Raw genomic sequence first — 57,671 nt, forward strand, 5'->3', positions numbered from 1 at the left:
GACGCACGCATAAAACTAAAAAGACTATATCCTAAAACTCAACATTGAAAGACTACTAGTGATCGTTGACCAATCAAGTGGTGACCCTAAGGTTAATCAGTCTTCTGCGGATCGGATTATGTGGTATATCTTCCGTGAAAATCAACGGAAATTTCGAGAAAGTCACGATCCCACAGATATTCTCATTTATATTGAGGAAGCGCATAATTTGTTGCCATCTGGATCGGATTTGGATCTTGAAAATGTATGGGTGCGTACAGCTAAAGAAGGTGCGAAGTTTCGTCTTGGCATGGTTTATGTCACTCAAGAGGTTAGCAGCATTCAAAAGAACATTCTCAAAAACACAGCAAACTGGTTTATTGGACACTTGAATAACACCGACGAAACAGCAGAACTTCGTAAGTTTTATGATTTCTCGGACTTTGAGAAATCAATTCTCCGAGCTCAGGATAGGGGATTTCTGCGGGTCAAAACCCTCAGTAACCTTTTTATTGTGCCAGTGCAAATTAAAAAATTCGAGGTATAATTATGCCATACGAAGGCGAGTTCGCAAAGTACAGATCCATTCGGCGACTTGTCGAAAACGAACGCGTAAAAAATTTAGTGGAGCGTGCCAGGATTCAAGATCACTCTTCAGATGAAACTACGCCGCCGATGATAAGAACTTCAGAGATTCCCACGAGTGAGTGGCATCCGAAATGTGTTATTGCAATTGACGGAAGCCACCAAGAAACATTCGTAGAAAATGGCTATCCAGGTGCTGAAGTGGGATATGTTACGACTGCTGCTGTTGTAATGGATATAGCGAAAATTAAGGAACTTGACTCTCACAGACCCGTTAATCCCAAATTATTCCGTGAAACTGAAAAAGTGGGTTCTATTGATTCTGCCTTTCCTGGCTGCAACATTGTTATTGACTCAGATAAATCCGCTAAACACTCGTTAAGTAAAATGTTATTTGAAACCTTTGACGAAATTAAACTTTTTGAAGGTGAATCGCTTCTTGGAACATACGAAGCATTATTGGAACACAAACCTGAAGGTAAAGAACCAGATTGTCCATATTTTGAAGAAGGAGATTGTCAGGCAGATGACAAAAAATACCTACGGAAAAAAGGGACTTATCTTTGCCCATGCCCAAATAAAAATATGCTCTACTCTACTGATGCCTTGCGAGTCCATGAAAGAATGGTCCCTGATAGTGCCAATGGCGAAATGTTTGGTGAGATTATGCAAGTTTTAGAGCGTATCGTAGTTATCCATATCTTGCGAGCGTTTAAACAACAAAACGCTCTTCAGTTACTTAAAGACATAGGAATTGTAATTGATGGACAACTCGCTGTCTTTGGATCTCCAGCTTGGTTACACTCCGCAATCCGTGAAGAACTTTACCGACTCAATAAAGCTGTTAAAGATACTATAGGGCGAGATTTACTGATAATTGGTATAGAAAAATCAGGAACTTTTGTTAATCACTTTGAAAGGATTGACCAAGATAAACATGGTGGCCAAGGTAAATTTCCTCCACAAACTGTTTCTTTGCTAACTGATGAATACATCAAGAAAAACATAATATTCTCAGATAGCACGAAGCCATATGGCTTAGACACACACTTTGGTCGTAAATTGTTTTATAAAACTGCATCAGGTGCTCGCCTTGTCGCATCACTTCCCTTTTTCGACGATTCACATAGTGATATGACTCGTGCTGATCCTAACCAATATCCTCGATTGGTCGACGCACTAAGCCTAATTGATCAGCTAGTGTCCTCTCGTTATCCAAATTCCCTATCGCCGCTTATTTCAGCACACGCTGAAGCAGCAATCCCAATGAATATAGGAGCTCGTGTTTTAGAAGAAATAGCAAAGTTAATTGAAAGAGAGGAAAACCTGTGATACTTGTCGATGGTAAATTCAAGCGTAGTTTTAGCAATGCCAGGGGACGATGGGCTGCTGTTGGTCCTTATTATGCTATGTTTCCGCTTGAATTTGCCTTTGATGTTGTCAACGAATATTCCAAGCCAGGCCAACTCGTTCTTGATCCTTTCGCGGGCCGCGCCTCAAGTGTATATGCTGCAGCAACACAAGACAGAATTGGATTAGGTATTGAAATTAACCCCGTCGGATGGGTGTATGCTCAAGCCAAATTAAACCCCGCTCCTCAGCCAAATGTAGAAAAGCGTCTTAAATCACTTATCAACATGAGCATAGATTCCGTTCAACAGTTAGATGAACTTTCCGATTTTTTCAAGATGTGTTATTCAGAAGAGGTTTTAACTTTCCTACTTACTGCCCGTGATAAGTTGAAGTGGAAGGAAAATCAAGTAGACCGAACTCTCATGGCATTCCTTCTTATTCACTTACATGGAAAATTGGGCGAAGGACTGTCCAATCAAATGCGTCAAACAAAAGCAATGGGACCTAATTACTCGGTTCAATGGTGGAAAAAGCACGGATTTATTAAACCACCGGAAATAAAGCTTGAGGACTTTTTCCTCAAACGCATACGACTACGATATAGCAAAGGCACCCCGGTTGCCACACAACAAAGTACAGTGAAATTAGGAGATAGTACTCAATTACTACCAAACATAGCAAAAATGGTTGATTGTGGCAAACAACAACCTTGCTCGCTACTTTTTACATCACCACCATATCAAGGAATCACAAATTACCATGATGATCAGTGGTTAAGATTATGGCTCCTTGGTGGTGAGCCTAAACCTGGATATGGTGCAAAAAAATATAGAGATAAATTTTCATCAAAAGAATCATACCGTGAACTATTAGAATCCGTATTCAAAAGTGTGTCAAAAATTATGAGTGAAGATAGTACTATTTATGTTCGGACATCTGCTCGCGAATTTACCTTTAAAACCACAATAGATATACTGAGAAAATACTTTCCATCTTCATCTTGGAAGGAAAATATTACCTCAGAACCCTTTGTGCGAAAAACTCAGACACATTTATTTGGTGATTCCACGGAAAAACCTGGCGAAAAAGATATAATTCTCACAACAAAATAATCCCTAATGGAAGACTCTTAGGAATACAACTTATAACGCTCTAAAAATCTATTGGCAATACGCCATTCTCATATTTTGTTAGATCAAGTTACCCAAAAACAGAAAAGGGGTCATTTGATAGCTTTTTATCACAGAACTGCATCGGAAATTTTGAGCAGAAACATCAAATGAGAAAGATCAGGGTCACAAATCCCTCCTACAAACGCTACACCAGAGTAGTGTGGCTGAAAACGGAGTTTTAATTCCCTTACCAACCGCCTGCTGATAATTGACAACCAATACCCAAACCTCCTTAATTCTCAGTTGACATCCATTCGCCTGATATGTTATTATTTCCATACACTCGGAAATTATCCATGCCCCAAAGGATAAAGTCTCCTGACTATGAGAGAGCAACGCACGCTTTTCGATCTGACACAAGATGGTCTGGTCATCGGTGAAAAGATTCAGCACATTTATCCTGAATTTGATGTGTCTGCCTTCGTTTCGGATGTCCGGATGGAGATGGAGGGGCAGACGATCTATAACGTGACGAATGCCATTGGGCGCGTCCTACACCAGTATCTGCCACGGGATTATCCCGATGCGCTTGCTGTCTTGATGGATTTCGTTGAGCTGGAGGCACCACCGGAACCCGCTCGACATCCCACTGCCGAAACTGAGACGAGTCTGAGACCGATTGCCCATTTTATCAGCCTGTACGGGTTAGTGGATTTCGACGCATCTCTGGACGCTTTCTGCGAACTCTCAAAACATCGGTGTACGCGTGGTGGGGAAATTCGGGAATTTATTATCAAGGACGCGGATCGGTGTTTTGAACGTTTCGGTGAATGGGTTACGGACGAAAACGCAAATCTCCGTCTGTTTGTGGCAACATCGCTTTGCATGCGTGGCACTTGGCAGAAATGGCTGCGTCCGTTTATTGAGGACCCACAACCGATCTTGGCACTTCTGGAGACACTCAAAGACGATCCGGATGCACGTGTTCGGGAGCAGGTCGCTACAGATATGCGCGACATCGTTAAGGAGTATCCAGAGGCGGGGTATGCCACGTTGGAGCGGTGGGGTCAGGACGGTAAAGCGGAAACGGAGAAGATTCTCAAGCAGGCACTTAAATATCAGATGAAGATTGGCGACAAACGCGCTTTTAAACTCCTCGGTCTCGGAGCAGTGCCGAAGTTAGGCAAGGCAGACCTTACACTCACCGAACTGCAATCTGAACATTTGGTGCTTCCTATCAACGAAGCGTTTCGTTTTTCGTTCAGCCTGCAAAGCACGTCTGATGCGGATCAGACGATCCTGACGTATTACGTTGTTGCTTATAAACGTCCATCAGGACATATCACGCGTAAACGCTATCGGCTCAGTCAACGGAAGTTGAAGTCGAGACAGCGTGTTGCGTACGAAAAGTCTCTGTTTCCGTTGCCGTCGCTGAAGCAGTACGATGACGGCAAAGCGTGTCTTGGGTGGCACCGTTTTGAATTGGAGGTCAACGGTGATGTGCGTGGCGGTTTTGATTTTGAGGTGACCGCGCCAAAAGATCGGAGAAATGTTTAGGGTTTATTAACCTAATAACGATTTAGCATTGGAAGAAACCCCCTAAATCCCCCTTATCAGGGGGACTTTAAAAAACAGTGCGTAAGTCCTGCTATTATCGGGAAATGGGACACAAAAATGGCTATTAACGGGATCTTTTTTGACTTATACGGGACACTCTTGGTGTACGGAAATATGGATGTCGCATGGTCTGATTGGCTGAACGAATTTCATAAACAACTCAGATTGCACGGATTGACGTGTTCAGTAGAATCATTTGCGAAAACGTGCGATCAGTTTTTCGGTAAAAGCGAACCAACACCGCGACAACACAATATGACGGTGTTTGAACAACGTATCCAAAACCTCTGCTTGGATTTAGATCTGACTCTAACTTCTGAAGATATAACAGAGATCGCAAACAAAATTGCCAGTGCTTGGCAAAAACATATAGTGCTCGATGCTGAGGCATTAGACGTACTGCAAATACTACACCGTTCCAAAAAACTCGCTCTCATTTCCAATTTCGATCATCCACCGCACGTTCATTCTGTTCTCAGTAAACTCGGTCTGACGGATTTTTTTGATTCGGTTGTTATCTCCGGTGAAGTGGGTGTCAAGAAACCGGATCCACGCATATTTGACTCGGCTTTTGCACAGACGGGAATGAAGCCTGAACAGGTCGTTTATATTGGGGACACGGAAGACGATACGGAAGCTGCTCGCGCTGCGGGTATTGTACCGATAGTGATACAAAGGGAAAATGAGGGCAATGCGTTTGATTTCAGCGTCAATAAAGATAGTTCGGAGGGAAAAGAATTCGCACTTGATGTGAGGACAATAACGAAACTATCGGAACTTACAACTTTGTGAGATTGTGGGATCCGCGACGAACGGGCTGCTATATTACGGGAAGGCGAGGATACAATCCTCGCCAGCGGCGGTGAGGGTTTCAGTGCGGTTGCAAACCGCACCTACTGGTCTGGGATCCGAGGATGTGTTTTTCTTGAATTGACACCTATGATATTATCCATATAAGAAGCCTCTTGGCTGATGGCTGACAGCCGACAGCCGAAATGAAAGGAGTCTTTATACATGACAGGTGAAGAGAAATTCAAAGTAGACCTTGAGGGGTATCTCGTTATAAAGAATGTTTTGACCGACGACGAGGTCGCTGAGATGAACGAGATTATTGATAACGGAGATCGTCAAGGACCGCCGAGTCTTTGGGGTGAACCGTTTAAGCGGCTCATTGACCATCCGAAAATTCTGCCCTATCTGATTGAATTACTGGGTTCGCATGTCCGACTCGATCATGATTACTCCCTCTTTATGGAGAAAGGGCAAGGACGCGGTGGATTACACGGCGGTGAGGATGGCGGACGCGCCGGTGGACACGTCGGTGATCACTGGTATAAGTATCGGGACGGACATATACGGAATGGGTTGTCCGTGATGACGTATAATCTGGCGGATGCTCCGGCAGGTGCGGGTGGGTTTGCTTGTATCCCAGCGAGCCATAAGAGTAATTTCGTACCGGAAATTCCGTCAGAGGTTCGGCGATTTGAGCGTCCGGCGCACTATGTCGTCCAGCCGCCCGTCGAGGCGGGAGATGTGCTGTTTTTCACGGAGGCACTCATTCACGGGACGATGCCGTGGACAGCGGAACATGAACGGCGGTCGTTGCTCTATAAATACAGCCCTGGACATTCCGCGTGGTCGAGCAATTACTACGACATTAGCAAATACGAGGGGTTGACGGAACAACAGAAACGGATGTTGATGCCGCCATCTATCGGCAGACGACCGCCAGTTGTTGATTCGGAATGAAGAAATATGGCTGAAAGCCAAGTGAAAGGATTATCTATTATGACAGGCGAAGAGAAATTTCAGGTAGACCTTGAAGGGTATCTCGTTATAAAAAATGTCTTGACTGATGCCGAAATCGCTGAGATGAACGATATTATTGATAATGGTGAACGTCAGGGACCGCCAAGCCTCTGGGGTGAACCTTTTAAGCGATTGATTGATCATCCGAAAATTCTGCCGTATCTTATTGACCTATTGGGTCCGCATGTCCGACTTGACCATGACTATGCCATTTTCATGGAAAAAGGTCAAAGTGGTGGCAGATTGCACGGCGGTGAAGATGGTGGTAGACCTGGTGGTAATGAGGGGGATCACTGGTATAAATACCGAGATGGTATCATGCGGAACGGGTTATGTGTGATGACATATAATCTGGCGGATGCCCCGGAAGGTGCGGGCGGATTCGCCTGTATTCCGGGAAGTCATAAGAGCAACTTCTTAAGGGAAATCCCGTCAGATGTACGGCAATTTGAACGCCCAACGCACTATGTCGTTCAACCGGCTCTGGCAGCAGGGGATGTGCTATTCTTCACTGAGGCACTCATTCATGGAACGATGCCGTGGACAGCAGGTCATCAACGCCGGTCGTTGCTCTATAAATATAGTCCGGGACACTCCGCGTGGGCGGGGAACTACTATGATATTAGCAAATACGACGGATTGACGGAGCAACAGAAACGGATGTTGATGCCACCATCTATCGGTAGACGGCCGCCAGTTGTTGATTCAGAATGAAGAAATTCGGACATTCGGACAGTTATAAACATGCCGCCCTTACAGGGCTTAGGGTTTTGGTTAAAAACGCTGCTATAAACATGCCGTCCCTCTGGGACTAAAGAGGGTTCTTAAGCATTAAAGGTTTATGACTAAAATCCGGCGCAGTTGGAAACAGCACCTACCGGACTGGGACCACGACGGTTATTTGCTCTAAAATTGACACTTATGGGGCAGTTATAAATCGAACCTGCCGTTATTAACCAATTGCTGATGGCTGACAGCCAATTGAAAGGATTATCTATTATGACAGGTGAAGAAAAATTTCAGGTAGACCTTGAAGGGTATCTCGTCATAAAGAACGTCTTGACTGAGGATGAAGTCGCTGAGATGAACGATATCATCGATAACAGCGAACGTCAGGGACCGCCGAGTCTCTGGGGTGAACCTTTTAAGCGACTGATTGATCATCCGAAAATCCTTCCGTATCTCCTTGACCTACTGGGTCCGCACGTGCGTCTCGACCATGATTACGCCATCTTCATGGAGGCAGGTCCCCATATTAATGGCTTGCACGGTGGCGAAGATGGTGGTGGACCCGGCGGTCCCGAAGCGGATCACTGGTATAAATACCGAGATGGTATCATGCGGAACGGATTGTCTGTGATGACTTACAATCTGGCGGATGCGCCGGAAGGCGCGGGTGGATTCTCCTGTATTCCGGGCAGCCATAAGAGCAACTTTTTGCGGGACATCCCGACAGAGGTGCGGCGATTTGAGCGTCCTGCACACTACGTCGTCCAACCTGCTCTGGAGGCGGGGGATGTCGTCTTTTTCACAGAGGCACTCGTTCATGGAACGATGCCGTGGACAGCAAAACATCAACGGCGGTCGCTGCTCTATAAGTATAGCCCTGGACACTCCTCATGGTCGAACACCTACTATGACATTAGTAAATACGGCGAATTGAGCGAACAGCAGAAGCGAATGTTGTTGCCGCCTTCTATTGGCAATCGTCCGCGCGTCGTTGATGGTTAAATAAGGAAAGTGTAAATGGCAAAGGTTCAACTTACTGGAAATCAGAGTGATTTTCTTAAAGTCGTTGTTGCGGCGGCAGGGCGTGGGGAACTTGATACTGTTCGCGAACTACTTGATGATAATCCCGCTTGGATTCATACTGTTGGCTCACACGGTCGGACGATGTTGTGGGAGGCGGCGTATCGCGGGAAATTGGAGATGGTTCAATTCCTGCTTGAACGAGGTGCCGATATAAATCTGCCGGGTTGCTATCACATCCAGCATCGCCTTGAGATAACGCCCTACTGCGTGGCGCGCTACGAAGGGCGCGATAGCGTAGCAGACTATCTACTTGAGCAGGGCGCGACAATTGACATCCATACCGCCGCCTATCTCGGAGACTATGATAAGGTCCACTCACACCTCGATAACGACCCACGTCTCGTTAACAAAGGATATCTTCAGGCAGTGATGCTACCGGCTGGGAAGCCTCACACCTTTGAACACCGCGAAACGGCGTGGGCAACTCCGCTCTGTTATGCCATCAGGGGCGGAGTTCCGGCAATCGTTGAACTGCTTATCTCACGAGGTGCAACCATCGAACCCTATAGTGAACGCTTTCTGGATTATGCCGTCTCAGGGAATCGGATAGAGATTACAACGTTGTTACTCGAAAACGGAGCGGATCCGAACAAAGTCCCACGTATCTTGGACGACGGTTCCGAAATGAGCGTGCTGCTCAAAAGTTACGGTGTCCCACCCAAAGACATAAACGCTCAGAACGATATGGGCTGGCCCCCACTCGTTTACGCCTGCCGCGGCGACAACGGGGAACATCCAAGCGCAGTTTTGAGGCTTTTATATCTCGGTGCGGATATCGATGTTCGGAACTACAAAGGAAAAACGGCGTTGCATTGTGCAGCGAAGGCAGGTTTTCTTAGCGTCATTGATCTGCTTATCGAAAAAGGTGCCACGATTGATGCACCCGATAACAATGGCGAAACAGCGTTGTTTGAGGCAATCCGATCGACGATAAAGGATGGTGAAAAACAGCGTGCTGCTATAGAGGCGTTGCTTGTTAAAGGTGCGAATCCGAACCTTAAGAATGGGAAAGGTTTGACCCCGCTGCAAGTGGCGCAGCGGATGCGACGGGCGGATGCTGGGAAAATTGTTGAATTGTTGCGGAAGTATGAGGCGGTTTAGAGGTGAAACCCAACATTTCATAATGCTGTTGGGTTTCACTCGGTTCTTGGGACATATAACAGGACGTTAAGTTTGGTGTGTGTTTGGGATACACCCCTGATTTTCAACGCCGTTCAACCCAACCTACAAGACTTAAGATGCACTACACCCGCGAGAGACTCATTCAAGGTTTTACCGATCTCGGCATCGAAAAAGGGGATACACTTTTTATTCATTCGTCCTTCAAGAGTTTGGGACCTGTTGAGGGTGGTGCTGGTACGGTAATCTCTGCGCTCGAAGCGATTATCGGACAGAGCGGGCTGATTCTGATGCCGACTTTTAGTCTTTTACCGAGTCGGGAAGAACGCGTTGCGGCGTGGGATGTTGCGACAACTCCGTCTACGGTGGGATGGCTGACGGAGTTTTTTCGGCAGATGCCCGGTACCTATCGCTCTGACCACTATTCTCACGCCGTTGCTGCGCGTGGGAAAGATGCGGAGATGTTTGTGTCCGATCATCTTCGACGCGAAGGCCACCAATCACCGTGGGATCATCACCCGTGGGGCAAGACTTATGGCACGCATTCGCCGATGTTTCGTGCTTACAAGGCGAACGCTAAACTCCTCATGATTGGCGTTGACTATCAGACTTCGACCTATATCCATCTCGTTGAGGTTATCCATTGGAATAAACGCCTTGCTGACGATACGCAGGCACAGTTTGCCGGATTGAACCGTCCAAAACTTGGTGAATTCTGGGAAGGACTGGGTCAGTTGAAGCGAGGTCCGGTGGGGGATTCGGATTGTCGGTTGTTTCACATTAAGACGTATGTAGACACACTTCTGGAAGAGGTTGAGCGCAATTCTGAGCCTTATGTCGGATGAACCCCATTAAGTTTGGCATTTCCCTACTCTTCTTGACTTGTTGCTATCATTTCGATATCAAATCCCTCTTTGCGAATACGCTGGTCAAAATAAAGGAGCGTACAACCGATAACCCAAATCGGGATTGTAAACGTATCAACACCTAAATTAATAAGGTACATCAGCGCATAGGAGAGACGCAACTCCTCAAGATTTGTTGGCAGTTCCCACAGGCTCATCCATCGTACAGTTTCCAAAAAACCGCCCATTCCCTCAAGCCCGGTTAGAACAAGTAGGAACGCAAAAACAGCACGGAGTACAAAACCAATAGCGAGAGGCAGGAGGAAAATCGCGAGTACCGTGCCAACGACGCGCCACCGTCTCCCTCTGATGAGCTCACGGCTGCGTCTTAACCCAGCCCGTATGGACCTTCCCTCTAACGAAACAGTAGAAACGAAGAAACTCCAGTAAGGTAGAAAGAAACCGGCAAGGCAAACTATTGTGGTGACAAAGACGAACTGAATAGTGAAATTCAAGAGAAAAGCATTTATACTGCGTAGATCATCTACAGTGCTTATATAAGACTGTATGAGTAGCATGAACAGAATGTTGGCGAACAATACGCAAAGAAACGCGAGTAATCCGAATAAAAGCGAACCAATGAAGCAGGGTAAAAATCGAGGCATCGCTTGTCTTAGCGCAGCACCGACTCTAATGTTTCTACTCAAATAGGCTTCGGTACTGGCAAACACGAGTCCACTTACTACGACAATAAAAACACCGAAGATAACACTGACAGTAGAAATCCAGATTGCTATTTTCGCGCCTCTTCCAACCGAATCGTCAAGAAAAACGATTGAAATCACAATGAGGATCGCAATGAAGTAACCGGAGGCTATCGCAAGAAACGGTAAGAAATGCGCACGATAGAGGCTGAATATGGCATCCAGTAGATCTCCAAACCCCATTGGACGTAGTTTTTGAGGTTCATTATTGAGTTGTGATGGATCGGTCTGTTCTGACATTTCTATTTTCTCAACAAAGGTTTTTTTATGATCGGTGCTTTAGGTTGTCTTTGACATTTTAAGTATGTAAACTTCCTCTAAAAATTTATCGTAGTTGATTGAACCACTCGCCCCCATTTTTTCAACAATTGGGCTGCCGATGGCACTCGCCAACGCTGCACGTCGATCCTCAGAGAGCTTGGCGCGACGGGTGAGATATTCGCATATTGTACGCGTTTCTGCCTCCGTGACTAACGCCGGTTGGATCCAAGCATCATACATAAGTTCTTGTGATGAAACGCTGTATGAACCGGCTTGAGGAAGCGTCAACTCCGTGCGTACGGTTTTAATAACAAGTGTCCCTGCAGCCAAATCCCCTAATCGTTGCCAATTTTTGTTCAGCAACATAACAAGTAGACCTACGCCGTAAAAGAGGGGGAGAAAATCGGCGATCCGCACCAGATTACGGATTGCAGAATCAGCGAAACTAATCGGGTATCCGCCTTCTTTAATAACGCGCAAACCGAGCACACGCTTTCCGAGCGATTGCCCATTCGTGGTAACCTCAAATACCATGTAGTAGCCCCAGTTGAGTGCGAAGACAATGACACCGCCCAACGCGCTAAGCCACTTGCCGAGAATATCTCCAAGCTCCGAGATAAAACGCTCGTTAACGTAGTATCCCATAACCGCAACCAGTAAGAGCAATAAAAAGTCAATAAGTGCTGCATAGAAACGCGAGCCAATACCTGCTTGTTGGAAGTTGATGTCGATCTGTTCTGGCGTTTCTACGGATAATTGTTCATTCATTTGTGGAAGCGAGTCCCTTTCTGAGCAAAAAGGTTGATTTTTGATGCAAAATGTTGTCTAATTATGTTAGGACTTACGCAAATTGAACAGAGTCTGGATATATTTTCCTGAAAAGACATGATTTCATTGTATTTAACCCCCTAAATCCCCCTTATCAGGGGGACTTTAAGAGAAAATGCGTAAGTCTTACATGTTATAGGTGATTTGTTCATCTCAATTATAACGCAATTTCAATAAAGCCTACAATAATGTTATCTACAGAATTCATCGCTAAAAAGCAGAAAACGTGGGACGAACTTGAAGTACTTCTAAACCATTCACGCGGCGCGAGTGCGAGAGAACTTGACCGGCTTGGGTATCTATACCGGCGCGTTACGTCCGATTTAGCGGTCGCACGTCGTGATTTCCCACAAGATCAGTGTGTCCCGTATCTGAACGCGCTTGCATCACGTGCGCACTCTAAGGTCTACCAAACCTCTCCTTTCAAGCGCGGTACCTTTTGGAGTTTCTTCCACTTCGGTTTCCCTACACTATTCCGAGAGAACCTTAGTTTCATTGGAGCATCGTTTCTGATGTTTGTCCTCGCGTTCGTTGGAGCCTATTGGATCGCTCTGGCAACACCTGAACTCGCAGAAAAACTCATTCCTAACCGCTACCTATCTCACATTAAAGAGTTAGAAGGAGGCGCGTGGAACGATACATCAGCGGAAAATCGAAATCTATTTGCCTCCTTTGTCATGACGAATAACATTCGGGTCGCTTTCTATGCCTTTGCGTGGGGCATCACATTTATGATAGGCACTGTTTATATCTTAGTCCTCAACGGTGTTCTCATCGGTGCGATTGCCGGATTGTGTCACCTTCACGGAGCTGCGCTGTCGCTCTGGTCGTTTGTGTCACCGCACGGCTATATTGAATTGACAACGATTTTTATTGCTGGTGGTGCCGGGTTGAAACTGGGATATTCACTCATCGCACCGTCGCTATTTACGCGGAAGCGTGCTTTGACGGATGCTGCGAAAACGGCTATCCGTTTGCTTGCTGGATGCGTCGCGCTGCTCGTTGTTGCTGGGATTATTGAGGGTTTTGTGTCGCCTTCCAGTTTACCACGCGTTTTCAAAATCGGATTTGGTGCTGCAACGGGGGTTTTACTGTTTATCTACCTCTTTGCAATGAAAGCCCCTGATGCTAATACATCCGCACCTTGACAGAAAAAGCGTTGGGTTCACTCGTTTCTTTGTGACTTGAAGTTTCCTGAAAGTTTGAAGATTCTACACGCAATATGCCTACTTTTTGAAGTTCCGTTCAACCCAACCTACAGTGTTGGGTTTCACTCGTTTTTCTATGACCTGAAGTTTCCTGAAAGTTTGAAGGTTCTACATTCAATATGCCTGCTTTTTAAAGTTCCGTTCAACCCAACCTACAATGAAGTCCTCATCTCTACAAACAAGGGCATTCAAATCCGAGACTTCGCTTTAAGTTCCAAGTATTTATTTACCACTGCCATCGTCAACTGATGCGCAGGTACATCAATTGTGATGACCCCTTGACGGCGCAGGATCTCTAACGTCGCATGTTTCTCATGCAATAGACGCTCGGCAATGGCTTTCTGATACATTGATTTGGAATCCGCAGGTGCCTGCTCCGCCAATTCGACGATGCCGGAATCCGTCAAGGTTACGCAAGCGACAAGGTGATGTCTGGAGAGTTGTGCGACATAGGCGGCGACACCCTCGGCAGAATCCTTGTCCAGAATATCGGTGAAAAGGATAATGAGGGCACGTTTTCGCTGTTTTGACGCGAGGTATTTGAACGCCGTTTCAAAGTCCGCTTCAACGGTATGAACCGGTAACGCATAGATCGTTTCCAGCATCGTAAGAAACTGCTTTTTGCCCGGCTTCGGGGCAAGATACTGATGGACAGTATCCGCGAAAGCGATCAATCCCACCTTATCTCCTTTGAGTGTTGAAACGTAAGCCGTCATCAAAGTTGTATTGATGGCGTAATCCAATTTGAGCATCGCCTTTTGCGACATCGACCCCGTGGTAGAGGGTACGGAGTTTTCTAAAAGGATCGGTGATGCCATGAGCCTACCTGTATCCAGCATAATCACGACATCTTGGCTCCGCTCCGCCTCAAATTCCCTGACAATCGGTTTGCGCTGACGGGCAGTCGCGTTCCAATCAATCCGCCGGAAATCATCGTCGGGTGAATACTCACGCAACCGCTCCATCTCTGTGCCTTCTCCGAACTGCCGAGAAGTTTTAAGCCCGATCTGGTGGAGCATCCCGCGTTTCACTAAGAGTTCATATTGCCGTACGGCTTGTAGATTCGGATAAACCTTTACTTCGGTCGCTGCAGGTACGCGATGCCGCCGAATGACAAGTCCCAAAACACCCCAACACTGCAGATGAATATCGACGAATTGATAGATGCTTCGCCGTAACGGCGTGAGACGATACGATATATCTATCTCGTCCATCGGCGAAACATAGCAATCGTGGAGGACTTTCTCAAACAGGAACTCGTTGGGAAAATCGTCTTTGAGACGTAGTTTAAGTCGATAGCGCGACCGGTTAATAATCTTCAGTGTGACGACGTTTTCTACACCCAATGAAAACTTTGAATTCATCTCACGGCGAATCTCAACGTTCTTAGACACGGGGTTTGTTATGTAATCTATTGCCCCCACGATGAACAGCAGCACCACATACGCGCCACCGACAATCAATAGGTAAGGTGAAACGTTGTAAAGCACAATCGGAATAGCGACAGGAATCAGGAAGATGAGGAGACGATTGCTTAAATGCATCTTTAGACCTAACGCGGAATTTCTGCCTCCGCGAGGAGTCGATCAATTATATCATCTGGGGTTAGTCCCTCGATCTCGGCATCCGGTTTCAGCAGAATGCGATGGCGATAGACATGCGGTGCCAAGAACTTAACGTCGTCGGGTAGAATATAGTCTCGTCCTTGCAGTGCCGCGTAGGTTTTGCTCGCTAACAACAGCGCGATTGACGCACGTGGACTACCGCCCAAAACTAACTCATTTGAATTCCGGGATGCCTCGGCTAAACCGACAATATAATTGAAGATTGAATCTTCTACGGTGACCTTCTGAATTTCCGCCTGACATTCTTCCAGCGACGCGCCATCAACGATGCTTTCAATACCGACTGTCTCCAAGCGGGTGGCGTTAAACCCCTGGTGATAGTTCATTAAAATCTGGGTTTCCACCTCTGGGATGGGATAATTCACTCGCAATTTGAACAGAAACCGGTCGAGTTGTGCCTCGGGGAGCGGATACGTGCCTTCATATTCGATAGGATTCTGTGTTGCCAATACCATAAACGGTGGGGGCAATTCATGGCGAATACCGTCAATACTTACCTGCCGCTCCTCCATACACTCCAAAAGTGCGGATTGCGTCTTGGCAGGTGAGCGGTTGATTTCATCAGCGAGCAGCACATTCGTGAAAACGGGGCCCCGCTTCAGATTAAATTGATTTGTTGTTAAGTCGTAGACACTCGTGCCAACGATATCCGACGGCATGAGGTCGGGGGTAAACTGCACACGGCTAAATTGTCCAGAGACTACCATCGCTAACGTTTTCGCAATAAGGGTTTTCGCGGTGCCGGGGACCCCTTCTAACAGCACATGTCCACCTGAAAATAGACTGACAACAACAAGTTCAAAAAGCTCAGTCTGCCCGACAATAACCTTTTGTGCTTCTTGTTTCATTTTTTCATAAACTGTTTGAACGAGATTCGTCATATATCAATGTGCCTTTTCGCTGGAGCGAGGTTGAATAGGGAGTGCGTAAGTCCTATCAAATTTGTCCGCACGCCGCTGGCGAGGTTTCAAACCTCGCCAGCAAAGGATGCTGCGTAAGTCCTATCAAATTTAGAAGTTCTGATGTCCAGCCAATTTTGTTCTGCCGATCTTTGCGCTTTCACGATGCGCCTCAACGCGTTGCGCAAGGTCAAGCAACTGTGCTTCCGATATATCGTTGGAGGCTTCCAAGTCCATCACGAGTTCCGCAAGCTGCTCGTCATCATCAATAGCACCGCGTTGGGTTAATTCTTCCAAAAAGGCATCTGTACTTAAAGTAGGACTGACACGCCAACGCATACCGAGATCATACCTAAATTGTTCGCGAATATGTCTCAAAATCTCCATGTGTGTGTTACCCTTTTGATACAAATCCGTCATCGCGTGGACGTATTCGGAACTCAAGCGTCTAATCCTCTCCTGTACATCCAAAGGTTTGCCGAACCGCCGTCCTCTCAATATCAGAAAAACGAAGAGAGTAAGACAAATATAGAGGGCGCCTAAACCGCCCGGTGTTCTAAATAAGAGTGTCGCAAATGGATTTTGTGGCTTTGATTCACGCGTGTAGTATTTCCACACAGCAAGCCCGATCCGTGCATTGCGTGGAAACGTTGAAGTTAAGTTGTAAAGAAACATAGCATTCCCAACATGCCGCAGCCCTCTCTTACGAAACATAGAGTCGGAAACAATAAAAAAGGCGCGTCCTTTTCCATCGCGCAGCGTTACAACCACGGCGTTATCCTCTGTTCCGTAGAGCGTCGCGACTTCGCGTTCAGAAGTTTTAATAGCAAAATCCGTACCCACTCGAATCTCATCAACCGGATGCTGTGGAAAAAGCGGTTCATCTGGAGTTCGATATGAGAATTCCAACCTTTTCGTTAGTTTTTGGAGTTCTAAGCCGAACGCTGCGTAGAGTTGATGCAGTGCCTGATCTTTACCAGCTACAATTAATGTGCCTCCAGCATTGACAAAGTTTTTTATATCCTGGACCTCCGTTTCAGTCGGTGTTTCGTCGATGTCATTCAGGAATAAAACATCATATCTATCCAGTCGTGCCGGATATAGCACTGATATTTCTCTAACGCTGAACCTTAAATTGCTTAAGATACGGGAAAGCACCTCTCTATTAGATAAATATGAATCAGCCGATAACTGGGAACCGGCATAAGCAATCAAGATGAGACTGAAAATAGATATTTGGACAATTCGCATTTTGGCTGTGCGGGTTTCTATAGACATATCATCCCTCTGGGGTGGGGAAAGAGACGAAACCCTTTCTGAAATGTGCAAAACTTGTTAGTAGTAACTTGGGTGATTATAGTAAATCCCGTAATTATCTATACACCAATGCAAGGGCGAGGATACAATCCTCGCCAGCGGCGTGCGTGCATTTTGACTTTGGCTGCGAGGGTGCTCTTAATTCAGTTTCTCACATAGACTTTTTGTAAGAGGTCTCGATAATTCGCGACCGTCTCTGCATCGCATGGTTTGTGTCCGTACCAGACTTCATCAAAAATAGTAATCGCAGGTCCGAGTGCGGTGTATAGGTCGATGTCTGTTTGCGCTTGATGGAGATATTCGCGATTTGTTAGACTCCTATCATAAGGGAGGCTCCCTCGTTCTTGGAGGTGCAAAATAGCGGAGAGATAGAGGAATCGGAGCGCACCGCGAAAGTCGCTTGCTGCCTCTGCTGTCTCCGCGCGGGCAAGGGCAGCTCTCTCTGTTTCTACATGCTCCAATCCGGTGTCTGACAAGCTGTCGAATGCCTCAGTAATCAGATTTGCCCGGATTTGGCGGATGAAAAAGAGGACCACAATCCCCAGTGCGATGGCTCCAAGAGGAAACAGAATAAACCTGAGATCAGTCTCCCAGTCGCTTCTGGGTTCGAGAAGTTTCAATAAAACCTTCCGGTACTCTTCGTAAGAAACCTCCGTTTCTCCGCGGCGCGTATCTAATTCTTCGCGAAACGCCTGTTCTTCAGCCTCCATTGCAAAGAGCGCGGAAAAACCGATAAGGCACACTATAACGCAAAGACAAACTCTTTTTTTCACGGTTATGCCATCCCTTTTACAGCATCCGTTTGCACATCTACCCTTTCAAGGTAGAGCCGTGTCGTTAAAATCGCCCATATCGGGACTAAAAAGGTAGCAATCAGACCTTTGACAACCAGGATCGCCACCGTGGTGGGAACACTCAATAATTGCGGCAGCACGATCTCAACATCACCACCAATGAAGAGGCTCAAGAACTTGAGAGGTGGTAACGCCTCACGAACTTGTGTGAGATCTGGAATAAACACAGAAAACACCAACAAGACGATACCGAGCAGCACAGAGGTAATGACAGAAGCGATCCAACCTGTTAAAAGATAAATCCCGAAAAAACGTAATCTTGCCCCGCTGACCAACGCATGACTCCGACGAAAAATACCGATGATGGAATTATTCTCAAGGATGAGACACGGATTGTAGAGGCTCAACGTCACGAGAAAATAAATATAGGAAACATTGGAAACCGTAATCAAAAAGGACGTTAACTCAAAGGGTAATATACGACCCAGCGAAGGCATCAACAATAAAACCAAGCCGTAGAGATTAGCAACCACATCTATAAGTAAGATAAAGATCAAAAGGGCGGCGAAAACCATGAATGCCTTGCGTCCAGTCTGTCGCCACATTTCACGAGCAGTTAAAGAAGTCGGATCCTGTTGTCCAATATCGGTAGCCTGTGCGTCACGCGATATGCGGGCAACAGCAAGGGACAGCGGACAGAAAGTTAGCAGTAGAAGGATTAGGAGACTGTATTCAAAACTTCGGAAATTGAGTTCCCATCTCCATGTAATCCCTTTATCGTCGGTTGAATGGAAAGAGGGTATCAGATAGAATTGCCAACTCACACCTGACGACCTTGTATCCGCGCCAACACCCGTAATCGTCGGATGAATCCCGCTGATTGTGTTAACATTAGCGGTAACTGTGCCGACAGGTCTGTTGCCGGAATCATTCATATCCTGCTCAAATCGTGAGATAGTAAAGAAAAACAGCGCAATATCCAATATAATTGCGATGATCGAAACCGGCATCATGATACGCCAGAACAGACCACCGTGATTGCGATAGAGCGTAACAATTGTTCCAGCAAGTCTGGTGCGTTGACCGTCAAGCATTCTGATTTCCTTGCCACTGGGCTTGAAAAGCGTGGAAGCGACTTTCTACTCTGTTACCTGCACCTCAATATCAAAAGCCTCTTTCCGAATCCGCAGATCGAAGTAGAGCAGGGTGGTACCGATGAGTGCAATCGGCATTGTGAGAGTGGCAATGAGTAGCCCAACGAAACGCTGAACAGCGTAAGTAACCCACCCAGCCTCGGTTGGGGTTGGCGCGAACAAACGGCGGAGCGTATCCAGTAGACCAGTAACCCCTTCAGCTTGCTCAGTTGCGATAATTCCTGTCAATGTGAGGATAAACTCAGTAGAAATGTAAAGAATGATTGTTATCATCCCGGAGATGAGATAAATTGCTATCAAAATTCCCAGAACCCGCCACCAACTGCCTTTAACCAATTCCGTACTGCGCCCCAACGCATTCCACGCTTTGCTCTCCTCAAGCAGGACAGGTAAACTATAGAGACTCCACCGAACTCCAAAATAGATGCCGAAAGGAATACCAATAACCGTAATACACAAGCCTCCCACAGCTAAAAGATAAAGGACACCGCTGCCGAGATAGGACCAGAAGCGTCGGAGTGCCTGTTGAAAAGCAGCTCCTGAGGTCATCTCTCTTGTTAAGTAGACTTGCGCGCTCGCGTACATTAACCCCGCAGTCACCAACAAAGAAATTACAGAAGTCGCCATTAAACTGAACCCTGCTATAACGAAAATCGTACTCGGTGTCGCTCCTATGATAAAATAGGCAGAGATCAAATCTACTGCAAATCCTAAAACGAGATAAACGGCTGCAATCTCTAACAATAAGCGGTAGTGGTTCCGATAGACAGTAAATATCCCGTCCAGAATGTCCGTGAAATTCATCGGCTGCAGTCGTGTTGTATCGGTTTGACTGTCATCTGTCTGTGCCAATTCGTTGTGTTCTTGCATGTTCTCTCCAAGGTGTGAGGGTAGTTATTATTACAACCTATCTTACCACATTTTGTGCTTTACATCAAATTTACGAACTATGTACCTGCATCTCAATATCAAACCCTCTTTTCGGATACGCAAATCAAAGTTGTTTCGTTGGGTTTCGCTAAATCTATTATAGAAATAAGGTTCTCGTAAATCGAAATTTGCCATATAAATTGGTGGATTCTTGGTCTTTACCGCTCAACCCAACCTACATTACGTTTGCGTTTTATTATCGAACTCACGTTAAATAAAAAAGGCAAGAACGGTGTGTTCTTGCCTTATATGTGTAGATCCGTTATTGCTTTATGTATGCCCATGTGGTGGTGAGTTTGTCGTTGGGGGAAACGACGAAAGCCTTTTCCAATCCATCATCCATAATACTCTGAATCTCATCCTCACTCAGAACCACACTAAAAATACCCACTTCGTCAATGATACCTCTATATTTACCAGCGTAACCGGAGCCGATGAACAAACTGAGATCGCTCGGACTGGAGTCTCCACAGGGGTGAGCACCACATTTCAGCCATTTAGCTTCGGCGGTGACTTCACCGTCTTTGTACATCTTATACTCGCGTTTTGAGACATTTCTCGTCTCAGCGACGTGAATCCACTCATCATCTACGAAAGTCCCAGGAGACGGTCTTGTAACCTCTACATAAGGCTGACAATTTCCGCCACAATCACCCCAATAAAAACTCAACCGCCCATCTGGTTCCTGTGTCAAGCAGCCTTCACCGCCATAAGATTTGCAAACTGTGTTTTGGCGACCCGCACCTACACTTTCAGGTCTAACCCAATAAACAATTGTTACATCTCCGTGGAACTGAAGTGATTTGTCATTCCCCATATCCACAAAAGATGTACCATCAAACTCCAGAGCCTTACCAAATTTGCCGTCCACCCACTTAGGTTTATTCGTGAGTGTCCCGTCGTTCCCGTTTTCAGAGGAATCTTTTGCAGTATCCCCCTTCCCCTCATCAAATTTCCATATTCCTACGACGGTTTCAGGGTCTAACAGCGCATAACTTGAAGTCGTTAGTATACCTATAGTAAACAGAACGACTATACCTATCCATACCAATCTGATTTTCATCTGTCTACTCCTCCTTATGCAGTAGGCGAGGTTGGATTTCTTTCGTTGAATAACTTGTCTACATATTTTCGGACTTTACAATAATTACAATAATGATAACAGATTTAGGAAAATAGTCAAGAAAAATTTCTGCATTTGTCCTCAGTTTTTCGCGGTTGTTGAATGTATCTGGTTTGCCATGTTGCCTGCATGTGAAAGGCAGTTAAACGTGAGTCGGTGTAAACCCAAACGTAAAGACGAATGCGTTGCTTTGCACAGACAGGTGTGGTATACTCTATCTATGATAGGATATATGATGAAGGAGAAATAGCGATGCCCACTGCGCGTGTTCGATGGAAGGATAGATGCGTATATAGAATAGTCTCTATTTTCGGATGGTGGTGCCGTCGCCTTCCGAAAAAGTGGGCGATGCAATTGGGGAAAGGTATTGGTATCTTGTTTTATCATCTCGTCAAAAAACGGCGGGACATCGCTTTGGGCAATCTGAAAATCGCGTTCGGTAGCCACCTCACAACATCAAAGCGTACAGAAATCTGCAAGGCGAGCTTTATCAACGTCGGTAAGACCTGCATTGAATTCCTTCGATTTCCCAAATTAAACGCCGAAAACATCTGGAACGAGGTCTCTGTAGACGGCGCAGAAAATCTCCATGCCGCCTTGGCGGAAGGTAAAGGCGCGATCGTCTTCTTGCCACATTTCGGGAATTGGGAGCTGCTTTCGCTTGTATACGGTGCGCTAATTCCGGATCGGGCGAAAGCTATTGCTTTCCCGATAAAAAACGCTTTGCTTAATGCTTACATTTGGCGGCATCGCGAGCAGATGAGTCTAAAACTGATTCCTCGGAAGCGTGCGATCCGAGAAACGCTGAGTGCGCTTAAAAACAATCAAGCAGTCGGATTTTTCGCTGATCAGAATGCCGGTCCAGAAGGTGTATTCGTCAATTTTTTAGGGAAACCGGCTTCAGCAGCCCGCGGTCCCGCTGTCTTAGCACGCAAGACCGGGGCACCGCTTCTCTTCTCCCTCAGTGTCCGTCAACCAGATGATCGGCACCGGGTCTATATTTCATCTCCGATTCACGTCGAAGCCTCCGATAATCTTGAACAAGATGTTGAAATTTACACAACACAGATGTTGGCACAATTGGAAACATATATCCATAAATACCCTGAACAGTGGCTATGGCTTCACAATCGTTGGAAAACACAACCTTCGAGATAAAAATTGTATTGCATCAAGTCTGAATTCATGTTAAAATAGAACGGATCCCAAAAATGTTGACAAAGTTTACGTTAAAATAAATTTTAGATTACAAAGGGAAATTCTCATGAAAAGATACACTTTGTCCTTCATCGTTTTAGTGATTGCTATCGGCATTCCATTTCTGCTCATTACGCCAAATGAAAGAGATGTGATGAGTGGCGATGAACGCGTGACACGCGAGTTGCTAAACAACGCGCTGAGAAAAGCGATTCAAATTTCGACAGAGAATTATTACAAGCCGATAGAAGATCCCAACAAGATGTATCGTGGTGCGATCAAAGGGGCATTGGCATCCCTTGAAGATGACTACACGTACTATATCTTGAAGCGTGAGCATCAGCGTGCTGTCGAAAATCTCTATAACGCGGAATTTGGAGGACTTGGTGTTCAAATCTATGACGACCATCGTGGGTTCATTAAGATTTCTAAACCGATTCCGAATACACCCGCTGCCCTCGCGAATCTCCAAGCGGGGGATTACATTACCAAAGTCAATGGTAAGCGGATCCATCTGAGCGAAAAAACAGGTATGACGCGTGCCAGCGTGATCGATTTACTGAGAGGAAAAACCGGTACCGATGTAACGATCACAGTGCAACGCAAATTTCTTGAACCCTTTGAAGTAACACTAACGCGTGCCATCGTTCCCATCAGGAGTGTGAAGTCGACAATGCTTGACGGGAATATCGGGTATATTCAGATTTCAGGGTTCATCGGAAACAAGGACAGGACAGAAGAAGAGTTTAAAAATGCGCTCACAGCGCACAAAGCCGGGGGCATGAAAGCCCTCATTTTAGATCTACGAGGCAATCAAGGTGGACTTCTGAACGCTGCATATCACATTGCGGATGCCTTTATTGACAAAGGTCTCATCGTGTCAACAAAAAGCGAAACAAACAGCAAATTTAATGAGGAATATCCAGCGACCTCCAATATCTTGTGTCCACTGGATATTCCACTCATTGTCCTCGTCAATGAATATAGCGCGAGTGCTTCCGAAATCGTAGCGGGTGCGATTAAGGATACGCGTCGCGGGATACTCGTCGGACAGAAAACTTACGGCAAAGGAGTTGTCCAAAAACGCTACGAACTATCAGATGGCAGCTCAATGTCGCTCACGATCTCAACCTATTATACACCAAATGGCACTTCAATTAACGAGGTAGGGATTACACCACAAGTCTCCATTGAGCGTGAAGAACCTGATGAAATAGAACATATAATGCTCAGAAAACTCGATTCAACCGATTCCGTCGAAAATTTCGTCTCAAAATGGATCGACGACGCGCACCAGAAACCAGGTGAAATGCCAAAAGATTTCTCTCTGCTCGAAAGAGATCTTCCAAAATTGCAGCAAACACTTGAAGCGGAAGAAAATATCACCCTCAGTTTACGATGGCTCAGACAGCGCGCAGAGCAGTACTTTAATCTCTATGTCGGTATTGATCAGGTCGTGAATTTAGCTTATGACCAACAATTGAAGGAGGCAATCCGCATCATTGAAGCAAATGAAGTTGAGAAGTATCTTAACCCAACACCGGATGCAGCAGCGGAACCCCCCTCAACGACACAAGCGAATATGCCTCCGGAACATGAGACGACAACTGAAGAATAGGCACTCTCAGAAACATAGGCAGTTTCGTTTTCACTCGTCGCCGCGCTTTCCCAAATACAAAATATGAATTCCAGAACCGAGAATCCACCCGATGTAATCACCAAAAAAGCAGTAATTGTCGGATTAATCTTGGTGGTTGTCAATGCCTATTGGGTCGGAATAGCGAGTGAACTGTGGTATGCGGTCTACACACTGGTTTCACCGTTTTCCAACGCCGTTTTCACGCTGGTTGTGCTTCTCGCACTCAACGTTTTACTCCGCAAGTTATCACCGCGTATCGCCTTTACCCCCGCAGAATTGCTGCTCGTCTACATTATGGTGACGATGGTGTCCACTATTTCCGGACATGCGATGATGGCGATCCTTATGGGAACGCTTGCACACCCTTTCTGGTTTGCAAGCCCTGAAAACGAATGGGCGCAACTTTTTCTGCACCACATCCCGTCATGGCTTACGGTCCACGAGTTTGAATGGTTAGCGGGTTATTATGAAGGTGAATCCAGTCTCTACTGGGCAGAACATCTCCGGATTTGGATTAGACCGGCACTTCTCTGGTCTGGATTCATCTTCTTACTCTACGGTTCATTACTCTGTTTAGGGCTGCTACTCCGCAAGCAGTGGATGGAACGCGAAAAACTGAGTTTCCCGCTAACGCAATTGCCATTGCAAATGACAACCAATCGGAGTTTCTTTCGTTCCCGCGCGCTCTGGTTCGGATTCGGATTCGCTGCATTGCTCCGTGTGATGGCTGGATTGCACGACATTTTTCCCGTTGTCCCGGCGCTGCCGCCCAACTATCGGCTTGACCGGCACTTCACGGAGCGACCTTGGAATGCGATCGGTTACGCTTCAATGTCCTTTAATCTTGCGGTTGTTGGACTGACCTATTTTATGCCGCTCGACCTTGCGTTCTCGACATGGTTCTTCTTTTGGCTCACGCGTGCGGAACGTGTGATTGCGAGTGCAGTCGGTATTACAAATATCAGTGTCCTGCATCTTAACGATCGCGCATCGGGTGCTTGGGTAGGCATCGCCGTGCTGACGCTTTGGATGAGTCGGCGGCACTTCGCTCGTTTCTTCCGACATGTGATTGGGCGCGAGTGGGGTGATGATAGCAACGAACCCCTCTCTTACCGGACGGTAGCCGTGCTAACAGTACTGAGTGTAGGACTTGTCTTCGGATTCTGCTATGCGGCGGGTATGTCGTTATGGGCAATTAGTGTATTTTATGCGCTGTTTATCGCATTCGCCATAGCAATAGGACGCGTGCGTGCCGAACTCGGTCCACCCTATCACGAAGTCATCGGTATTAACCCACGGCAAATGATGGTCAGCATGTTCGGGACGCGACAATTGGGGGGTGCAAACCTCACTGTAATGACGTTCCTCTACGCCTTTAATCGTTGCAACCGTTCGCACCCGATGCCGAACCAGATTGAATCACTCCGGATCGGTGAACGCTCAGGGATGCCCGGAAAAACCTTGCTGCTGGGAATGGCACTTGCCATTGCAGTTGGTGCGTTAGCGACATTCTGGACCTATTTGCAAGTCGCGTATCATTACGGTGTTCTGGCGCGATGTCAAGGCGTTGTGGGACGATTTGGATGGGAGAGTTTCAACCCACTTCAGAGTTGGTTGCAGCACCCCAAAGAACCGGATATCAGCGCGGTCGTTTTTATGTCTGGTGGGTTCGCGTTCGTGTTCCTTCTCAATTTTTTGCGGACACGTCTGCTGTGGTGGACGCTACACCCATCAGGCTATGTGCTTTCAGGCGCGTCGTGGGGTGGGCTCATCTATTTCTGGTTTCCTGTGATGGTAAGTTGGTTGATTAAGTTCTTAATTCTCCGTTTTTGGGGTTGGCAGATGTATCGTAAGGCGATCCCTTTCTTCCTGGGATTGGTCTTAGGGGACTACATCCCGCGAAGTATCTTGAGTCTCATCAGTTTTGCTTTGAATCTCTATATGCCTTCGTCCGGTGCGGGGCATACACTTTAGTGTTGGCTATCAGCAGTCAGCAATCAGTAGCGAGGTTAGGAAACCTCACCTACCAATCCTAACAGAATAATGACTATAATTATGGAATTACTGAGATTGTTCGTTTATATTGTGTATCCGCTGGAGATTCGAGAATGACACCATTGCTCACTGTCAAATCTATTACAAAGCAATTTGCCGCTACCCCGGTTGTGCAGGACGTGAGTTTCTCTGTTTATCTGGGGGAAATTTTCGCGCTTTTGGGACCCAGCGGTTGCGGGAAAACAACAACCTTGCGTATCATAGCGGGGTTTGAAATTGCAGATGCTGGAACAATCTCGATGTCAGGAAAAACATTTGCGAACAGTGAGACCCACGTCCCCCCTGAATCACGCGGCATAGGGTTTGTGTTTCAGGACTATGCCCTTTTTCCACACAAAAATGTGCTTGAGAATGTCGGTTTTGGTCTCCGAAAGGTGTCGAAAAAGACGCGACAAGAAAGGGCATTTGAGGTGCTGGATATGGTCGGTTTGACGGATTTACATTCGCGTCTACCGCACCATCTCTCTGGTGGCGAGCAGCAGCGGGTGGCACTGGCGCGCGCGATCATCGCGCGTCCCAAACTTCTCCTCTTAGATGAACCTTTCTCAAGTCTTGATCCGGGATTGCGACAGGCGACGCGTGAAGAGGTCCGATCACTTCTGAAAGCGGAAGGGATTAGCGCGATTCTCGTCACGCACGCGCAGGAAGAAGCGTTGAGTTTCGCTGAGCGGTTGGGAGTGATGAAAGAAGGCACGCTTGAACAGATCGGGACACCTGAAGCGGTATACCGCCAGCCGAAAACGGCTTATGTCGCAGACTTTTTAGGACAGACGAATTTCGTTCAAGCGCACGTCAAAGACGGGATGGCAGAAACGCCATTCGGACGCGTAAAAGTAGATAGTGCTGACACAGCGGACGTGCTTCTCTCTATCCGACCTGAATGCTTGAAGATGATAGCACCCGATTCTCAAAACAGCCCCGCAAAAAGTGGTCGTATCGTGGGGCAGGAATTTAAAGGGCACGATTTCACTTATCGGGTCAAGGTAGACGGAAAGCACTATTTCGTTCAGACCGACTACCGTTGTCCGTTTCAGATTGGCGACACTGTGCTGTTGGAAGCAGCTTCGGCAGTGGCAGTCATGCCTGAAAACACATAAGTGCACCGAGCAAGACCTATAGGGCGGTTTCTAACTGCGATATTTTCCGAATTATAACATACCTCGAATTTCATTAATCCCTTGGATCATTCGTGTGAATGCTTCAACCAGTCGGTCGATTTCTGCATGGACTGTGGCATCATCACTATTCTCTAATGCATCAAGAACCCCGGGAAAAACAATCGCCGCGTAGCCTGTGTTGAGTCCCGGTGCATAGATAAGATGCTTAAACCAAGGACGTAACGGCAAGCCCGTCTGATCCGTCAAATTTCGCTCTAATCGGTACAATCGTTGGTTTATCTCCGCAATCTGGGATAGATCGTCAGAAGCGAGGTAACGTGCGAGTTCCTGATTCAACGACCCTGCCACCTGCTGCCACTCCGTGAGTAAACTGTCTAACTTCGCAATGTCTTTGGCAATTTTGTTTTTTGATCCAGAATTCTGCAACAACTTTAAAGGGGTCATCAGGTCTGTCGCGTAGGTCTCATAGTCGAAGGGCAGAATATCGGCGTTGGCAAGCTGCAGCGCGAGGGTGCCCCAAATCTGTGCCATCGCCGCCTGATACTGAAACGTCGGATCGCCGAAATGCTCCATCCAGTAGAAGTTATCCTGCATGGCATGGTAGACCCCGTAGGGACCACCGAATCCCATGCTAACGGCAGGGATACCAGCATGCCCAACAAACGGCGAATGGTCTGAACCACTTCCAAGGTTGCCAACTTGTGGAATCTCCTTACTCTGAGATGTTTTCCAACTCTCGTAAACCGTCTTTAGTGTTCCTGGATCAATAACGTTCTGCGTTACTTCTCGTATTAACTCTCGTAGTGATGGAATCGCACTCACATAAAACCGCCCACCGGTCGCGGCGATGTCTACATTGAGATAGGCAATGGCTTTCTGCTGGAGGGTTGCTTTTAAGTCCTCAACCCACTCGGTTGAACCGAGGATGCCGAATTCTTCAGCATCCCACGAGGCAAAAACAATACTCCGTTTTGGACGCACGCCTGTTTTGGAGAGTTCACCCAAACATTGTGCGACCTCTAAAAGCGAGGTCGTGCCACTGCCGGGGTCTGCTGCGCCATACACCCATGCGTCGTGGTGGTTGCCTAAGATTACCCATTGATCCGGATATTCCGTTCCTTCCAAAGTCGCAATGACGTTATAGATTGGACGGATGCTGTGTTCACAACGCACCTTGATGCGAACCTTCGCAGGTCCCGGTCCGATATGATATGCGAAAGGTAAGCCGCCCTGCCACTGTGATGGAACATTGGGTCCCGCGAGTGCCCTCAAAAACGGTTCGGCATCCCTATAGGCGATCGGAACGACAGGAATCTTGGGGAGGTCTGTAGCTTCGTCAATTGAGAGTCTTTGGGCATCTTTAGTCGCTGCCCAACCGGGTGTCAGCGGGTCACTGGCGTGTTGAAAGATATACTTCACGGTGCCGCGCTGTATCGCATCATCTGAACGCCACGGACCGCGAGGATAGACATCGCCACGCATGTATCCATCGTCTGCTGGATCTGAGTACAGGATTAAACCAACAGCACCGTTATCACCAGCCACTTTTGCTTTCACACCACGATAGCTGCCCCCATATCGAGCGATACAGATTTTGCCTTCTACTGAGATGCCTTGTTTCGCGAGAATTTGGTAGTCCTCGGGCAATCCCTTGTTGACATAGATGAGTTGGGCGGTTACATCTCCATCGGGTGAATAGGCATTGTATCCGGGTACAATCTCAGTTTCATAAGAATCTTTGTCCCATTCCCAACTGGATTCCTTGCCGACAGCGAGATGTTGGGTAGGTGAAACAAGTTCTACATGCACCTCAAGGGGATGCGGAAGATATACATGATATTCGTACATCTGAACCTGCAAACCGTAGTTTCCAAATTCTGTACGCAGGTATTCCGCTATCTTGCGGCTATTCTCTGTACCAGCGAGATGAGGCTCCTCGGCCAGGAAACGCAATTTATGCCGGCACCTTTCCGCCGATACCAGTTCCTTAAAACGGATTTCATACTGCTTTTGTGAGGCAGCACTTTCTGCTGTGAACCCACGCATACCAAAGACATTATGCGAAGAAAGCACAAATACGGCAAGTATGCAGATAAGACAGAAATTCGGTCTCCACGTATGCCTTGGCAGATAGAATATATTTTTTAGCGTTGTGATAAGTCATTACCCCCTTTTATTTTCTGAATATCATACCACACCTCACACGCGTTTTCACTATATTTTTTATTCACGCGATTTTCTACCATTTTTTGTCATAAAATAGAAAATCGACAGTTTGCTATTAAGGAAATGTCTCTAAAAATTGACACGATGTTGCCTTATCTGTTAAAATAGAATTGTAGTCGAAATTGATCGGTATGATTTAGTTTTCGGTTTCTGATTTATATCCTCTTTTATATCATCTGGGGTATCGCTACAGTGGGGCGGCTCTATCCTGAAATTGACACTACAGGAGAACTGAGTGCCTCTGAAAATCGACTGCAGGGGAAACCTAAATGGATGCAAAGATTCTAATTGTTGAAGACGAACGTGATATCGTAGATTTATTACGATATAACTTACAAAAAGCAGGCTTTGACACAGATTACGTCCGGAACGGTGTTGATGCTCTCCATAGTGCTGTCGAAAAACCACCGGACCTTATTTTGTTAGACTTGATGCTGCCAGAGGTGGATGGTCTCATTGTCTGTCGCTTATTAAAGAATGATCCGAGGACAAAAAATATTCCGATCGTGATGGTAACAGCGAAAGCAGAAGAACGAGATCGGGTTGCTGGATTGGAACTTGGTGCAGATGATTACATCACAAAACCCTTTAGTCCAAGGGAAGTCGTACTTCGGGTGTCCGCCGTTTTACGCCGTATTCAGGTCGGCAAACAGACAGAAGATACAAAGCAAATCGAAACACACGGGTTAACAATCGATCTCGATAAACACCAGGTATTGACTGACAACGGTCCAATCGACCTCACAGCAACAGAGTTTAAACTTATCACCTTATTTGCGCGTTCACCGGGACGCGTTTTCACCCGCGATGTTCTGATGGATGTAATTTGGGGACAGGAGTATTACGGCATCGACCGAACGGTGGATACACACGTTAGCCGACTTCGACGCAAACTTGGGGAATTGGGTAAGCATATTGAGACTGTGCACGGGGTTGGGTATCGGTTTAAGGAAAGTAATTGAGAACAGCTATACCTGAGGCATTCGATCCTCTTGTAGGAAGGATCTTCAAATCCTGACGTTCACTGACTGCTAACTGCTGATGGCTGAGCACTGATGAAGTGCTTCCAAGCGAGAGGGAACCCTCAAGGTTTCCTCCCGCGTTGAATTGCACTTGTAGGGTTGATATACAGATCTCACTCCAGACCTACGGAAACTCTATCCCGAGTTTTCGACACACCTTTCGGATTTTGTTAATCGCGCCGCCTATCTGCTTCCCACCTCGCGTAACACCAAAAAGGTGTTGGCTTACAACACGGCGAGAAATACCGAGAATGTTTCCAATCTCCTCCTGCGTTTTACCTTTATAGAAGTAGAGTTGGATACACTCCGCTTGACGTTTAGTTAGTTCCTGCGCGATAATCCAACGAATTTGCTTCAGAACTACCTGCCGTTTGGCACGGCGCGCCTCCGCATATTCGTCATCAGGTGCTTGATACCAGAAATAGTCCTCGGTTGTGAGCTGATCAAAATACTCCGGTGGCACCGGGATCTCCCAAAAATCGGGATTAAATTTGGGCATAGATAAGCAACTCCCTCAAATGTGAGGCGACTGCGCCTATGCCTTAATCAAATTATCGATAAAGGGCAGAGGCGCCATCGCCATAAACTAAATACTGAAGTGTGGCGTGGCTTATACGTAACATAATGGCTACCTCCTTATCCTCCTTATTGTTTTATAATTGGGAACGGTGCAAGGATGTCAATGACTTTTTGCAAACCGCACATGATAGTATAACAAAAGACACAAAAATATGCGATAAAAATTCGGTTCAGCACGCGATGGTTAATAAAGTCCGCGTTCTACCGCAGAAGTAGCATACTTTGTAAAATAGGGGACAGAGGGGTTTAAACCCTCCGTCCCTTTCCAAAGAGTGCGACACTAAGTGTCACACCGCAAGGGCGTAACACTAAGTGTCACACCTCCTCTGGTTTGCTAACATAATAAATACCTCCTTTTTTTCGCTTGCCACAATACAGCGGCAATAGGATACCATCGCCATAAAAAATGACAATGATTCACTTAAACACATTTTCGGATGCACTTTTGCATGTTTTTGCGAAAAAAAATGAAAAAAATATTTTTCGGGGTCGAAAAACGAATTTAAAAGAACATTGAACTGCTACAATTATCCCGTTCAATTCTCTGCATTGACTCTGTTTCATGCCGCACGGAGTTGCTCCCCGACCCAATCTACCCAAGGAACAAGTTGAGATAAATATGCAGAAATTTTGCTATCCGTTGCAGATGGATCAGGAAAGATGTATAACCTCTCCGTGTCATTCAAGAAAACGCGCCAATGTGGAAAACGCGAATTTAATAGGGGAAATATGTCTGTCCCTTTGAATGAATACGATTCACCGTCCCCAATGAGAAGATAGGCTCCACCCAGGACGGCTAACCGAGCGAGTTTGCGAAGGCGATGAGGCAGCACTTTCGGCAAGCGAAAATCGGTCTTATTTTCCGTTTCCAACCCAGCAGCATATCGGACAAGATCCAATACGGATTGAAAATAATCCCGTGCCTGACCTTTATCCATGTCGGGTACACCAAGTCCTCCAATCAGATCATCACCCAAAACAAGCGTCGTATCGTAGCGGAGACGATGCACCCAAGCCAACGACCTCACGTATGCAATTTCATCAACTGGGGATTGTAATCCATCAAGTCTCTCAGTGGCAGAACGCGGCGGACAGAAGCCATTCGCGGAGGGGTATCTCGATTCAACGCGCTGTTCTGCTTGGTTGAACCATTCCTTATCCGCGTCATTGAATTCGTCGATAATAAATGGATATAGGTCAAGATCAGAAACGCCGGGGACGGCTTCATTTCTGTGAACACTGCCGCCGACATAAATTGCCACCAGTCGATTTTGGAAGTGAGTCCAGTATTCATAGGCGTGATATTGGATTGCATCTCTGAAAAATTCCTCACCAAATAGAGAAAGGTTAAAAAGAGACGGTTGTCTTAGTTGTTGCATGAACTTTCCTCCATGAAAAATAAAAGTAATTTACTTAAATGTATTCTCGGATGCAGTTTGCTAATTACGCAACAGCACTTTTGCCTGAAAAGTATTGTTGTCCTTTCTCAAGATGTTATTGTGTCGGAATCTGGTTCATATCCCACAGAATAACTGTCCCGTTATTCCCGCTGGCAAGCGTTTGCCCATCAGGACTGAACGCGACAGCTTCAATCCAACCCGGGTACCCAGTGAAAGTCCCTATATGCTCGGCAGTGACAGTATTCCACAATTCGATTGTCTGCCAACTCGCGCTTGCAACTATTTGGCCATCGGGACTGAAGGCGATACCATAGACAACGCCCCTTGCTTTTACGATATTATGTAGCAAGTTCCCAGTGTGCACATCCCACAAACAGGGATCGCTACCACCACTCGCGAGCATCGTGCCATCTGGAGAAAATACGACGGCATTAACGCTATCCGCGTGCAAGGTTGCTTTGATTTTACCCGTGGGCATATCCCACAACCGAATCACCTCTTCGTCAGTCGCCACGGCAAGCGTTCGTCCATCAGGATTGAGCGCAATAGCTCTGACTCCGATGCCTGAATCGGAGTCTGTTATATTCCCAGTGATCGTTTGCAGGAGATGCCCGGTGTGGACATACCACAAACCGATTGTATTATCCCAACTTCCACTCACAAGGGACTTACCATCGGGTGTATAGACGATAGAACGCGCCCCTTTCGTATGGGCAGTGATGGTTTTGAGGAGTTCCTCGGTATGAACATCCCAAATACGGATTTTACCGTCCCGATTCCCACTCGCCAATGTCCGACCATCTGGAGAATAAGTCACTGAAAGAACTTCATCTGTATGTCCAGTGAGAGTTTTCACGATTTGCCCACTCTGGACATCTCGTAGTACAATTGTGTTGTTGCCTCTACTAATTGCAAGTGTTTCGCCATCCGGTGAAAAAGCCAATGACCTCGCTCCAAACCTATGTACAGTAAAGGTTTTCAAGAGTTCTCCAGTGCCAATATTCCAAAATCGCAGCGTCCCGTCGTATCCACTACTCACAACGGTTTCTCCATTCGGTGAATACATTACAGAATCAACGTCGCGTGTATGCCCCTTAAGGATTTTTAGGGTCTCACCGGTGCGAACATCCCACATACGGATTGTCTTATCCCTGCTTCCACTGATAAATGTTAATCCATCTCTTGAATAGATCATGGAATTGACAGGATCCGTATGCCCACTAAAGGTTTTCAGGAGTTTTCCGGTGTGAACATCCCAAATACGAATCTTGGCATCCCCTCCTCCACTTGCAAGCGTCTGACTATCAGGAGCATACACGATCCTATAGATACTACTTTCATGATCAGCGATAGTTGTCAGCAGTTCTCCAGTATTCACATCCGAAATACGAATCGTACTGTCCTTCCAACCAACGCATGCTAACGCCTTTCCATCATTTGAATACGCGACCCAGCGGATACTATCTGTGTGTCCCCAAAAGGCTTTTAGAAGTTCACCGGTGTTAACATCCCATAGCCGAACTGTGGTGTCCCGACTTCCACCAGCGAGTATCTCTCCAGTCGGACTGAACGCCAACGAATAGACTCTGTCCTCATGTCCCACAAGTACTTTATTGAGTTTGTTAGTTTGTAAATCCCATAAGACGACTTCACTATCAGTTGCAGCAGCAAGCGTCCTGCCATCGGGACTGAGAACCATGAGGTTCCACCTCAGTTTTGTCCCCAAGTCTGTGAATAGATCCAGCTCTTCACCTGTGTGTACATCATATATCCATAGACCGATTGCACTCTGAATAGCGATCCGGTCTCCATCCGGAAGGAACGCGAAATCACCGATTCCACCTTTCTCAAAGCGAGCGATAGCCCCTTCGGGAAGATGCCATCGGGTGTAATCTTGTGCGAAACCGTTTGGCGAAAAAAGAATAGTAATTAGAACAAAACTAAAAAATCGCGCTGTTCTCATACCAATAATTCCTTAGTCCTATATCGTTTTCTTTGACGTGAGTTTGATAAATACTTAGGACAGACGCATTTCCTCTTAAAGTCCCCCTGATAAGGGGGATTTAGGGGGTTAACTCCGTAAAAATCGCGACTTTTTTGTTGAATGTGCGTTTGTCTTGACTTCTCGGACTTTTTTCAAACTGGCGTTTTTCTTTAGGATTTATGCAGATATGCAATAAAGGGTTTCCTCTTACGTTATTTACACACTTTTGGATGCACTTTGCAGGTTGTGTAGAATTACCCGAAATTGAATCACGGAGACATCCGTTTAAAAAATAGAGGACAGAGAAGTATCAATTCTCTGTCCTCTTCTAAAGGGCGCGACACGTTAGGCAACGCGCCTATACATATCCAGTTGTTGTGATAAAAAAAATTATTCCTCGGTCTCGAAAAACGCTTTGAGCGGTGTACTGAGCCGTGGGGCTACGGTCTGTTCATCTATCGACTTCTCGCCTTTCCATTCGGCATGTTCAATACCCATCATATAAGCCTGCTCTCCGGTGTCGGTGTAACTGAGGTATTGAAACCCAGCATTCTCAAAACAGATGAGTGCGGGTCCGTTGTCCGGGGATACTTGTAGGGTAATGTGTTCAGCCTCCAGCTCCTCAAAGGCGTAGCGGACGGCTTCATGGAGTGCATCAGTGCCGTATCCGCGAGCACGATAATCGGGTCGAATGATGACGAATTCGAGGGTAACGGTGTTCGTATCGGCTCGGAGAAGGATAAATCCAATGAGAAGGCGTGTGTTATGAACTTCAATAGCGAGGGCGTGCATCTGCTCGTCTGCTACCCAACGGTGCCAATCTGAAACAAAGGTTTCAAAAGAGACCTGTGATGTATAGAGAAGATTCCTGATGCCCGGTCGGTTTATCCATCCCCAAATTCGGCGCAGTTCATTTTTAGCGATCTGTCGGAGGAAAATGCCACCGCCGTGAAGACGTTCCAACTGATACAATTGACTCCGCAATCCTTCCAATTGTGCTGAGTGTGCACCGATTTGTGCACCCGCGGCGCGAACCATGCGTTGATTCGGTTGATCCATGAATTTCGCTTGCTTCACACGGTTTTGGAAGTACCCCAGTTTCCGTTCACTTCTTTCAATAATGCGTAGTAAGTTCTGAATAGCATCCGCCCACTTTTGCGGGTTAGCGTCTGCGTCGTCGCGTGTTTCGCTCCGTTCTCTTCTTATCTGAGTTTCGTTCATATCTCCCCTCCGTGAATCCAGAGATCCGAAGGTAGCTTTCATATCGGAGTGGATTAATGTCGCCGGTTTCAACTGCACGTTTGACGGCGCACGATGGCTCGTGCTGATGCGTACACGCTGCGAATTTACACTCCGGGATATAAGAACGCATCTCCGGAAAATGAATATCTAATCCTTGTTCATCATCAATTTCAAGCAAGCCAAGGGTACGGATGCCGGGTGTATCTGCGACGAACCCACCGAATTCAAGTGGTAGGAGCATGACTTCCGTTGTCGTATGTCGCCCTTTGTGGATGCGCTCGTCTACTTCACCTATGCGCAATTGGAGTCCAGGCTGTAAGGCATTGAGCAGAGAGGACTTCCCGACCCCCGATGAACCTACAATCGCTGAAATTCTGTCTTTCATCACCTCCCGCAATTCTTCAATACCAACTCCGGTTACAGTACTAGTATAAACCACTTTATAACTTAATTCTTCATATAAATTGAGTTCGCGTTGTACATTCTCGAATTTTGCCAAATCGAGTTTGTTAATACAGATAACGGGTTCCACGCCAGAAGCCTCTGCGGTAACAAGAAATCTGTCAAGCATTCGGAGTTTGAGGGTTGGGTGTCGTGCAGCGAAAATGATGAGCAGCATATCAAGGTTGGCGACGATAACCTGTCGCCAACCATCCATTCGGATACGTCCAAACTGGGTTTCACGCGGGAGACATTCCTCAATATATCCACTGTCCGCTGTAGACGCTGCGGTAGAGATACGTACCCGATCACCAACAGCGACTAAATCGACGTACGGCATCTCTTTGGTCTCAGCGAGTCGCCGCTTTTCATCTTCAATAAGGTGGTGCCGTAAGGCACAGGTATAGCACTGTTTGCCAACCTGTACCTCATAAGTACCACCTCGTGCTTTTATGACAATGCCTTCCATATTTAGATTTACCTGCGAAAGCGAGCGTTGTAGAATACGCTGCGTTCAGGGTGCACCGCGGCTTAAGGTAGATATCAAGGAAGTCTCCATGTATCCGTGCCTACCTAATTCCCTGGATTTCGCCAGATAATCCGTCCACGCGTCAGGTCATAAGGCGAAAGTTCGAGGGTGACTTGGTCGCCGGGAAGCACCCAGATTTTGTGTTGCATGAGTTTGCCAGCGAGATACGCCACAACTTTGTGGTCGTTCTCTTCTAACTTCACATGAAACAGATTACCGGGTAGGGATTCCAAAACTACCCCTATTACACGGATAGCTGCGTCTTTAGTAGTTTCTCGTGCATTAGTAGATTCATCGGTTTGCGGGGTTACATTTTCATTTCTCATTTTCTATTTTCTCCTTTTTGTAATTGTTTGTTACTTTATACACTATATTGGATGCACTTTATTAACGAATTGTTCGGAAAAAAGTTGACATGAAGCCTCAAAAGTTGTAAAATGCACAAATAGGAAATTAGATGTTGCGCTTCGCTATACATATAATAAGGAGAAAAAAGAATGAGCCAAGCCTTACCTCTTGTAAGTTATCCTGACCTTGAAAGCCAAGTCAAGGCGATGGAGGAAGACGGATATGCTTATCTACCAAAGGTTATCGAGGGCGAACAACTCACGGAACTTCGTGCTGCGATGGATCGGTTAACAGCATTCCCTGAAAGTTTTGATCGGCACGGCACGCCAGAGAATGGAAATGGTTTCCTTAACAAACACATCAACAACGCCTTCAACCGCGACACCGTTTTTTTACAATACCTTGATCTGTCTCCAGTTATTGAATTGGCAGAGGCAGTGCACGGCGAAGATTGCCACGTCATCGGTATGACGGCATGGGTAACGGGACCTGGTCGTCCCGATCAAGGGTTACACATAGATTGGTTGCCGATCCCACTGCCAGCGGATCTTCTCGAAGATCCACGTGTTAAGGTGCCAATTTTCATCTCAACGGCGCACTACTACTTGGATGACCTCTACGAAGACCTCGGTCCAACAAAATTCGTTCCGGGTAGCCATCTTTCCGGACGGCGACCCGACGGCGAGACAGAATGGAAGGGTGCATCAGAAAAGAGTATTCTCTGCAACGCCGGTGATGTGGTGCTCTTCCGAAGCGAAGTCTGGCACCGCGGCACAGCGAACCGTAGTGACCAGACCCGTTATCTCTTACAAGTGCACTACGCGCAGCGGATGATAACGCAGAAATTCCCACCCTATCTGAACCGGTTTCAGTTCAATGAGGAAATTTTGGAGCAAGCAACGGAACGGCAACAGCGTTTAATGGGCAATCACCGCCCTGGTGCCTACGATTGATCCTAAATTTTTCAGAGAACAATGACCTCCATTGAGGATAACAGCCTCCTTTGAACAGAAAAGAGACCATCGGGACATTGCCACGACCAAACGTCATCAGCGAGGAGCCGCACGGGAAAATTATCGCCCTGAGTTTGCTCCTCGCGTTTCTTTGGGGTGGGAACTCACCTTCCATAAAAATCGGCTTGCAAGATTTTCCACCGATGGCGTTGGCGTTTCTCCGTTTTGTGATTGGGCTTATTGTGATCGGAGGCTGGTCGCTCTATCGCGGGGTCTCGCTCTCCTTGCGCAAGGGTGAACTCGCTCGATTGGTTCTGCTCACAACAATTTTCATACTCCAAATTATCTGCTTGAACACCGGAACCTTACTCACGACTGCTTCCCGCTCCACTATTTTTATCAACGTCTATCCGTTTTTCACGGCACTCTTTGCGCATCTTTGGATTCCTGGTGAACGCCTCTCTATTACAAAGACATTAGGGATTATTGTCGCTTTTAGTGGCGTTTTCATAACAGTTGCCCCGCACCTCGGTGAAGGTGAAACGGATGTTCTCGGCGACCTTCTCGTCCTCATCAGTGGTGGTTTCTTGGGGCTGCGCGTCGTCGTGACAAAACTACTCGTCCAAGCAATACACCCGTACCGACTTCTCGTCTGGTATTTAAGTTTGAGTCTCCCCTGTTACGCCGCAATGAGTTTGCTACTGGAACGCGGCGACCCGATGCAGCTAACGCTTTCAAGTGCTGCTGCACTCCTTTATCAAGGCGGTGTTATCGCTGGCTACTGTTTCTTGGCGTGGACTTCAATACTTGAGAGATACAGTGCAAGCAAATTGGTTGTGCTTTTTTTCGCAACGCCACTGTCGGGTGTCGTGTTTAGCTACCTGGTCTTGGGAGACGAACTGACGCTCAGTCTATTGGCGGGTGCTGTTCTCGTGGCAGCTGGGATCTATCTTGTAAATATGCGGCGTTGATGCGATTAAAATCTCTTTTGGCAAGATAGATATGGTTCCTCACGATGGATTGAGAATTTTCTATTTTTAACCCCCTAAATCCCCCTTATCAGGGGGACTTTAAGAGGAAATGCGTAGGTCCTATTAGTTATTAAAAGCATTTGCGACCGCGACTAAGTCAAGAATGTTTACTATGCCATCGCCATTGATATCTGGATCGGTTTTGCCAAATGCGTTTGCAACGGCGACGAGATCAAGGATGTTCACTGTGCCATCGCCGTTGACATCTGTCGGGTTACGAATCTCGGCGACTTTGAGATAAATCTCACCATCAAGATCGGGAATGGTGTGCCAGCGTTTATCCTCCACACTGCTTGCTACACCACTGACTTTTTCTGGGAGTTGTATCATCTGTTCTTTACCAGATCGGTTGTAGACTGCCCAGCCGTTGGTGAACTCACGGATGAATAAGCCTTCAATAGAGACACCTTGTGGTGTTTTATACAATGCCGCTTTCTCGCCGATGGGTCTTCCAAGGTCGGCATCCCAAAAATCATACCAGATATGTCCATGATGGAGTGCTTTTGGATCAACAGACCGCGTGCCATCGGTATACAGGACATAGCCATCAGAGAGTGTCAGACTCATCGTCGTAAACACACGCATCAAAGGTTTATTGTTGGGTCCGTTTGGCGGTTCTGTTCCGATGCCTTCACCCTCTAAACAGGTAAGCTGTGGGGCTTGGAGCTGTTTCCCCGCCCATAGAAGTGTGTCCTCAATCTCAATGAGGCCTTCGCGGGTATAACTGCCGTTCGGGTCATGTCCGGTTTCCATGAAGATACCGTTAAGATACTCGACAAAAGGTATGGGTTTCGCCCGATTCACATTCACTATAATCAGAAAATCGTCTCGCACACGCTCACGAATACTCCGGAAAATACGGATATAGGCATCAATAACCTGTTGATCGGTGATCTCAGGGTAAAAACCACGACCGTGAAATCCAGTGCCGTCCCCCACACCATCTACAAAAAGACCATCGTACAATCCACAGGCGGCAATGCTTACAACCTTCTCTATACACAGGTCCTGAAATTCAAGGTTCAAGAAATTCCCTACCCATTCTCCCCCGTGATATGGATGAACCATAAGATTACCGTCAGGATCACGGAGCCAAAAATCCGAATCTATTGGAAACGAATCAGGTGCCCACCACTTGAAATTCAGCCCCATCAGCGAAATCAGGTTTGGATTCTGTTCAAGGCGGTCTTCATGCATCGCTATGGCAGCTTCCAAGTCGCCTACCAAACGGGTTGACAATCCGCCCGTCGGTTCTGATTTTGATAAGTGCCAGTGCAGATGGCGGTAACTACCCTTCCATACAAGATCGTGTTTCGTCAGACGCTCCTCATAAAGCCCAGGAGTGTTCCATAAAACGTCCCATCCAAATTTTTTGTATTCTTCAACGGATTCAAAAAGATTCACAGCAAATGGATCGAAAATAGAGGGATAGTCTCTGCCCTGAATGCGATCTGTCACATCAGGTAAAATCGTATTGACTCTACAGAACTCATCATACACAAAGGTCGTCAAATTCAGATTTGTGAGCATGCTTATATCCGATGCCCAATTCCTATGAATCCGTAACGTCCGCAATGCCGTCAGTCCTGCCAGTGGGCTGAAGTCCGAAATCTGATTATTCGAGAGTACCAAGATACGAAGTTTCTTCAGTTCCGCAAGCGGAGACACATCATAAATTTTACATCGAGCAATCTCCAATGCTTCTAAATTCGTGAGATTTGAAAGTGGTCGTAAATCACTGAGCGGATTATTTCTCAAGTTTATATCTCTCAGGGCTGTCAGTGCAGAAAGGGGTGATAAATCTGAGATATCGTTTTCCGGTAAATCCAACTTTGTGAGAGTTGTCAGCGCGGAGAGTGGCGATAAATCTGAGATTGTGTTGCCCCCTAAATCCAGATTTACAAGGGCTGTCAGAGAAGCTAATGGCGATAAGTCTGAATCTGATATGTTGGTAGCACCTATACCCAGGTGCGTCAACTGTATTAGACCCCGAAGTGGATTTATGTCCTTTATGGGATTACCAGTTAAATCAAGCTCCATTAGGTTTACCGCAAATTCTAAGCCTTGGATATTTGCAATGCCTTTTTCTATGGCATGCAATCGAGTTATTTGTTTAATATTGTCTTTTGTCAACGGAACACCCGGTAGAAGTCCAAGATCACCGCGAACAGCAACACGCAGTGCCGGGTCCGGCATCCATGCTGCGGCAGGATCCGTTTGCTCCGTTATCCATGTTTCGGGTGCCTCTTCTGCGAAACTCGCAATGCATACCAACACTAAACAGAGGGAGAAGATTTTATGAAGACATTGTTTTTTCACCAGTTAACTCCTTATGAAAGGTTCTAAGTTGAATTTATTTTAGCGTTTCCTACTCAAAAGCATTTGCGACGACAACCAAATCTAAGATATTGACGGTGCCATCTCCGTTGAGATCAGGGGCATTTTTGCCAAACGCGTTTGCGACGACAACCAAATCTAAGATATTGACAATACCATCACCATTCACATCCACTGTAGGAGGGGTTTCTACCTCCGCTTCCGATTTCAGATAAATCTCGCCGTCTAAATCTGCAAGCACATGCTCCGTACCGACGACACCGTTTGCAACACCTTCCGATCGGGGCAGGGCAATAATCTGTTCTCTACCACTCCGGTTGTAGACCGCCCAACCGTTGTCAAACTCTCGGATGAAGATGCCGTAGCGGTTGTCGTAGGTCTGCGCTTTCTCTCCAACGGGTCGACCGAGATCGGCATCATAGAAATCGTACCACATGATTCCACCCGGGTCGGGTGTTACAAACACGCTATAACCATCGGAGTGTGTGAGGGACAACGTTGTAATGACCCGCATCCAGCGGAGGTTATCAGGACTATCAATAGGTTGATCTACACCCTGTCCGAGTAATACATTGATTCTCGGTTCACGGAGATATTCCTCATTCCAGGAGAGAGCCTCTTCGATCCCCCTGAGTTTCTCATAAGAGTAGCCATCTTGACGATCTCGGTGTGTTTCCATAAAACTACCGTTGATCCATTCCGCATACCGTGGCGATTTTCCAAAGTTCCTATTGACGAGTATAAGAAAGTCATCTCGAACTCGTTCCCTTATGCCTTTTAGGATGTTTATGTACGCTTGTATAACAACTTCACCGTCAATGTTAAAATACTTACCGTAGTAGTACTGATGGTAACCGTCCCATGAATCGAACAGAACACCATCAAAGAATCCACAGTCCGCAACAGCCACAGCACGATCTATGACGAGTTGTTGAACTTTTGGGTTTAGGATGGCAAGCACCCCTTCTGGCTTGTAATCTGCTGGTAAACCCTCTCTTTTGATGAGTTGTCCATCGGCATCTCTCAACCAAAGGTCAGAATCTGAAAGTATATCATCATCATCAAGGCTATAACCGTGAACCACAATCGCAGGGATGAATAGCATATTCGGATTCTTATCGTATTTTTTATATCTTTCCAAGACCTCTTCGATATTTCCAGCAAGCTGTGTTGATAAACCTTGAGTAGGTGCTGTGGGTGTCAAAGCCCAAACCAAACCGAAACGGTGCGTGTAATAGTGCATATCGTGTTGGGTGGCGACATCATGATAATTATCGGGATCGTCCCACTCATTCAGCCATCTTACAGGCTCTGTATTGTAGATAAGACTGTGAAAGTCAAATGTTAGTGACGGGAAGGTTCTGTTCTGAATCCGTTCCCTAACAGGTGGCGGAAAGGGTGCAATTTCACAGATTTCATCGCGATGTATCTCAAGACCTAATCCCTCCAGCGAACTAAAATCTGTTGTCCAAATCCTCCGAGCATGCAACTCCCTAAATTTCGGCAATCCTGCCAGCGGGCTGAGGTCTGAAAGAGGGTTGTGTGAAATACGTAAATGTCCAAGATTCGGCAATCCTGCCAGCGGGCTTATATCCGAAATCCTATTCTCAGGCAGATTGAGATCCTCTAAATGGATGAGATTCGCCAGCGGACGCACGTCTGTTATTGAATTATCACCGAGGTTTAATTCTCTAAGATTTATGGCAAATTCCAACCCCGTGAGGTCAGAAATCCCTCTGCCTTCTGCTATGAATATATCCAAATCTTGCATGTGGTCTTTCGTCAAAGGTACTCCAGCTGGCAGCTCAAGTGTTTCCCGAACTGCTTCACGCAACGCCGAATCAGGCATCCAGTCTATGTTTTCTGCCGAGATGTTAAGAACACACCAGAAAAATATTACAATTACAAGCGTAAACCGTTTCATATAAAAAATCCTTCATCTATTTGTATTCTTGAGAGTGTTTATGTAAACAGAAATAAAGCAGTTTACTGATAGCGGTGAGAGATTTCAAGAGTCATCAAAGCACAACACAACTTAATGGCAGCATCTACCATTTACATCCTCTTGGAAGGGGTTCTAACCCCAATTCCTATTTCAGATAAATCTCGCCATCTAAATCAGGGATGGTGTGATTAACGCCGATGCTACCGTTTGTGACAGCGGTAACTTGCATAGGTAGTTGTATGTTTTGTGGCTTTCCACTACGATTGTAGGCTGCCCAACCGTTGGTGAACTCGCGGATGAAAAGACCCTCTTGATTTTCATACAGTTGTGCCTTTTCATCGACAGGTTGACCGAGATCTGCATCCCAGAACGGGTACCAATAATGAGAATGGTGTAAGGCATCGGAATCGACAACGTGTCTGCCATCAGTGTACAGCACATAACCATCAGAGTGTGTGAGGCTGAGTGTTGTGAACACTCGTACCCAACGCATATTCTCCGGGCTATCTGGCGAAGATGTTCCAATACCCCAACCCTCCAAACAGTTAATCTGCGGGGCTCGGAGCTGCGTTTCCGCCCATAGCAGCGTTTCCTCAACTTTTTGTAGTCTTTCGCGAGTATAATTGCCCTTGGAATCGCGTCGGACCACCATGAAAGTGCCGTTGACATATTCGGCGTAGGCTATCGGTTTCGTTGGATTAGTGTTGACGAGTATCAAAAAATCGTCTCGCACGCGTGTGCGAGCTTCTCGTAAAATTCGGGTTGTTGCTGTAATGATCTCTTCATCTGTCGCGTCGTGAAAATGACGATCAATAAAAACGGTGGCATTTGAATGAAATCCAGCAATCATGACCCCATCGAAAATCCCGCATTTATCAATTGCAACAATCCGTTGAATAAGCAAATCCTGCAAATCTGGATTCAAGAAATCCATCACGTACTCGTCACTCCTATTTTGGATAATCCTGTTGTTACTATCTCTGAGCCAGAAATCAGAATCTGGCGGAAACGCAGAGGATTGCACATGGTTATGAATGCGAACTTCAACGAAAAACAACATATTTGGATTTCGCGAGAGTCTTTGTTGACGTATAGTTTTTGCCGCTTCCAATTCACCACCTAACTGAGTTGACAGCCCGTAAGTAGGTTCCACCACGGAAGTATCCCACCACAGTCCAAAGAATGGGCTCCAATGAAGATCGTGCTTTGTAAGACGTTTTGTGTAAAGTGTCTCAGTATCCCAAGACTCTTCCATATTTCCCGATGTCTGTTTATCTCCTATAGATCCGATAAGATCGTCCCATGCCTGAAATACCGAAGGGAAACTTCTGTTTTCCATGCGTGAGACGACTAACGGATTATCTGTTACATCACTGACGATATCCGAGGTTTTCTGCGGCAGCTGAATTTCTTGTGGTTTGCTACTACTGTCCCTCCTGTTTTCATCAGGAGCCACAGCCCGTCCTATCCGATTTCGCACGGCAGGCTTTGATACAATATCAAGCACAATCGGGGCATCAATAATTTCAACAGTCGGTTCGGATTCAGCCTCAAAACTATAGGGTCTCTGAAAACGGGTGAGATACTGGTTGCTGGCACTAAGCATCAATAAAGTTGCTACCACCACAGCTGTCCCAAAAGCCACCCACGGCAAGAACGGTTCCATTTTTGGAGAGGGTGTTGGTTTCATGTCAATAACTTCCCGCATAATGTTCTGCCTTATACTTGCTGGTATCTGCACGCCACCGAGAACTTCTTGGATCAAGAGTTGCTCTTCTTTTTGTAACCGTTTTCGGGCACGATGCATCCGAGTCCTTATTGTCTCCACCGACACTCCCAAGAATTTGCCAATTTCCTTCGTGGTCATTTCGCCGAGGTAATAGAGCGTCATTACCGTACGTTCGCTCTCCGGCAATTTTTCCAAAAGTTTCTTGACGATTTCAAAACGATGTTCAGTTGCTTCTATCTCGCGCTGTTCCAATACGTAATGCGCATAAGCAGATTTCGCGACTTCTTCCATAGGTGTGTCCTCCAACGATTGCAATTGATTCTCGGACTTATGTTTGCGTAGCCAATTCAGACAAAGCCGATTCGCGATGACATACAGCCACCCAAGAAACTGGTTTGGATTTCTTAGCGTTGAAAGGTTTTGATATGCGCGGAGGAAGGTATCTTGTGTAATTTCTTCTGCATAATGGAAATCACCGATTTTCCGCCACGCAAGAGCGTGAACGCTTTTTTGGTATTTTTCAACTAACGTGTCAAATGCCGCGTCGTCGCCCGATAAAACAGCGTGAATCAACTGAACATCGTCTTCCCTTTCCACCGGGTTCCCTCCTTATAAACAGATTCGGCTATGTTGACATCCACTGAAACATCCAATTCAGGGCTGAGTCCCGGACTGTGTGCAATGCAACACAGTCCACACAATTATATTATGACAATATTAAAGACACAATTTTTACGCGAAACGTTACATCTTGTGAAAAAAAATAAATTTTATCAGACAAGGAAATAGCGAAAACTAAATGACCGATTGCGGCAGCATTTAATTTATCCAAGCAAATAATTTTCTTCCGTCTAACGCTCAGTCTATTGGGGATGCTGTTCTCGTGTCAGGTGGGATTTATCTTGTGAATATGCGACGTGGATGCGCTTAGGCACTCCGCTGGCAAGATAGATATGGTTCCCTACGGTGAATTGATGAGTTATATGATATGAAATAACCCAGTAAGCGTTACCAGAAGTTGATGACACAGTGATTTACGCTGATGTTTCACCGAAGGTCCTCCTTCTTATTTATGATGTATCAAACCACGTTTCCAATGTTTGTTCTGGGTCTATTTCTGGATTGAAGATTAACAGCCCTTCATTACTTGCGGCTCTCAACAAGCGTTGATCGGATGCGACGAAAACTAACGTAGCGTCAAAGTAGAAATAACACACAGTTACTTCTCACGTTCTTCGATAATTGCACGACTAAACTCGTTATCCTCCGCGCGAATACGAGTTGCCATACTTTTGCGGAGCTTCCTCAACAGGAATCGGTTCCACATCGGCAATTCCCATCCTTTCAAGGAGTTCATTCATAATTCTCGCGCCTTCTTCCTTATCTGACATCGTAGTAGATGTATCTATTGCCGTCTCGCCTTGGCAATGTTCTGGGGCGTTCGGCACCAATTCATCAACAAGGCAAGAAAGTTGCAGCGTCACCTTTTCTAATACCTTTTCCAATCGATCCAATCGTTTTGCTAAGGTTTCAACTGTTTCTGTCATGGTCAAAATCTCCGTTCATTATCATCAGATTTAGATAGCAATCTGAACCTTTCTGGTGGAGGTGTGCCAACCGAATTTCATTGGTGTTAGTTAGGTAAAGCGTCAACCGTCACATCGCCATCCGTTACGACCTCCAACATCAGGCGACTTCCATAAAGCAAAGACATTCCAATCAATGGGCCACCTTCTGCTTGTAAGACGTACACGTTGCGTTCGGCACCATGCCATAACACTTTCGCAATATGTCTCTTTAAAACGACTCTATTTTCGTCCCCGAGTATTGTGATCTGCTCTCCAGCTTGTTGGAGTTTGAGGTGGTTAATTAGCGTACTCGGTAGTGTTAGATAGCCTGTGAATCCTGTGTCAATAACAGCCTCAATTCTCGTCGGTTGATTTAATCCGATAACTTCCAATTCAATAACAGCTTCTTGGTATGCTGTAATTTTCCCTTTAATCATTGTATCGGTCCGAAATTTTAAAACCGATGCGATGGGCAGCTGGAAACCCAATTCGCAAACAATAGATGACAGCCTCGGGGTGCTTTTCAAGGAGGCGCGTTGAGGATACGACCTCGTCAGCATCAATCTCATAGTCTCCTGTTTCAATGTCGATAGTCAGAAATTCGCCATTGTGCTTTGATTCAACTTTTTTACGGAGCTGATGATGATAGATCTCTTCGCCGCGGGCGGCGATAGTCCCGTGGGGATAATCGGAATATGGCATTGTGATCCTCCTTAGTTGGTGAAGTTGGTTAGGCAGACAGGAAATTCCGAATGACGTAATCCAGAATCCCGCCGTGTTTGTAGTATTCTACTTCCACGGGCGAGTCAATTCTGATTAACAATTCGGTCGTTTGCGTCTCGCCGTTTGACCGGACGATGCTCATTGTCGCCATTTGTCCCGGCTGTAGATCATTGGCAAATCCAGTGATGCTAACAATCTCGCTGCCATCAAGGTTGAGCGTCTGGACGTTCTCGCCGTCTTTGAACTGCAACGGCAGGATACCCATACCGATGAGGTTACTGCGGTGGATACGTTCAAAACTTTCTACGACGACAGCCTTGACTCCCAAAAGTTTGGGTCCCTTCGCTGCCCAATCACGGGAACTACCCATACCGTAGTCCTGCCCAGCGAAGATGACGGTTGGGATGTTGTTCGCACTGTAGTGGAGTGCTGCTTCATAGATGGTCGTCTGCGTCTCTTCTGGATATTGAACAGTAAACCCACCTTCCACATCGGGTGTCATTAGGTTGCGGACACGCCGATTGGCGAAGGTGCCACGACTCATCACACGGTCGTTTCCGCGTCGGGAACCGTAGGTATTGAAATCTTGTGTCTCCACACCGCGCTCTTGGAGGTAGTGTCCTGCTGGACTGGCTGCGGCAATTGCGCCTGCTGGGGAGATATGGTCAGTGGTGACAGAATCCCCGAAAATACCAAGGACACGCGCATTCACAACATCCGAAATAGGAGCAGGTTCACGTGAAAACCCTTCAAAGAATGGCGGATGCTGGACATAGGTGCTTCTTTCGTTCCACGGATAGAGAACGCCAGTTGCACCAGCGAGGTCTTCCCATTCCGGTGCTTGGTTACCGATTGACTCATACATCTCTCGGAACGTACGCCGGTCAACGGCTGCACCAATCATCCCGGCAATCTCTTGGCGGGTGGGCCAGATGTCCTTTAGGAAAACGGCTTCACCAGCGTCGTTATGGCTCAGCGGTTCTGTGGTAAAGTCTATATCAATGCGTCCTGCGATTCCGTAAGCAACGACGAGCGGCGGCGACATGAGGAAGTTGGCTTTTATCTCCGGATGCACACGTGCCTCAAAATTCCGGTTGCCACTCAACACACTCGCAGTGACCAGATTTCCTTCATCAATTGCCTCTTGGACGATGTCGTTGAGCGGTCCGCTGTTACCGATACAAGTTGTGCAGCCGTAGCCTACGACATTGTAGCCAAGTTCTTCTAAATAAGGCAACAAACCTGTGTTTTGTAGATATTCCGTTACAACGCGCGAACCAGGTGCTAAACTCGTCTTGACGTAATCTGGGACACGCAGCCCTTTTTCGACGGCTTTCTTAGCGAGCAGTCCGGCACCAATCATCACAGAGGGATTACTTGTGTTCGTGCAACTGGTAATTGCGGAAATGACAACCGATCCGTGCGTTATACTGTTGTCATCGCTATCGCTTGCTGTGACACCAAATCCATCTTCCGCGACAGGACGTGAGAGGAGTCCAGTGAAAGTCTCTTTGACATCCGACAAGGCGATTCTATCTTGTGGTCGTTTCGGTCCAGCAATACTGGGTTCAATATCAGCGAGATCGATTTCGATAACATCGGAGTACGCAACCTCTCCAAGGCGTGGAATACCGAAGATACCTTGCGCTTTGAGATAAGCCTCTACCATGTCCACATGTGCCTCATCGCGTCCGGTAAGACGAAGGTATCGCATTGTCTCTGCATCGGGAGGGAAGAATCCGATGGTCGCGCCGTATTCGGGGCACATATTGGAGAGCGTTGCTCTGTCAGGTAGGGAGAGAGCCTCTACGCCCACACCAAAAAATTCAACAAACTTGTCGACGACTGCGGCGGCTCTGAGGCGTTGCGTCACAGTCAGGACTAAATCTGTTGCGGTCACGCCTTCTCGGAGTTCGCCTTTCAGATGAACGCCGAGGACTTCAGGGGTCAGAATGTAAACCGGTTGCCCTAACATCGCGGCTTCCGCTTCAATACCACCGACACCCCACCCGACGATACCTAAACCGTTAATCATTGTGGTATGTGAGTCGGTGCCGACAACAGTATCTGGATAGGCGAGTGAGTCCTCTGTCATAACAACTTTCGCGAGGTATTCCAGATTCACCTGATGCACAATGCCGATAGAGGGTGGGATGATATTGAATTTTTCAAACGCCTGCTGTCCCCATTTGAGGAACTCGTAACGCTCCTTGTTGCGTTCAAATTCCCGTTGCGTGTTGTACTGGAATGCATTTTCCGAGCCATACGCATCGACCTGTATAGAGTGGTCAATGACTAAATCGACAGGAACAAGCGGTTCTATCATACCAGCGTCGCCACCGAGTTCTGCGACAGCGGAGCGCATCGCGGCAATATCGACAACGAGCGGGACACCTGTGAAATCTTGTGCGACGACGCGCGCCGGTTTGAAGGGAATCTCCGCGGCTTTTGGGGAACGCGCGTTCCAATTTGCCAAATTCACAACATCGTCTTCTGTGATTTGGTGTCCGTCGTAATTTCGCAATAAAGATTCAAGTAAAATGCGGAGGCTGACGGGCAAGGTAGATATTGATCCGATACCGGCTTCTGTTAAGGCAGGAAGCGAATAATAGTTGCACGCAACCCCTTCGCTTTCAAGGGATTGGTGTGTATTAAAGAGATTATGGACAGGGTGGGGCATCTGCTGACTCCTTTATATTAAAAATAATTCTTAGATTATTTTACCACAAGTTAGCATCAGATTTCAATTGTTTTGGAGATGAATATAGAAGTATTCAGTTTCCAGCAATCAGGAGTCAAGGGTCAGCAAAGAGCAAAAGAATCGGGTTAGAAACCCCTCCCACAGATGTTATGCTTTGCTATTCTTTTTGCTGGAGTTTCATAATTTCATTGAGTTGTTGGCGGGCATAGACGACAATAACATTCTCAGGATAGTTCGTGATAAGCGTGGTGTATGTCTCAGCAGCGTTGTCGAGGTCGGCTTTTTGTCGATAAATCTCAGCGATGTTTACCAATGCCTTCGCGGCGATAAGACTCTCCTGTGCAACGACTTGTTGGTAGGCGTTGACTGCTTCGGGGTCTTTAGATTCTTCGCGGTAGATATTACCGATGAGAAACCATACGTCGTCTACAATTGTGGCTTGTGGATAGACTTCAAGTGTCCGCTCGCACTGTTGTAGGGCATCTTCTGTCTGCCCGCTTAAATAGAGTTGCACTGCCATCGCGTAATCTGTGAGTGGGATTTTAAGGTAGTCCGAATGATTCTGAATCAGAACAATCCGTTCAAGCGCGTCGTTTGTGAGTTGATCGGATTTTGCAATTCGGATGACCTCGTTGTACTCCTTGATGGCTTGGTCAAAGTCTGCAGAGAAGAAATAGGAATCGCCAATCAGTTTACGGGCAGTCGCTTGGAAGCGATTGGTTCGGTTGGCAGTCGGTTCAAGCACTTCTCTCGCAAGCGTATAGCGTTTCAGTAGAATATGACATTCTGCCAACCCCAGTTGTGCTTCCACTAACTGAGTTGTAAGCAAGCGTTGTGTGAGTAAGGCTTGGAATGTCTTTTGTGCGACCTTCGGGGTACGCATGCCGTGCAATTGTAACTCTCCAAGCAATAACCTGTTTTTGACGGTAGCCTCCCGGTTCTCAACCAGTTTTTCTAAAAGTGCGACCGCATCGTCCCACCGCTCCATTTTCTGATAAAGCACCGCGAGGTCGGAACGTGCATCTCTGATGCGTTTCTTATCTGTGGATCCCGTTATCAGTGCTTTATGGAAGTCAACGGCTCTCGGACTTTCGTTTCGTTCGAGTACCCGCGCATACTTCTTGAGTGCCGTATCGACGTAAGTCGGATGACTTCTATGGAGCTGCCTAAACGTTTCAAGTGCTTGCGGGACTTTCCCAGCATAGAAAAGGAGTTCCCCTAACGTCATAACAATGTTCGGATTGCGCGGAGCGCGGGATCTTTGCTTTTGAAGTTGCGCAATAAGTTTCTCTTGTAGGGATTTGTGCCGGACACCTTCATAAATTTCGAGCATAACACCCCAGATTGATTCGCGCTGATTTTCAGCAAGTCCAACCTGTTGCAACGCGTCAATATAAACCGAAGCGGCTTGTTCAATTTTCCCTTGGATGTTATACGCTGCCCCTAACTGCGTATAGAGATAGGCGTTTCGTGGATTCAATCGGATGGCTTTTCGATACGCTGCGATTGCCTCTGGATACATTTTATGGGAGAGGTAGATAGCTCCAAGTTGTTGATGCTGTTCTTCTTGATTTGTCTCATCAGCAACAAGTCTTTTCCATTCGGTTACCGCTTGGTCAGTTCTACCAGTTTCCGCATAGAGTGCCCCTAATTTTCTGCGGAGGGTTGCATTGGTAGGATTCCGCTCAATCGCCTTCCGATAAAGTTCAAGTGCCTTTGGATAGGCATTTTGCTGTTGGTAAAGTTCCGCCAATTGCTCCAATAAAGTCGTATCGTCTGGATACTGTTTCAACCGTTCTTGAATCAGTTTTTCAGCGTCTGCGTAGCGTTGGCTCGTTATATAAAGTTGGATAAGCCGAGTAACCGCGCTTGTACGATAGGGTGAATTTGGGAAGTTACTGAGAAAGTATTTATAACTCTCTATTGCTTCCTCGGATTGTCCATCTGTCTGTTGGTATTGTCCAACGAGATAGGCAGCCGTAGCGGCGGCAGTCGTGCCTGGATGTTTGTTGAGAATCTGCTTGCACTGTATAATTGCTTCTCTGAACTGATAGCGTTGCCAGTGAAGGCTTCCCAACCGATGTACTGCCTGTGTAGCATAGGAACCGTTCGGATTTTCATCGATAATTTCTCTAAAGACGCGTTGTGCTGCAGGATCCTCACCGATTTTGGAGTAACTCTGTCCGAGCATCAATCGGATCGAGTCCTTTTGGCTCTGCCGAAGAGGCATATAGGTATCAGCATTTTTTGGGATACCTTTCTCAAGCAATTCCTCATACATCTTAATCGCTTCAGGATACCGGCGTTCATGGTAATGGTCATGCGCAGCTTCAATCGGGTCTGATATGAGAGGTACTGTTGGTGTGCGTGGAACATCCCGAACTTGGGCGAAAGCGTCCGAACTATCCCCAATTGTAATAAGAAACAGTAGTACTAAAATAAACAAGTAGATGATTCGTTGTTGCATTGTGGTATCCATTTTTATTAGGATAGACAGGTGTTAACGATCTCCTCAAGCGTTCGCGTTTCCATCTCTAATTTGAGTCTCTCAACTTTTTCACTGCCGAGTTCGCCCTCTAATGTATCGATAGCGTTATTCACTGCATCTGCATAAAACGATGTTGTCGTGTCTGTTTCCGCATAGATTGACGCGACCTTAAGAAAGAGGCACAAACTCTGTTCAAAGTCGCCCTCCGCGTAAGCTAACTGTCCGAATTGATAGAGCGAATCTGCGATCTCACGAGGGCTTCCGTTCTCTTTGCGGTACTCCAGACTTTCTGCATAGCAGTGTCTCGCTTCCTCGTGTTTACCGTGACGAAGTGCTTCTCTACCAAGGCTATCCAGTAGATAAGGAAGTCCCGCGCTGGAGGTAGAGAGTTCACGGGTGAGACGTAGACTTTCTGTATAGTAGCGTCTCGCTTCCTCTCGTAAGCCTTGCTGGTTCGCAGTTTTCCCAAGATTGTTGAGGGCATAGGCGATCCCCGGTTTGTCTTCAAGTTCACGAGCGAGGTGCAGGCTTTCGGTATAACGCAGTTTCGCCTCTTCAAAATGGCGACGATCATACGCTGTGAGCCCCAGGTTGTTTAGTGAGAAAGCGATATGCCATTTGTTGTCTAATACCCTCGCGAGTTCTAAGGCTTCGGTAAAGTGTATATCTGCCTCTTCAAGGTTTTCCTGATACCTTGCGATAATACCGAGACGATTTAATGCTTTGATGACACCGAGTTGCTGCCCTGCTGTCCTGAAAACTTGCAAAGCATCTTCGCACAATTGCCGGGCAGTTTCACACTCCTGTCGTTCATTATAGAATTTCGCAAGAGCCACTCGAATATCTGCTATTGTCAGCTGGACCGACATTTCGTCCGTTTCAGACATGTCTTCTAATCCTTGATATTCTTCGAGTCGCTGGTGTAATTCAGTCTCTGCTTGTTTCAGCCATTCTAATCCTTCATTCCATAACCCACGGACATAGAAAAATTCCGAGAGTGCGATAGCAAGTTGCCCGAACAGGAGCCATTCATTATTTTCCTGGGCAAACCCAAAAACAGCACGAAAGTTATCGAGTTCAATTGCCATTTCTGAGAGTGCATCGCTCTGTTCTGGACCCTCTAATTTTTTGTCCTGTTCTTGTGCTAACGTGAGATAATAGTGGGCATGCGCTTCTCTAAATCCAGTGGGTTGTTGCTTCTCCCGGAGATACAATTGTACTGCAACAGGGAGTCGGTAGCGGGTTCGCATCAGATATTCTTCAATCATGAGTAACGATTTATCGTGCAAATTGAAGATGAGGTCGATTGTTTCTGTATAGGGCAAATCCTGTTCTGCAAGAACATACGCTGAGCTACAGATAGTTTCAGCGGCTTCCAAGAAGAATCCACCTGAAAAAAGTGCGAGTTGACGAAGTAAGAGTTGTTCCTCTGGCTCTAAAAGTTCGTAGGACCAGTCAATCACGGCATCAAGGGTTTGGTGCCTCGCTGGTACGTCTCGATTGCTTGTTGAAAGAAGTGCTGATGGCTTACTTGATGATGGACTTTCAAGTAAAATCTTGAGGCGATCAAGGATGTGTTGTGGTGTCATCGCGCGAACGCGCGCTGCAGCGAGTTCAATCGCGAGGGAAATCCCATCAACCATCCGGCAAATCGCACCAATTGTTTCGGCATTGTCGGCTGTTAATTGGAAGTCCGGCGCGACGGCTTCGGCGCGCGCCAAAAAGAGTTGGACGCTTTCATAATGATGGAGGGCCTCATAGCCCACGTCTTCCGATGGAACAGATAAGGGAGGCACAACGAATCGCTGTTCACCCGCGATCTTTAATGGTTCCCGTGATGTGGCTAAACAGTATAGGGTCGGACATCTAAGCAATAACGTCTTGATATCTTGGGAGGCTTCCATCAAGTGTTCAAAATTGTCTAATACCAGTAGCAGTGTTTTCCCGGAAAGATGTGAGATGACCTGTTCCATGACATCCTGCGTTGATTTCAAGGGAAGCGCGAGAGCCGTAGCGATCTCCGTGATGACATGCTTAGGTTGTTTCAAATCAGCTAACGCAATGAACCATACACCATCAGGATAAGTGTCATGAAGCTCCGTGGCAACTCGTAGGGACAGACGCGTTTTGCCGATACCTCCAGGTCCAGTCAGCGTCACCAGTCGATCCTGCCTATCAGTGAAATACTCGGTAATACAACGGACTTCGGTTTCTCTACCGATAAAACTGTTTATAGGTGCTGGTAGGTTATTGGGCAAATTGTTAACAGTTTTCAGAGGTGGGAACTCAGTTTGTAGTTCGTGAATAGGAGCATTGTCTGCTGGTTTCCCATCCTGCGATATGTCTTCTTGTGCCGTTTTACTGAAGACCTCTTGCCATCTTTTTTCACCAGTGATTTTTGAAATAGAGGCTTGCGGCGCGCGAAATTGAAAAATTGCTTCCGGATGCTGAATGTTTTTCAGCCGATGTTCGCCGAGTGCGATAAAACTCCCAGGTGGAAACTGCGTTTTAACGAGCGTATGCGTCACAGCGGAGAGCAGGATCTGTCCACCGTGTCCTGCATCTGTAATTCGTTTGGCAAGATTCGCAGGCATCCCGTGATATTTGTCATCCAACAGAATCATATCACCTGTGTGAATACCGATGCGGACGCGCAACGCCTCAATAGTTCCATGCCACTGATACGCATTGAGTACTAACTGTATTTCAAGCGCACACATAACGGCAGCACTTGCAGTAGGAAAAATAAAGAAAAAAGCGTCGCCATCATTTTGGATCTCTGTGCCACCCCATGCCGAATTTGCAGCTCGCAAAATCGTGTTGTGGGTATTGATAACCTCCGCCATGACCTCATTGCCGTGCTTCTCCCAAAGAAGCGTCGAACCTTCGATATCGGTGAACATCAAGGTGAGGGTGCCAACTGACAAATGTGGCTGTGGATTATCCGTTGAGGTAGAATTGTCTTTTTTTAATTCCATTAGGCGAGATTTCCCAACGTTCCGAAGTATTAGAGCATCGCGAGATTTACGAGCAGTGCCATGCCGTAAATCATGCAAGTTTCGTCAATATCAAACTGTGGATGGTGGCACATATTCACGATGCCTTTCTCTTCATTTCCAGCACCTACCATAACGAAGCACGCGGGAATTTTCTGTGAATAGTATCCAAAATCCTCACCCCCAAGTATAGGAGACACCGGAAATATGAGATTATCTTCGCCAACCAATTCCCGCGCCATATCCACAGCAGTGGTGACGCAAGGTTCATGGTTATAAGTTACCGGATACCCCTCTTGGTAATCAAAAGTGTAGGTTGCGCCATGGGCATTCGCTAATCCCGCGAGAAGATTTTCTAACTGCCTCCGAACTCGTGTCTGCACCTCTTTTTGAAGTGTGCGCACCGTTCCACCTATGAGTACATTGGGAGGAATGACGTTAAGTGCTGCACCTGTCAGTCCGTTTTGCAGATTTGCATCCCCGCCGTGAAATTGGGTGACACTCACGACCGCCGAGTCCAATGGATTAACGTTTCTCGCAATAATAGACTGGAGTGCTGTTACAAACTGGGTGCCAATCACAATTGGATCAACAGTAAGGTGCGGAAACGCAGCGTGCCCACCCCTTCCGGTCAGTGTAATCTTAAAGGTATCAGACTGTGCGAGCATTGGACCGGGACACGTGGCGTATTCTCCGACAGCGTAAAGTGGAAACACATGTATCCCATAAATTTCATCAACATCCTCTAACGCTCCATCCGCTATCATGGCGGGTGCTCCGCCCGGTAATGCCTCTTCGCTCGGTTGGAAAACGAATCTAATGTGTGTTTTAAGATTGCTTTGGAGTTCTGAAAGGATTTGGGCTGTACCGATGAGCATCGCCGTGTGTGCGTCGTGTCCGCATAGATGCGCTTTACCATCAATCTTAGATTTATAGGGAACATCGGTGAGTTCTTGAATCGGGAGGGCATCCATATCCGCTCGCAACGCGATGCGTTTTGATGCGCCGGGTACCTCTAAATCTCCGACAACACCTGTCCTACCGATACCGGTCTTGACTGGGATACCGAGTGCCTGAAGTGCGTCCGCTGCAATCCCTGCGGTGCGGTGGACATCGAATCCTAATTCAGGGTACTGATGAATATCACGTCGGATGGCAACGATGTCGTTAAAATGACGGTGGCACTGTTCAAAAATCAGGTCTTTCATTTTCAATTATTTTTCCCAATATGCGTAAAAAGATGAAGGTTAGAACGTCAATGTCCGCCGCAAGATGCTCTGATGTCCATGTTCATTTTCGAGGCGATAGATGATCGTATAAACTCCCGGCATCGCTTCAAAGATTGTCCGGTCAATCACTGGTCTCAATTCTATCTGTTTTGACCCATTATCTGGAATAGTTTTCGTCTCAGTGAAGGGCCCGTAACATCTTTCTCCTAAAGGGTTGAGGACTTTCCATATCAAGGTAAGTTGCTTCGGACGTGGTGGATTATTGATATAGACGGTAATCTTATCGTCTATCTGTTCGTTTTCAAGGTCGAGCGTGCCCAATTTGGAGAACAATTTCACAGTTAGGGTCAACGGTGGGACGTACTCCAAATAGCCTCTGCCGGGAATGGCGCGCCATGTGCCACCCGTCGCAAGTGCAATCTGTCGGATAGGTAGGTAGTCGATGCCTATCACATCAACGCGTACCTGTGCATTTTGTAGGGTTTCAATAACCTGATCCAAACTATAAGCCGACCTTCCGTCATAATCAGCATCGTGAAAAGCACCATCGCTGGCGAGGACAATGAAGCGTTGCGCACCCTTCCGGAATTTAGCCTCCGTTACCGCCGTCATGAGTCCGTTTAAGCCTGCCTCAGCGATATCTCCACCGCCATCAACACCTATGTCAAAAAGCCAGTTTTTGAAGGTTCCCAGATCGTCAGTATGTCCATGTTTTCGGACTCTATCTGTGAAAGTCACCAATCCGAAGGTAGTATCGCGCCCTTCCCGCTCGAACGCTTCAAAGAGGAAATCAACATAGGCACGGATACCGCGAATGTTGTCTGTCATACTCGCGGTTTCATCAAGAACGAAGATGACATCAATTTTTTGCGTCTCGCTCGCGGATACAAGGGTTCGGGCAAGGTCTTTCATCATATAGACGAAAACGCCCCCCACACTACCACCAGAAGAGCCACCGCCTCCCCAAGAATTGCCTACACCGGTAGCACGGAGTGCGTCACCGCGTTCACTACCGTAGTGAATCTTCGGTGTGTTAACCGTCGGTGATGCGCTATTT

45 protein-coding genes and 1 pseudogene (1 of these 46 running past the window's edge) are annotated in these 57,671 nt (G+C 46.7%); 18 read left to right on the forward strand and 28 right to left on the reverse strand.

Going from position 1 to position 57,671, the window contains the following annotated elements; genetic code table 11:
* The first annotated feature begins 43 nt into the window (after positions 1 to 43).
* The 10 genes and pseudogenes from OXH39_15210 (at position 44) to OXH39_15255 (ending at position 10,231) form a co-directional block, all read left to right on the forward strand.
* Positions 44 to 526, forward strand: a pseudogene (locus OXH39_15210) (hypothetical protein).
* 2 nt (positions 527 to 528) lie between these two features.
* Entirely contained in the window at positions 529 to 1,896 is a 1,368-nt protein-coding gene (locus OXH39_15215) for a DNA double-strand break repair nuclease NurA (protein MCY3551809.1), read from the forward strand.
* Positions 1,893 to 3,029, forward strand: coding sequence for a DNA methyltransferase (locus tag OXH39_15220; GenBank protein ID MCY3551810.1), 1,137 nt, complete (start codon positions 1,893 to 1,895; stop codon positions 3,027 to 3,029). Before OXH39_15215 ends, OXH39_15220 begins: the two co-directional genes overlap by 4 nt.
* Before the next feature lie 384 nt (positions 3,030 to 3,413).
* Positions 3,414 to 4,586: a hypothetical protein gene (locus OXH39_15225; protein MCY3551811.1), complete on the forward strand. Its 1,173-nt coding sequence runs from the start codon at positions 3,414 to 3,416 to the stop codon at positions 4,584 to 4,586.
* Between the two features lie 117 nt (positions 4,587 to 4,703).
* On the forward strand, positions 4,704 to 5,438 hold the full coding sequence (locus tag OXH39_15230) for an HAD family hydrolase (GenBank protein MCY3551812.1): 735 nt from the start codon (positions 4,704 to 4,706) through the stop codon (positions 5,436 to 5,438).
* 222 nt (positions 5,439 to 5,660) lie between these two features.
* Positions 5,661 to 6,395 carry a phytanoyl-CoA dioxygenase family protein gene (locus OXH39_15235; GenBank protein ID MCY3551813.1) on the forward strand — a complete coding sequence of 245 codons (735 nt, stop codon included), beginning with the start codon at positions 5,661 to 5,663 and terminating at the stop codon, positions 6,393 to 6,395.
* 6 nt (positions 6,396 to 6,401) lie between these two features.
* Positions 6,402 to 7,169 (forward strand): phytanoyl-CoA dioxygenase family protein, encoded by a 768-nt coding sequence (locus OXH39_15240; protein MCY3551814.1) that lies wholly within the window; start codon positions 6,402 to 6,404, stop codon positions 7,167 to 7,169.
* Between the two features lie 285 nt (positions 7,170 to 7,454).
* The gene (locus OXH39_15245) at positions 7,455 to 8,186 is read left to right on the forward strand and encodes a phytanoyl-CoA dioxygenase family protein (GenBank protein ID MCY3551815.1); all 732 of its coding nucleotides are present in this window, start codon (positions 7,455 to 7,457) and stop codon (positions 8,184 to 8,186) included.
* Between the two features lie 15 nt (positions 8,187 to 8,201).
* Complete coding sequence (locus OXH39_15250; GenBank protein MCY3551816.1) at positions 8,202 to 9,368, forward strand: ankyrin repeat domain-containing protein; 1,167 nt, start codon at positions 8,202 to 8,204, stop codon at positions 9,366 to 9,368.
* Positions 9,369 to 9,451: 83 nt separating this feature from the next.
* Positions 9,452 to 10,231 (forward strand): AAC(3) family N-acetyltransferase, encoded by a 780-nt coding sequence (locus tag OXH39_15255; protein MCY3551817.1) that lies wholly within the window; start codon positions 9,452 to 9,454, stop codon positions 10,229 to 10,231.
* Positions 10,232 to 10,254: 23 nt separating this feature from the next.
* Here OXH39_15255 and OXH39_15260 read toward each other — a convergent pair whose 3' ends face one another.
* Together OXH39_15260 and OXH39_15265 are read right to left on the reverse strand one after the other, a co-directional pair.
* Positions 10,255 to 11,235, reverse strand: coding sequence for a hypothetical protein (locus tag OXH39_15260; protein ID MCY3551818.1), 981 nt, complete (start codon positions 11,233 to 11,235; stop codon positions 10,255 to 10,257).
* Between the two features lie 39 nt (positions 11,236 to 11,274).
* Entirely contained in the window at positions 11,275 to 12,024 is a 750-nt protein-coding gene (locus OXH39_15265; GenBank protein ID MCY3551819.1) for an RDD family protein, read from the reverse strand.
* A 248-nt stretch (positions 12,025 to 12,272) separates the two neighbouring features.
* Here OXH39_15265 and OXH39_15270 point away from each other — a divergent pair, with 248 nt between their 5' ends.
* The gene (locus OXH39_15270; GenBank protein ID MCY3551820.1) at positions 12,273 to 13,232 is read left to right on the forward strand and encodes a stage II sporulation protein M; all 960 of its coding nucleotides are present in this window, start codon (positions 12,273 to 12,275) and stop codon (positions 13,230 to 13,232) included.
* Positions 13,233 to 13,480: 248 nt separating this feature from the next.
* Here the strand turns inward: OXH39_15270 and OXH39_15275 are convergent, their stop codons facing one another.
* From OXH39_15275 to OXH39_15305, 7 genes are all read right to left on the reverse strand, one after another.
* Positions 13,481 to 14,836 carry a DUF58 domain-containing protein gene (locus OXH39_15275; protein MCY3551821.1) on the reverse strand — a complete coding sequence of 452 codons (1,356 nt, stop codon included), beginning with the start codon at positions 14,834 to 14,836 and terminating at the stop codon, positions 13,481 to 13,483.
* Positions 14,837 to 14,844: 8 nt separating this feature from the next.
* On the reverse strand, positions 14,845 to 15,798 hold the full coding sequence (locus OXH39_15280; protein ID MCY3551822.1) for a MoxR family ATPase: 954 nt from the start codon (positions 15,796 to 15,798) through the stop codon (positions 14,845 to 14,847).
* A gap of 129 nt (positions 15,799 to 15,927) precedes the next feature.
* Positions 15,928 to 17,094, reverse strand: a complete 1,167-nt coding sequence (locus OXH39_15285; GenBank protein MCY3551823.1) for a hypothetical protein — start codon at positions 17,092 to 17,094, stop codon at positions 15,928 to 15,930.
* A 182-nt stretch (positions 17,095 to 17,276) separates the two neighbouring features.
* Positions 17,277 to 17,906 carry a DUF4129 domain-containing protein gene (locus OXH39_15290; GenBank protein MCY3551824.1) on the reverse strand — a complete coding sequence of 210 codons (630 nt, stop codon included), beginning with the start codon at positions 17,904 to 17,906 and terminating at the stop codon, positions 17,277 to 17,279.
* Positions 17,907 to 17,908: 2 nt separating this feature from the next.
* Positions 17,909 to 19,021, reverse strand: a complete 1,113-nt coding sequence (locus OXH39_15295) for a hypothetical protein (protein ID MCY3551825.1) — start codon at positions 19,019 to 19,021, stop codon at positions 17,909 to 17,911.
* A 45-nt stretch (positions 19,022 to 19,066) separates the two neighbouring features.
* Positions 19,067 to 19,951, reverse strand: coding sequence for a hypothetical protein (locus OXH39_15300; GenBank protein MCY3551826.1), 885 nt, complete (start codon positions 19,949 to 19,951; stop codon positions 19,067 to 19,069).
* 322 nt (positions 19,952 to 20,273) lie between these two features.
* Complete coding sequence (locus tag OXH39_15305) at positions 20,274 to 21,074, reverse strand: LamG domain-containing protein (protein MCY3551827.1); 801 nt, start codon at positions 21,072 to 21,074, stop codon at positions 20,274 to 20,276.
* Positions 21,075 to 21,314: 240 nt separating this feature from the next.
* On the opposite strand from OXH39_15305, the gene OXH39_15310 reads away from it, so the two are divergent.
* The 4 genes from OXH39_15310 (at position 21,315) to OXH39_15325 (ending at position 27,122) form a co-directional block, all read left to right on the forward strand.
* Positions 21,315 to 22,292 (forward strand): lysophospholipid acyltransferase family protein, encoded by a 978-nt coding sequence (locus OXH39_15310; protein ID MCY3551828.1) that lies wholly within the window; start codon positions 21,315 to 21,317, stop codon positions 22,290 to 22,292.
* A gap of 106 nt (positions 22,293 to 22,398) precedes the next feature.
* The gene (locus OXH39_15315; protein ID MCY3551829.1) at positions 22,399 to 23,949 is read left to right on the forward strand and encodes a S41 family peptidase; all 1,551 of its coding nucleotides are present in this window, start codon (positions 22,399 to 22,401) and stop codon (positions 23,947 to 23,949) included.
* Positions 23,950 to 24,012: 63 nt separating this feature from the next.
* Positions 24,013 to 25,944, forward strand: a complete 1,932-nt coding sequence (locus OXH39_15320; GenBank protein ID MCY3551830.1) for a hypothetical protein — start codon at positions 24,013 to 24,015, stop codon at positions 25,942 to 25,944.
* 134 nt (positions 25,945 to 26,078) lie between these two features.
* Positions 26,079 to 27,122 (forward strand): ABC transporter ATP-binding protein, encoded by a 1,044-nt coding sequence (locus OXH39_15325; protein ID MCY3551831.1) that lies wholly within the window; start codon positions 26,079 to 26,081, stop codon positions 27,120 to 27,122.
* A 51-nt stretch (positions 27,123 to 27,173) separates the two neighbouring features.
* On the opposite strand, the gene OXH39_15330 is transcribed toward OXH39_15325, so the two are convergent.
* Positions 27,174 to 29,096 carry a M28 family metallopeptidase gene (locus OXH39_15330; GenBank protein ID MCY3551832.1) on the reverse strand — a complete coding sequence of 641 codons (1,923 nt, stop codon included), beginning with the start codon at positions 29,094 to 29,096 and terminating at the stop codon, positions 27,174 to 27,176.
* A 542-nt stretch (positions 29,097 to 29,638) separates the two neighbouring features.
* On the opposite strand from OXH39_15330, the gene OXH39_15335 reads away from it, so the two are divergent.
* Complete coding sequence (locus OXH39_15335) at positions 29,639 to 30,331, forward strand: response regulator (GenBank protein MCY3551833.1); 693 nt, start codon at positions 29,639 to 29,641, stop codon at positions 30,329 to 30,331.
* A 184-nt stretch (positions 30,332 to 30,515) separates the two neighbouring features.
* Here the strand turns inward: OXH39_15335 and OXH39_15340 are convergent, their stop codons facing one another.
* The 6 genes from OXH39_15340 to infA all read right to left on the reverse strand — a co-directional run bounded on the left by OXH39_15340 (position 30,516) and on the right by infA (position 36,892).
* Positions 30,516 to 30,890: a LuxR C-terminal-related transcriptional regulator gene (locus OXH39_15340; protein ID MCY3551834.1), complete on the reverse strand. Its 375-nt coding sequence runs from the start codon at positions 30,888 to 30,890 to the stop codon at positions 30,516 to 30,518.
* Between the two features lie 640 nt (positions 30,891 to 31,530).
* Complete coding sequence (locus OXH39_15345; GenBank protein ID MCY3551835.1) at positions 31,531 to 32,349, reverse strand: hypothetical protein; 819 nt, start codon at positions 32,347 to 32,349, stop codon at positions 31,531 to 31,533.
* 115 nt (positions 32,350 to 32,464) lie between these two features.
* Positions 32,465 to 34,333, reverse strand: a complete 1,869-nt coding sequence (locus OXH39_15350; protein MCY3551836.1) for a hypothetical protein — start codon at positions 34,331 to 34,333, stop codon at positions 32,465 to 32,467.
* 411 nt (positions 34,334 to 34,744) lie between these two features.
* A complete protein-coding gene (locus OXH39_15355; protein ID MCY3551837.1) occupies positions 34,745 to 35,575 on the reverse strand; it encodes a GNAT family N-acetyltransferase in 831 nt (276 codons plus the stop codon).
* Positions 35,517 to 36,506 carry a ribosome small subunit-dependent GTPase A gene (gene rsgA, locus OXH39_15360; GenBank protein ID MCY3551838.1) on the reverse strand — a complete coding sequence of 330 codons (990 nt, stop codon included), beginning with the start codon at positions 36,504 to 36,506 and terminating at the stop codon, positions 35,517 to 35,519. The genes OXH39_15355 and rsgA overlap by 59 nt, the downstream gene beginning before the upstream one ends.
* A 104-nt stretch (positions 36,507 to 36,610) precedes the next feature.
* Complete coding sequence (gene infA / locus OXH39_15365) at positions 36,611 to 36,892, reverse strand: translation initiation factor IF-1 (GenBank protein ID MCY3551839.1); 282 nt, start codon at positions 36,890 to 36,892, stop codon at positions 36,611 to 36,613.
* A 171-nt stretch (positions 36,893 to 37,063) separates the two neighbouring features.
* On the opposite strand from infA, the gene OXH39_15370 reads away from it, so the two are divergent.
* Positions 37,064 to 37,867 carry a phytanoyl-CoA dioxygenase family protein gene (locus OXH39_15370; GenBank protein ID MCY3551840.1) on the forward strand — a complete coding sequence of 268 codons (804 nt, stop codon included), beginning with the start codon at positions 37,064 to 37,066 and terminating at the stop codon, positions 37,865 to 37,867.
* Between the two features lie 50 nt (positions 37,868 to 37,917).
* A complete protein-coding gene (locus OXH39_15375) occupies positions 37,918 to 38,838 on the forward strand; it encodes a DMT family transporter (protein MCY3551841.1) in 921 nt (306 codons plus the stop codon).
* A 123-nt stretch (positions 38,839 to 38,961) separates the two neighbouring features.
* Here the strand turns inward: OXH39_15375 and OXH39_15380 are convergent, their stop codons facing one another.
* The 12 genes from OXH39_15380 to OXH39_15435 form a co-directional block, all read right to left on the reverse strand.
* A complete protein-coding gene (locus OXH39_15380) occupies positions 38,962 to 41,217 on the reverse strand; it encodes a leucine-rich repeat domain-containing protein (GenBank protein ID MCY3551842.1) in 2,256 nt (751 codons plus the stop codon).
* Positions 41,218 to 41,266: 49 nt separating this feature from the next.
* Entirely contained in the window at positions 41,267 to 43,159 is a 1,893-nt protein-coding gene (locus OXH39_15385) for a leucine-rich repeat domain-containing protein (protein MCY3551843.1), read from the reverse strand.
* A gap of 166 nt (positions 43,160 to 43,325) precedes the next feature.
* Entirely contained in the window at positions 43,326 to 45,506 is a 2,181-nt protein-coding gene (locus tag OXH39_15390; GenBank protein ID MCY3551844.1) for a sigma-70 family RNA polymerase sigma factor, read from the reverse strand.
* A gap of 473 nt (positions 45,507 to 45,979) precedes the next feature.
* Complete coding sequence (locus OXH39_15395; protein ID MCY3551845.1) at positions 45,980 to 46,126, reverse strand: hypothetical protein; 147 nt, start codon at positions 46,124 to 46,126, stop codon at positions 45,980 to 45,982.
* Positions 46,127 to 46,168: 42 nt separating this feature from the next.
* Positions 46,169 to 46,456, reverse strand: coding sequence for a hypothetical protein (locus OXH39_15400; GenBank protein ID MCY3551846.1), 288 nt, complete (start codon positions 46,454 to 46,456; stop codon positions 46,169 to 46,171).
* A gap of 86 nt (positions 46,457 to 46,542) precedes the next feature.
* Positions 46,543 to 46,914 carry a clan AA aspartic protease gene (locus OXH39_15405; GenBank protein ID MCY3551847.1) on the reverse strand — a complete coding sequence of 124 codons (372 nt, stop codon included), beginning with the start codon at positions 46,912 to 46,914 and terminating at the stop codon, positions 46,543 to 46,545.
* Positions 46,907 to 47,179: a hypothetical protein gene (locus OXH39_15410; GenBank protein MCY3551848.1), complete on the reverse strand. Its 273-nt coding sequence runs from the start codon at positions 47,177 to 47,179 to the stop codon at positions 46,907 to 46,909. The genes OXH39_15405 and OXH39_15410 overlap by 8 nt, the downstream gene beginning before the upstream one ends.
* A gap of 28 nt (positions 47,180 to 47,207) precedes the next feature.
* Positions 47,208 to 49,880 carry an aconitate hydratase AcnA gene (gene acnA, locus OXH39_15415; GenBank protein MCY3551849.1) on the reverse strand — a complete coding sequence of 891 codons (2,673 nt, stop codon included), beginning with the start codon at positions 49,878 to 49,880 and terminating at the stop codon, positions 47,208 to 47,210.
* A 178-nt stretch (positions 49,881 to 50,058) separates the two neighbouring features.
* Positions 50,059 to 52,368 (reverse strand): tetratricopeptide repeat protein, encoded by a 2,310-nt coding sequence (locus OXH39_15420; GenBank protein ID MCY3551850.1) that lies wholly within the window; start codon positions 52,366 to 52,368, stop codon positions 50,059 to 50,061.
* A 17-nt stretch (positions 52,369 to 52,385) separates the two neighbouring features.
* Positions 52,386 to 55,367: a tetratricopeptide repeat protein gene (locus OXH39_15425; GenBank protein ID MCY3551851.1), complete on the reverse strand. Its 2,982-nt coding sequence runs from the start codon at positions 55,365 to 55,367 to the stop codon at positions 52,386 to 52,388.
* Positions 55,368 to 55,396: 29 nt separating this feature from the next.
* Complete coding sequence (locus OXH39_15430; protein ID MCY3551852.1) at positions 55,397 to 56,593, reverse strand: amidohydrolase; 1,197 nt, start codon at positions 56,591 to 56,593, stop codon at positions 55,397 to 55,399.
* Positions 56,594 to 56,632: 39 nt separating this feature from the next.
* A protein-coding gene (locus OXH39_15435; GenBank protein MCY3551853.1) for a VWA domain-containing protein crosses the window boundary here: on the reverse strand, positions 56,633 to 57,671 show its 3' portion. 518 nt of this gene lie beyond the right edge of the window; 1,039 of the gene's 1,557 nt are visible here — the last part of the coding sequence; its start codon lies beyond the right edge, outside the window — the gene reads right to left on this strand; the stop codon is at positions 56,633 to 56,635.

The organism is Candidatus Poribacteria bacterium (assembly GCA_026702755.1).
GTDB lineage: Bacteria > Poribacteria > WGA-4E > WGA-4E > WGA-3G > WGA-3G.

What these genes read in the sequence shown, in the direction of transcription:
- OXH39_15215 (MCY3551809.1), top strand. Translation starts at nt 529, where the DNA reads ATGCCATACGAAGGCGAGTTCGCAAAGTACAGATCCATTCGGCGACTT.
- OXH39_15225 (MCY3551811.1), top strand. Translation starts at nt 3,414, where the DNA reads ATGAGAGAGCAACGCACGCTTTTCGATCTGACACAAGATGGTCTGGTC.
- OXH39_15230 (MCY3551812.1), top strand. Translation starts at nt 4,704, where the DNA reads ATGGCTATTAACGGGATCTTTTTTGACTTATACGGGACACTCTTGGTG.
- OXH39_15235 (MCY3551813.1), top strand. Translation starts at nt 5,661, where the DNA reads ATGACAGGTGAAGAGAAATTCAAAGTAGACCTTGAGGGGTATCTCGTT.
- OXH39_15240 (MCY3551814.1), top strand. Translation starts at nt 6,402, where the DNA reads ATGGCTGAAAGCCAAGTGAAAGGATTATCTATTATGACAGGCGAAGAG.
- OXH39_15245 (MCY3551815.1), top strand. Translation starts at nt 7,455, where the DNA reads ATGACAGGTGAAGAAAAATTTCAGGTAGACCTTGAAGGGTATCTCGTC.
- OXH39_15250 (MCY3551816.1), top strand. Translation starts at nt 8,202, where the DNA reads ATGGCAAAGGTTCAACTTACTGGAAATCAGAGTGATTTTCTTAAAGTC.
- OXH39_15260 (MCY3551818.1), bottom strand. Translation starts at nt 11,235, where the DNA reads ATGTCAGAACAGACCGATCCATCACAACTCAATAATGAACCTCAAAAA.
- OXH39_15265 (MCY3551819.1), bottom strand. Translation starts at nt 12,024, where the DNA reads ATGAATGAACAATTATCCGTAGAAACGCCAGAACAGATCGACATCAAC.
- OXH39_15270 (MCY3551820.1), top strand. Translation starts at nt 12,273, where the DNA reads ATGTTATCTACAGAATTCATCGCTAAAAAGCAGAAAACGTGGGACGAA.
- OXH39_15275 (MCY3551821.1), bottom strand. Translation starts at nt 14,836, where the DNA reads ATGCATTTAAGCAATCGTCTCCTCATCTTCCTGATTCCTGTCGCTATT.
- OXH39_15280 (MCY3551822.1), bottom strand. Translation starts at nt 15,798, where the DNA reads ATGACGAATCTCGTTCAAACAGTTTATGAAAAAATGAAACAAGAAGCA.
- OXH39_15285 (MCY3551823.1), bottom strand. Translation starts at nt 17,094, where the DNA reads ATGTCTATAGAAACCCGCACAGCCAAAATGCGAATTGTCCAAATATCT.
- OXH39_15295 (MCY3551825.1), bottom strand. Translation starts at nt 19,021, where the DNA reads ATGCTTGACGGTCAACGCACCAGACTTGCTGGAACAATTGTTACGCTC.
- OXH39_15300 (MCY3551826.1), bottom strand. Translation starts at nt 19,951, where the DNA reads ATGCAAGAACACAACGAATTGGCACAGACAGATGACAGTCAAACCGAT.
- OXH39_15305 (MCY3551827.1), bottom strand. Translation starts at nt 21,074, where the DNA reads ATGAAAATCAGATTGGTATGGATAGGTATAGTCGTTCTGTTTACTATA.
- OXH39_15310 (MCY3551828.1), top strand. Translation starts at nt 21,315, where the DNA reads ATGCGTTGCTTTGCACAGACAGGTGTGGTATACTCTATCTATGATAGG.
- OXH39_15315 (MCY3551829.1), top strand. Translation starts at nt 22,399, where the DNA reads ATGAAAAGATACACTTTGTCCTTCATCGTTTTAGTGATTGCTATCGGC.
- OXH39_15320 (MCY3551830.1), top strand. Translation starts at nt 24,013, where the DNA reads ATGAATTCCAGAACCGAGAATCCACCCGATGTAATCACCAAAAAAGCA.
- OXH39_15325 (MCY3551831.1), top strand. Translation starts at nt 26,079, where the DNA reads ATGACACCATTGCTCACTGTCAAATCTATTACAAAGCAATTTGCCGCT.
- OXH39_15335 (MCY3551833.1), top strand. Translation starts at nt 29,639, where the DNA reads ATGGATGCAAAGATTCTAATTGTTGAAGACGAACGTGATATCGTAGAT.
- OXH39_15340 (MCY3551834.1), bottom strand. Translation starts at nt 30,890, where the DNA reads ATGCCCAAATTTAATCCCGATTTTTGGGAGATCCCGGTGCCACCGGAG.
- OXH39_15345 (MCY3551835.1), bottom strand. Translation starts at nt 32,349, where the DNA reads ATGCAACAACTAAGACAACCGTCTCTTTTTAACCTTTCTCTATTTGGT.
- OXH39_15350 (MCY3551836.1), bottom strand. Translation starts at nt 34,333, where the DNA reads ATGAGAACAGCGCGATTTTTTAGTTTTGTTCTAATTACTATTCTTTTT.
- OXH39_15355 (MCY3551837.1), bottom strand. Translation starts at nt 35,575, where the DNA reads ATGAACGAAACTCAGATAAGAAGAGAACGGAGCGAAACACGCGACGAC.
- rsgA (MCY3551838.1), bottom strand. Translation starts at nt 36,506, where the DNA reads ATGGAAGGCATTGTCATAAAAGCACGAGGTGGTACTTATGAGGTACAG.
- infA (MCY3551839.1), bottom strand. Translation starts at nt 36,892, where the DNA reads ATGAGAAATGAAAATGTAACCCCGCAAACCGATGAATCTACTAATGCA.
- OXH39_15370 (MCY3551840.1), top strand. Translation starts at nt 37,064, where the DNA reads ATGAGCCAAGCCTTACCTCTTGTAAGTTATCCTGACCTTGAAAGCCAA.
- OXH39_15385 (MCY3551843.1), bottom strand. Translation starts at nt 43,159, where the DNA reads ATGAAACGGTTTACGCTTGTAATTGTAATATTTTTCTGGTGTGTTCTT.
- OXH39_15400 (MCY3551846.1), bottom strand. Translation starts at nt 46,456, where the DNA reads ATGACAGAAACAGTTGAAACCTTAGCAAAACGATTGGATCGATTGGAA.
- OXH39_15405 (MCY3551847.1), bottom strand. Translation starts at nt 46,914, where the DNA reads ATGATTAAAGGGAAAATTACAGCATACCAAGAAGCTGTTATTGAATTG.
- OXH39_15410 (MCY3551848.1), bottom strand. Translation starts at nt 47,179, where the DNA reads ATGCCATATTCCGATTATCCCCACGGGACTATCGCCGCCCGCGGCGAA.
- acnA (MCY3551849.1), bottom strand. Translation starts at nt 49,880, where the DNA reads ATGCCCCACCCTGTCCATAATCTCTTTAATACACACCAATCCCTTGAA.
- OXH39_15420 (MCY3551850.1), bottom strand. Translation starts at nt 52,368, where the DNA reads ATGCAACAACGAATCATCTACTTGTTTATTTTAGTACTACTGTTTCTT.
- OXH39_15425 (MCY3551851.1), bottom strand. Translation starts at nt 55,367, where the DNA reads ATGGAATTAAAAAAAGACAATTCTACCTCAACGGATAATCCACAGCCA.
- OXH39_15430 (MCY3551852.1), bottom strand. Translation starts at nt 56,593, where the DNA reads ATGAAAGACCTGATTTTTGAACAGTGCCACCGTCATTTTAACGACATC.